Source organism: Nonomuraea sp. NPDC049269 (genome assembly GCF_043197155.1).
Classification (GTDB): Bacteria; Actinomycetota; Actinomycetes; order Streptosporangiales; family Streptosporangiaceae; genus Nonomuraea.
On sequence record NZ_JBICSO010000011.1, the window covers coordinates 280,028 to 335,233 of the forward strand.

Genomic DNA, 55,206 nt, shown 5'->3' on the forward strand with positions numbered 1-55,206 from the left:
TCCGTATCACCGAGGCGGTCTACCTGGTCGAGCGGATCGTCGACTGCCTGGCGTACGAGCTGGGGATGGACCCGATCGAGCTGCGGATGAAGAACTTCATCCAGCCCGACCAGTTCCCCTACACGACCAAGACCGGCTGGGTGTACGACTCGGGCGACTACGAGCCCACCATGCGCAAGGCGATGGAGATCGCCGGGTACGACGAGCTGCGCAAGGAGCAGATCGAGCGGCGGGCCCGCGGCGAGCTGATGGGCATCGGCGTCTCCTTCTTCACCGAGGCCGTCGGCGCGGGCCCGCGCAAGGACATGGACATCCTCGGCCTCGGCATGGCCGACGGCTGCGAGCTGCGCGTCCACCCGACGGGCAAGGCGGTCGTCCGGCTGTCGGTACAGAGCCAGGGACAGGGCCACGAGACCACGTTCGCGCAGATCGTGGCCGAGGAGATCGGCATCCCGCCCGCCGATATCGACGTGGTGCACGGCGACACGGACCAGACGCCGTTCGGCCTCGGCACCTACGGCAGCCGATCGACCCCGGTGTCCGGCGCCGCGGCGGCCCTGGTCGCCCGGAAGGTACGCGACAAGGCGCGCATCATCGCCTCCGGCATGCTGGAGGTGTCGGTCGCGGACCTCGACTGGGACAAGGGCGCCTTCCACGTCAAGGGCGACCCTGCCAAGTCCGTCACGATCCAGGACATCGCGCTCCGCGCGCACGGTGCCGGAGACCTGCCCGAAGGCATCGAGGGCGGCCTGGAGGCGCAGATCTGCTACAACCCCGAGAACCTCACCTACCCGCACGGCGCCTACATCTGCGTCGTCGACATCGACCCGGGCACCGCCCAGGTCAAGGTGCGGCGGTTCATCGCGGTGGACGACTGCGGCACCAGGATCAACCCGATGATCATCGAGGGCCAGGTCCACGGCGGCCTCACCGACGGGGTCGGCATGGCGCTGATGGAGATGATCGCGTTCGACGAGGACGGCAACTGCCTCGGCGGCTCGCTCATGGACTACCTCATCCCGACCTCGCTGGAGGTGCCCGACTGGGAGACGGGCTTCACGGTGACCCCCTCACCGCACCACCCGATCGGCGCCAAGGGCGTCGGCGAATCGGCCACCGTCGGCTCCCCGCCGGCGATCGTCAACGCGGTCGTCGACGCGCTCAAGCCGTACGGCATCCGCCACGCCGACATGCCGCTCACCCCCTCGCGGGTGTGGGACGCCATGCGCGGCGTGCCCACGCCGCCGATCTGACCTCGGAGCCGTACATGCCGCACACCAAACGCATGGAGGAACTGGTCGCCGGGCGCGTCCCGTTCGTCCACGCGGTCGTCGTCCGGGCGCAGCTGCCCACGGCGGTCAGTCCGGGCGACGACGCCATCATCCTGCCCGACGGGTCCATCGAGGGGTTCGTCGGCGGGCAGTGCGCCGAGAGCTCCGTGCGTACGGCGGCGCTCGGGGCGCTGTCGGACGGGCGGACGGTGCTGCTGCGGGTGCTGCCGGAGGGCGAGCAGGGCTTTCCCGACTCGCCCGGCGCGCAGGTCGTGGTGAACCCCTGCCTGTCCGGGGGCGCGCTGGAGATCTTCCTGCAGCCGCTGCTGCCGCCTCCGGTGCTCTGGGTGGTCGGCTCCTCGCCGATCGCCACGGCCCTCGCCACCCTGGCCGTGCCTTTGGAGTTCACGGTACGCATCGCGGCGCCCCCGCCTGGTGCGGCCGGTCCGCTCGGTCCAGCCGGTGCGACCGCGGCCGTCGTGTGCAGTCACGGGCGCGGCGAGCAGGAGGCGATCCGGGCTGCGCTGGACGCCGGTGTCGGCTATGTCGGACTGGTGGCCAGCCATCGGCGCGGGGCGGTGGTGCTGGCGGAGATGGAGCTGAGCGACGACGAGCGCCGCCGGGTCCACTCACCGGCCGGCCTCAGGATCGGCGCCCGTACGGCACCGGAGATCGCGCTGTCGATCCTCGCCGAGATCGTGGCCGCCATCCGCACCGGCGACCTGGCGGAGAATGTGGCCGCTGTCAGCACCGGAGACCTCGCCGAGACCGTGGCCCCGATCCGTACCCGTACCGGCGACCTCACGGAGTCCGAGCGTCCGCGTCCCGAGGTCGCGATCGATCCCGTGTGCGGGATGACCGTGACCGTGTCCGCCGAGACCCCGCACCTGGTTGCCGACGGCGAGGACGTGTGGTTCTGCGGCCCGGGATGCCGCGACCGCTTCGCCCGGGCGGGCGGGCGGTAGGGACGTGGCGGACAACGGCGCACCCCAGCCCGACCACACAGCACCTCCCGCGGCCCCCGCGCATGATGTGTCGTTCGCTTTCGCCGGTGCTGACGACATCCGCCGACGTCTCGACGAGCTCGACTATCTGGTGGACGACGGTACGGCGGCGGCGCTGTTCTTCGCCATCAGCCTCGGCCAGCCGCTGCTGCTGGAGGGCGAGCCCGGAGTCGGCAAGACCACGGCCGCCAAGGCCCTGGCCCGCGCCCTGGCCACCCCGCTGATCAGGCTCCAGTGCTATGAGGGCCTGACCGCCGGCGAAGCCCTCTACGAGTGGAACTACCAGCGCCAACTGCTGGCCATCCGCCTGGCCGAATCCCACCACGACAGGCTGAACGACGCCGACCTGTTCAGCGAGGCATTCCTCCAGGAGCGCCCGATCCTCCAGGCCATCAGGCACCGCGGGCCGCAGCCACCCGTACTCCTGATCGACGAGATCGACCGCGCGGACGACGAGTTCGAGGCGCTGCTGTTCGAGTTCCTCGGGGAGGCGGCGATCACCATCCCCGAGCTTGGCACCTTCACCGCCGAACGCCGCCCGGTCGTCATCCTGACCTCCAACCGCAGCCGCGACCTGCACGACGCGCTACGCAGGCGCTGCCTGTACCACTGGATCGACTTCCCCGCCCCGGAGCGGGTGGCGGAGATCCTCCGGCGTACGGTCCCCGCCGCGAACGAGGCACTGATCCGCTCCGCCACCGACTTCGTCGGCCAGGTACGCCGCATCGACCTAGACAAGGCGCCGGGCATGGCGGAGACGATCGACTGGGTCTCGGCGCTGTCCTCCCTGGGTGCGACGCAGCTGGTCAGAGCGGATGTCGTACGGACGCTGAGCACCATCGCGAAGACGGTGGACGACCGCGCCGCCATCACTGAGGCGCTCGACCGCCTGGACTGCGACCTGACCTCCAGGAGAGGCGTATGAAGATCGACAACGAGTTCACGGTCAGCGTCCCCATCGAACGGGCCTGGGAAGTGCTCACGGACCTGGAGGGCATCGCCCCGTGCATGCCGGGCGCCCGCCTCACAGGTGTGGAGGGCGACGTCTACTCGGGCAAGGTACGGGTGAAGGTGGGGCCGGTCGTCTCCGAGTACGCCGGAACGGTCAGGTTCCTGGAGAAGGACGACGCCGCCCACCGTGCCGTCATCGACGCCAAGGGCCGCGACTCGCGCGGCGCGGGCAACGCCTCAGCGGCCATCACCGCCCACCTGCGCGCCGACGGGCCGCGCACGGTCGTCTCGGTGGACACGGACCTGAAGATCTCCGGCAAGGTGGCGCAGCTCGGCAGCGGCATGATCAAGGAGGTCTCCAACAAGCTGCTGGGCCAGTTCGTGAACTGCCTCGAAGCCAAACTCACCGCCGAACCGGCCGCCCCGCCCCCAACCCAGCCCACCCCAGCAACCGCGCCTGACTCCACCCCAGCGCCCGACCTCACGCCCCCGCCTGACCCCGCACTCTCCGACCTCGCCTCCGACCACACCGCTGCCCCCGCCGCCTCCGCCCCCGACGCGGCGCCCGCGACCGCCTCTACACCCGCCCCTGGCCCGGGGCCCTCGACCGCATCCCGGCCAGCACCCGCCTCCGCTTCCGCGCCCGCCTCCGGGCCGGCGTCCGCCTTCGACGGCGCGCCTGCCTCTGATGCCGCGCCCACCCCTGAACCCGCGCCCGTACCTGACGTCACTCCCACTCCCACCCCCACCTCCGACTCCGCCTCCACCCTCACATCCGCGGCTGAGCCAGTCGTGCCGGACACAGAGGCAGAGCAAGGCGATCGAGCCGAAGCCGACGAGCGGCCGGTCGAGGAGGCGCCGGTTTCACGTGCCATCACGCCCGATGTCGAGCCGGCGCCGCTGGACATCCTGGGCGTCGCAGGTGGGGCCGTCTACAAGCGCCTGATACCCCTGGTTGTCGGGATCGTCGTGGTCATCGTGGCCGTGATCGTCATCTGGGCCGTTGTCTCGTAGCGGGCCCGAGTCACCCGCCACGACGGCCACTTTGCTGGCAGGCGTCGACCGGGCAGCGTTTGCCGCGGCGCTGGCCGTACGGCTGAGGCGGCACGGTGTGCCCGTGGGTTTCACCGGCATCGAGGACTTCACCCGCGCCCTCACGATCGCGCCCCCAAGCTCGCTGCCAGACCTGTACTGGGCCGCGCGCATCAGCCTGGTGCGGCGGCAGTCGGAGATCGAGCCCTTCGACGAGGTGTTCGCGGCCGTGTTCCACGCCACGGGCCCCGCGTTCGACCCGCACGCCCGACGCCGCCCCCTCGGCCTGGCGAACGGCGCCGCCGACCAGGCGTTCGCACCCCTACCGACCGCTCCCCACGGCGGCGATGACCCGGGCGGACTGCCCTGGATGACGCTGCCGACGGTGGTGGCGACCGCGGAGGGTTCGGACGGCCCGGCGGTGCCGGAGCGCTTGCCGAGTGACGCCGAGGGGCTGGCCGACGTGCCGTTCGAGCAGCTCGGCGACCAGGAGTGCGAGTTGCTCGGCGCGTGGCTCGCGGCGACCGTGGCCGCCTGGCCGGTACGGCGCAGCCGAAGGCTGGCGGTGTCGTCGAGAGGGCGCGCGATCGCGGTACGTGCCACGCTGGCCCGTGCTCGCCGCACCGGCTGGGAAGCGCTCCGGCTGGCCAGGCAGCGGCCCGTCGACCGGCCCCGGCGGGTGATCATGCTCTGTGATGTCAGCCAGTCGATGCAGGCCCAGGCGTCGGCGTACCTCCAGCTGATGCGGGTGCTCGCGGTGGTGGCGGACGCGGAGGTGTTCGCGTTCGCGACGACGCTGACCCGGCTGACGCCGGTGCTCGCGCACCGCTCGGCGACCGCCGCGATCGAGCTGGCCTCTGAGCGGGTGAGCGACCGGTTCGGAGGTACGCGGATCGCGACCAACGTACGGGCACTGCTGGCCTCGCACCACGGCGCGAAGGTGCGGGGCGCCATCGTGCTCGTCGGCTCCGACGGCTGGGACGCCGACCCACCGGAGGAACTGGGCGCCGCGATGGCCCGGCTGCGCCGCCGAGCGCACCGAGTGATCTGGATGAACCCCCGAGCCGCCGCCCCCGGCTTCGAACCACGCGTGGCCGGGATGGCGGCCGCCCTCCCGTACTGCGACGTGCTGCTACCCGCCGACACCTTCGGCTCGCTCCGCACCGTACTCACGGAGCTCGCCCGCGCCTGAAGACGCCCCGTCCTGGGTGACTTCGGCTCGATCGGGCTGTGTCACGTCGCCGCAGGTTTCAGTGACGCGATGATCGAGTTCGCCAAGGGTTTCGCCACCTGGGATCTCGCCCCAGGCCACTACATCCTCCAGGCGGCCGGAGGGGTGGTCCTCGATCTCCAGGGCCGTCCCATTCCGCTGGACTACAGGTTCGGCACCATGGACGACATCCGGAAAGCCATGGACCACCGACGCAAGTTTGTCGCCGCCTCCAGTCTGCCCCTAGCCCGAGAGATTCTCTCCGCCATGACCCTCACCGGATGAGCATGCCGATGCGCCCCGCACCATGCTCGCGCGGAGTGGTGCGCGCACGTGCCTGAGTACCCTTCATCCGCCGCTGGCGGACCTGCGACCAGTTCGGTCACGGGCACGAGTCCCGAGCCCGCGGCGGGCTCTACCTGCTGTGGGTGGCTTCGAGGTCGGACTGGTGTGCGACGGCCCAGAGGCCCAAGGCGCGTACCGGCCCCAAGAAGGAGCGGCCCAGGTCGGTGAGCGCGTAGTCGACACGCGGCGGGACTCTCGGATGGACCGTGCGGCTGATCAGACCGTCCTCTTCGAGGGCGCGCAGCGTACGGGTGAGCATGCGGCGGCTGAGCCCCTCCACGGACCTGTCCAGCTCGTTGAAGCCGTGCGCGCCGCGCTCCAGGATCGACAGGATCACGACGCTCCACTTGTCACCCACCCGGCGCAGCACGCTGGTCGCGGGGCAGTTCTCGTGCTCAGCCACCGTGACGGGGACCGTGATGGTTGCAGGGGACATGAATGTGCCTTCTTTCGGACCTTTCGCCAGTTGGCCAAAGATCAGGGTACGCACATCGACCTCCAAGGGGGATTTATCGTGATCGTGGTCAGCGGAGCGTCCGGGCAGCTCGGACGCCTCACCGTCGGGCACCTGCTCCAGCGGGTGGACGCCGCCCGAGTCGTGGCGTTGTCCCGTACCCCTGATGCCGTCGCCGATCTCGGGGTGGCCACCCGGTACGCCGACTTCGACGATCCGGCCAGCCTGCCCGGTGCGCTGGAGGGCGCGGAGCGGCTGCTGATGATCAGCATGGGCTCGCTCACCGGGGCGCCTCGCGGGCACGTCAACGCCATCGAGGCGGCGGTCAAGGCGGGGGTAGGCCAGGTGATTTACACATCGTTCGCCAGGGCGGGCGAGCCGGGCCAGCCCCAGGCGCTCATCCAGAACCACGGGGAGACCGAGCGGCTGCTGGCCGAATCAGGGTTGACGTTCACGGCGCTGCGGTTCAACCAGTGGCCGGAGATGTGGAACCTCGTCGGCCTGCCCGCCATCGCCGTCGCCACCGGGGTGCTGCCCAGCAATTCGGGGGACGGCCGGGTGGGACACATCACCCGCGACGACAGCGCCGCCGTCGCCGCGGCCGTGCTGGCCGAGGGCGGCTGCGAGGGGCAACTCCTCGAGGTCACCGGCCCGGAGGCGGTCACGGACGCGGACGTGGCCGACGCGCTCGCCCAGGTCACCGGCCGCCCGGTCCGCTGCGAACAGGTCTCGGACACCGACCTGGCCGCGACGCTGTCCGGCCATGGGCTCCCCGAGATGTACGTTCAGGGATGGACGGGCCTGGGGACGTACAAGCGTGACGGCTGGTTCGACGTGACCACACACGCGGTCGAACACCTCACCGGCCGCAAGCCCACCCCGATCGCCGACTACTTCGCCGCCTCAGAGCGGACCGGGTAGTTCTGCGCGACCTGATCGCTGAGGTGCGCGTGGGCTGGCCTGTTCTCCGCCCCCTCAACAAATCCTCAACAAGTTCTCAACACCGCCCGGCGCACCATGCGGAGCGCCAGTTGGTCAACAGGACAAAGGGGGACCATGCGATTCGGGACCAAGGCGGTAGGAATGCTGGTTGCGACCGGCGCGATCATGGCAGCGACACTCGTGAACGGGCCGGCCGCGTCGGCCACCCCGTCTCCGTGCTACGCGTACGACGCCTCCATCTCCAATCTGGACGGCGGCTACGGCGTGATGAAGGGCTCCTACAACCTCAAGGAGGGGCCCTACGCGGACCGGTGCGGGAACGTGACCAGGCTCGGCAAGGGCCGGGTCATCTACTTTCACTGCTGGGTGCGGAACGGGCGCGGCAACCTCTGGGTCCATGGCCGAGTGAAGGGGACGGGGAAGTACGGGTGGATGTCGGTCGACAACTTCGGTTCCATCCGTCACTCGAACTACGAGACGTGCAGGCCGAACGCCGATCGCGATCACACATAGAAGAACCCCTCGTGAGAATCAAGAAGCAGGACCATCAGCTTCATCCTGGCGGCGAGTCTGCTCATCCCCGGACCAGGAATGCTTGGGCTCGCGGCAACACAACGGCGACCCTTCTCTCGCTGGTCTTGGCAGCAAGCCTCGTTGCCTGTTCCTCGGCCGGCGAAGAGCGCGGACCGGGCGAAGACGCCGGTCAGAGATCTTCGGAGACTGCCACCAGTGGAGACTTCACCCAGCAGAACATGATCATTACGGCTGTCTGCTCACCGGGGAACGGCAGCGGCGGAGTCATCAGCGTCGATGGCTGGAACCCGCAAAGCTGGAAGCACCTGGCGCATGCGGAGTTCCAGCTGCCGGATACGGCGATTGTCGAGTCCGACAGGGCCACGCCGAACACCGCCGTGAGGCAACTGTGCGAGCCGGATGAGCTGCCGGCTGATGCCGGGGATGTGACCGCCATCCGATCGCTCTTCGACCAGGACTTCACGAAGATGGCCGTGGTCACCGAGGACCCGCAGACCGAGGCGGCTCATGTGGGGTACGTCGACCGTGCGGGCAAGTTCACCGATCTGACCGGGAACGAGGGCTTCGGCAACACTCCGCACGAGCACAACGCGGCCTTCTCACGGGACGGGAGCGCGGTCTGGTTCACATACGAGGCGTCCGACAGCGGGTATTACTCAACCAAGAACCGCATCGCGAGCCGAGCGCTTGCTGGGGACCACAAGGTGGTCGACCAGTTGGAGATCGGGATCGTCGGCGAAACCAACCTCATCATGGTGGGGAGAACGCCGAGCAGGGCGGTACTGGCCAGCAGCGCCTTCCTCTCGCCGGACGGCGAACGCCTCCTGGCGGAAGGTCGCGTTCTGGACGTCCCGGCGGAGGGCCAAGCGGTGGGCCCGGACCTCGTGGAAAAGGGCAGAGACATCTCTTGCGGCAGCGGCGGCTGGCTCGACAACGACACGGTGTTGTGTAGCACGGACGGCAGGTTCGCCGCGCTCGACATCGCCTCGGGGGCGAAGCCTGGGGCGCCCATAGTCCCCAGCAACGACTACAACAACCACGCCATGGTGATCTCCCCCGACGGTCAGAGATTCGCGTTTCTCTCCGAGAAGGGGGCCGCGAAAAATTACTACCTCTGCGACACCAAGCCGGGATCCACGCCCCAGAAGGTCGAGCGGACCGGGGAGTTCTCCACGCTCGGCGACACTGCCGCATTCATCGAGTGGCGCTGAAAGAGCGCGCCTCCGGCAGGGACTCCGGATCAAGGATGATCATCTGCCCGATCGTGAGCAGGAGCAGCCCGTGAGCGAACTATTTGCCGTCATCGCCACATGGTTCGACGGCCATTCGACCACGAGCATGGTTGTGTGGGGGTGGCCCTCGCCCGTGCCCGGCTCAGGCTGGCGCGGCCCGCCTCAACACGAATGTCCGGGACCATTTCATCGCCGCATGACCGCTGGTCAGGAGACACCGCCCTGCCCCACGTGCTGCGAACAAGTCCGGCAGAACTTCTGAGCGCGTACGCTCTCGGCGTACTTGGGCTCCACGCCGGTGTTCAGCATCCGGCAGATGTCCTTGACCTTCAGCCCATCCGGAGTTTCCCGAAATGGCACCGCCAATGGTTCCTCTCACCCCGACCGACCCGCGGCGTTTGGGTCGTTACTGGCTGGCCACCCGGCTGGGCGCGGGCGGCCAGGGCGTCGTCTACGAGGGCTACGGGGAGGCGGGAGAGCGGGTCGCGATCAAGGTCCCCAGGTACGACAGCGCCGAATCACGCGCCAGACTCGCGAAGGAGGCGGCAGCGGCCCAGCGGGTGGCCTCGTTCTGCACCGCCAAGGTGATCGAGGCACAGGTCGATTCGGCGCCTCTGTACATCGTCAGCGAGTTCGTGCCAGGGCCGAGCCTGAGGCGGGTGGTGGCGGAGTCGGGGTCGTACCAGAAGGACGCGCTGCGTCGGCTGGCGATCGGGGTGGCGACCGCGCTGACCGCCATCCACCAGGGCGGGATTGTGCATCGCGATCTCAAGCCGGACAACATCATCATGGGGCCGGACGGGCCGCGCGTGATCGATTTCGGGGTGGCCCGTGAGGTGGGGCCGACGACGAGCGGGCCGATCATGGGCACGCCCGGATACATGCCGCCGGAGGTGTTCTCGGGGCGGGGCGCGAGCGAGGCGGCCGACCTGTGGGCGTGGGCGATGGTGGTGCTGTTCGCGGCCCGGGGCAAGGACGTGATTGAGGCGGGGGATCCGGCCGCCGTCATCGGGCGGGTGATGGAGTTCGAGCCGGATGTGTGCGGCCTGCCTGAACCCCTGGATGCGTTCGTGGCCGCAGCGCTTGCCCGGGATCCCACGGAGCGGCCGGCCGCCGGGGAGCTGCTGCTGCGGCTGCTGGGCCATGGCGGCGAGGCGCCGCTCCGCCGCGGCGACGACCTGCTCGAACGCGGCCTTACGCAGGCGGGTGCCCTGACCGGACGGCCCGAGCCCGACCTGGGCGCGATCGCGGAAGAGCTCTACGGCGAGCTGACCGAGGCCGAGCGGGCGACCGTGCCCGAGGTGTTCCTGCGGATGACCGACGGCGACGAACTCCGGCCCGTCGGCAGGGACGAGCTGCCGGATTCGCAGGCCGTGGACGCGATGCTCACCCTGTTCGGCGCCGCGGGCCTGGTCACGCGGTCCGGTGCCACATACGAACTGGCCAAGCCCGGCCTCCTGCACGCCTGGCCCCGGCTGCGCGACTGGGTGGCGGGCAACCGCGAAGGGCTGCCCGTCCACCGGCGGCTCGCCGAGGCGGCCGCGCTGTGGAATGAGCACGGTAGAAGACCGGTCGACCTGCTGCACGGCTCGGCACTCGACCGGACGCTGCAGTGGGCCGCCACCGCGCACAAGGACCTCACGCTGGGACGGCGCGAACGCGAGTTCCTCGACGAGGCGGTGAGCCTGGCCCGTACGAGGGCGAGGAGACGCCGTCTGGTCGCGGCGACCCTGGCCGTACTGCTCGTGGTCGCGCTCGGCGGGCTCGGCACCGCGGAGTACCTGCGCAGGGAGTCGAGCCGCCAGCGCGACGACGCGCTGGCGCGGGAGCTCGCGCTGCGAGCCGCCGACCTGCGGCAGAGCGATCCTCAGGTCGCGAAGCTGCTGAGCGTGGCCGGCTGGCGGCTGAGCCCGGAGCTGCCCGAGACCCGCGGCGCGCTCTACGAATCGCTCTCTCAGACCACGACCTCCGTCTTCCTCGACCCCGACTACACGGCCGCGACCGTGCAGAACCTCAGTCAGGACGGCCGCGTGCTCGTGTCCGTGGACGGCGGGACAGCCAGGATCTGGGACGTCACCGGCCAGCGGCGGATCGGCGTGCTGTCCGGGGTGAGCGCGGAGGTGTCCCAAGCCGCGCTCGCCCCCGACGGGCACACCCTGGCCCTCCTCGACCACGAGGGGGTACGGCTGTGGGACACGCGCACCGGAAGACCGCTCGGCGCTCCCATCGCCCGTCAAGGCAGGCAATCGGGCGGCGGCACACTGAGCTTCGACAGCTCCGGGCGCCACCTCGCCATCCCCTGGGGAGCGAAAGCCCTGCCCGAATGGTGGGACGTCGCCAAGCGTAAGCAGCTCACCGCTCCCTCGGGAGCCGCGCTCAACGCGATCAGCCGGGACGGCCGCTTCGGTTACGTGGTGAAGGGCCATGACGCGGAGTTGTGGGACCTGCGCCGGAGCAAGATGACGCCGATCCCGCCCGAGCAGGACAAGGGCGTCATCAACCAGACCACCTTCAGCGACGACGGCAAGATGATGATGACCACGGAGCTTGTGAATTCGAAAGAGACGAGCAGGATCCGTCTGTTCGAGGTGCCGTCCGGTGAGGAGGTGATGGGCGAGGAGGGCGGGGCGGGCCCGGGGGGCGGAGTGGGCTCGGAGGCCGGTTTCGTCTTCGGCGACGCTTTCATCGCCCACTGGGGCGACCGGGAGCGGCTGACCTTGGAGCGGCGCTTCACCTATGACCCGGTGCACGGCCAGGCCATGTATGACACGGTGTACAGCCAGGCCATGCCCGCCTTCGTCGGCGGGCTCCGCTTCGACCTCGCCGGCCGGGCCGTCCGCTATCTGGACGAACATGGCGCCGTCCACACCGAGGACGTCTCGATGGTGTTCGACCCGCCGATCGGCGGCGGCAGCGAGAGCGGGAACGTACGGCTGGCCCCTTCCACGCGCGTGCTGGCCGCGATCTGGGAGGACCGGATAGAGGCCAGGGACACGGCGACGGGCCGCGCTTTGATGAAACTGATCAGCCGGTCGGGCGGTGGCGGCGCGACCGCCTTCAGTCCCGACGGCCGCCGGCTCGCCCTGGCCGCCGACGACACGGTCCGCATCGTGGATCTGACCGGGTACAAGGTGTCGGCCCGGCTCAAGCTGGGGGGCGGCGTCGAGCAGGGCGCCCAGGCGCTGGCGTTCAGTCCGGACGGACGCACGCTGGCCGTGTCGCGCTATGGGGAGCACGGTCGCGTCGAACTGTGGGACCTCGAACGCGGATCTCGACGAGCGGAGACCGGGACGGGCGCGAAGGACCTCGCCTTCCGCCCCGACGGACGGCTGCTCGTGACCGGAAACCCGCTCCAGCTCATCGATCCGGCGAAGGGCGCCACCCGGCCTCCCGAACAGGGCACCGGGCAGCTAGCCGGCGCCTTCGCCTTCAGCCCGGACGGCCGGCAGGTGGCCTTCTCCGGGCCCGGCAGGCTCACTCTGTGGGACGGCGACGTCAGGACCAGAATCGCCGAGTTCCCCGCGGTGCCGGGCAGCGAGGTCACCATGCTGGCCTGGTCGCCTGATGGGCGCACGATCGCGACGTACGAGAAGGGCTTGCGCGTACGTCTCTGGGACGTGCCGAGCCGGCGACCGCTGGGCCTCGTCTTCGACGGCAAGCAGGCGGCGGACGGCGCCGACGGCGGATGGGTGGCATTCTCTGCGGACGGCACGAAACTCCACACCGCCGCCCCCGACGGCACGATCCGTGTGTACGACGTGGACGAGCGGCACGTGGCCGCGACCCTGTGCGTGCGCGCCGGTCGTACGCTCACCGCCGGTGAATGGTCCCGCCACCTGCCTGACATCGAACCGTTCACGATGTGCCCCTAGCTAGTAGGGCCTCGAGGCATACCGGGGCAACCAGCCCAAAACTAGCCGAGAACCGTACCGAGACCGTCATCCCTGACGGTCAAGCGCAGCCCGCCGGGAGGCACGGTGAGGGCAATGGAGACGGTACGGGCCTGTGCCTGCCGTTCCACCTCCTGCGGAACGTCACGGATCGCGCCATGGACGATCTCGGTGATGAGGGCGGGAAGCGGCTGATTCGGCAGAGCCCATATCTCCACCGTGATCCCGGTCTGCAGCGACCATTCCGCCAGGTGATCCTCCAGAGCAGGTGCGGCCGTGCGACTGCCTGATTCAGAGCTATTGATCATCTGCTTCTTCCACCGCCCACGGTCGTTGCTCTTGTCGTGATCAACGCGTGTGTACGCGATTCGGCCTAGCGGACCATCTTGAGCCCGGTGTGCCAGACGTACCCGTGTCCCCCGCCGTTCAGGTTCCAGACTTCGGTCCACTTCCAGACGGGCTTGTTGTCCCAGCAGTAGCCGTGGAACTTGGTGCCCTTCTTGGCCACCCGGTAGCCGGAGCTGAGGCTCTTGCGCTTGTGCACCTTGACCGCCCACTTCGCCTGGACGACGCAGGGCCACAGAGCGGCCGAGGCCTGGTTGGCGCCTTCGGTGGCGCTGGCGGCGTGGGCTGAGGGGACCAGAACGCCGGAGGTGAGCGCGGCCGCCACAGCCAGTGTGGCGATCTTTCCTACGGATCTCATGTCCGGAAATGTAGGCCTACAGGTGTTGAGGATATGTTGAGAATCCGTCGAGCTTCCTAGACGGGCCGGGACAAGCCGTCACCTGAGACGCTCAGCTCCACAAAGTGATGTGGATGGACGGGCGGAAGCGGCCCACGTTCACGCCGGGGCCGCGCAGCATGGCCTGGGTGGCGCGAGGCGTGGTGACGAATCGGACCAGTTCGGCCGCCGCCGGTGCCACGCCGCCCTCGGCCAGTGTCATCGTGAACCAGCCGCCGTCGAACCGCAGTGACGGCCCGGCGACGCGGACCAGCCGGCCGTTGGCGAGGTCCTGCGCCACCGCGAACGAGATCGCCGGGGCCACGCCGGTGTTGCGTTGCGCCTGCTCCAGGGCCGCGGCGTGGCTCTGGTAGATCTGCTGGTGGTGTTCGGGCACGTTGAGCTTGCGCAGCATCGTCGGCACGGCGCCGAGGTCGGTCGCGGCCGAGGGGCCGAGCAGCCACACCTGGTCGCGCAGCTGGTGCGTGCCGACGTCGCGCCCGGCGAGCGGGTGCTCGGGCCCGCAGACGACGACGAGCTGGTAGTTCAGGAACGGTTTGCAGGACAGGGTGTCGTCCGCGCCGCCGCCCGGATGGGGGCCGATCGCCACGTCGACGGTCCGCGAGCGCAGCAGCGACCCGAACCGCCGCGGGTCGTGCACGCTCAGCTCCACGTCGAGGTCGGCGGCCCGCCCGGCGAACAGCCCGATCAGACCGGGCGCCGCGTACTCGGCGAACAGGCTCGACGCGGCGACGCGCAGCAGCCTGCGCCCGCGCCCGGCCTGGCCCACCTCGATGATCGTCCGCTCCTGCAGGCTGAGCAGCTCCGCCGCCCGGCTCGCCAGCCGTAACCCGCCGGGCGTGAACGCGAGCCCGGAAGCGGTCCTGGTGAACAGCCGGTCACCGAGCTCCTTACGCAGCTGACCGACGTGCAGGGAGACGGCCGCCTCCGACACATCGAGCTCCGCGGCCGCCTGCTTGACCGACCCGAGCCGCACCACGGCTGCGAACGCGCGAAGCTGCGTGGGCGTCATGGGCAAAAGCTACTGGCCAGGCTTCAAAGATCATAGAGCGCGAAAGCGGTCAGTCGCCGGTGACGCTGATCTGGGCGGTCCAGTCGGCGACGATCCGCGTTTTCTTCGCCGCTGAAGCAGGCACGACGGCCGCGAACCAGCTCGCCTGGACCAGGATGACCCGGTTGCGGAACTCCTTCTTGCCGCTCAGCGCGGCGGGTTCCGACCGGGTGAAGGAGAGGGTCGCGGCTTTGGGGCGGGCGGCGAAGGTCTGTTGCTCCCGTACGCCGTACCAGACGACGGCCCCTCCTCCGGAGGCGCGTAGCGCGTAGATCGACGGGACCACCTGGGTGCGGTCGCGTACGTCCCATTGGCCGCGCAGGAGGCGCAGGTCGGCGAGGCGGGCGGTGGCGGACTGGGTGGTGTAGCGGCCCGCGCCCAGGAGGCGGTTGGCCCGGGCGTCTTTGCCGTTGGTGGCCAGGGAGCGCGCGTGCGCGGCGGCCATCACGCGGGGGGCGACGGCGAGCTTCGTGGTGGCGTCGGCGGCGACCGCGGTCGCGCGGCCCTCGTCGTCGACGGCGATGGGCAGGGCTGCTGCCTGGAGCGGCGTGTTCGACCGGGCGACCAGGCGCCAGCCGGCGGAGGTCTCCTGGAGGATGAGCTGGGTGCGGTCGTCCTCGCCCTGCTCGGTGATCTCGGCCAGGAACCAGCGGGCTCCGGTGGGGTTCTTCGGGATGATGAAACGCGTGCTGGTGAGTTGGGGAAGGGCGCCGGGCCGGTCGCCGCGCAGCTTGGCGAGGCGGAGGTCGGCCCGGTCGAGCTCCAGCGCCAGGCCGGTGCTCGCCGCCTCCAGTCCGGCTCCGTCCTGCAGCCTGGCCTGTTGTACCTGCTCCCGGTAGCGGTCGAGGACGAGCGCGGCCTCGGGCTGTGTCAGTTCGCCCTGTGCCGGTGCGGCCGGTGAGGCGCTCGCCTGAGGTACGGAACCCACCGACCAGGCGCCGGCCTGGGGTGGTGTCCCGGAGGTGCTGCACGCGGCGACCATGGCCAAGGCCAGGCCACTCACGAACAGCTGGCGATTCACCGGCACGGATACCTCCGCGACATGCCCGTGGGAGCGTCCTGAGCTGTCTTGATGGTGTACGGCCCGCACTTGGTCCAGGTTCAATCAGCGGGTGCGGGGATGATCTCACACTCCGGCGGCGAACCGGTGCGCCGGGATGGTCGCGGGACGCTCGTCGTACGCGGGACGGGTCAGCATCGCCTGGGCGAGGTTGGCCTTGACGAGGGCGGCGCCGCGCACGACGGGCAGCAGGGTCAGCGCGAACAGGACGCCGAGCACGGTGTTGAAGACCACCAGGGTGGTGAGGTCGCTGCCGAGGCCGAGCAGACCCGGCAGGTCGCCCTGGTAGCCGGGGATGCGGGCGATGATCCAGCCGTAGAGCGGGAACGTCAGCCCGGCGATCGCCCCCGCCCACCAGACGACGGTGACGGCGAAGGTGGCGATGGCGATGGGGAAGGCGATGATGGCGTGCAGGATGTCCAGCGCCGCCTGTCCGCTGGTCAGCGGGTTCATGGTGCGGCGGAACCAGCCGGCGTCCGCCGGTGCCTGACGGTAGCGGGGGCGGGCGAGGCGGCGGCCGAGTACGTCGGGCAGCAGCACCCGCTCGACGTCGGCGAAGTTCCGTGCCATGGCGGCGGACGCGGCCAGGATGGGCAGGCCGACGAACGCGACGGCACTGCCTGCTCCGGCCGCCACGCCGGCCAGGACCAGGACGAAGGAGATCACGGCGGTGGGGAAGCCGAGCAGCACGTAGCGGGTGTCGGTGGCGATGCGGTGCCGGAGGGTCGTCATGCCGAGAACGTTACGAGCCGCGGCCTTCCAGATCGCTCCCGCTCACTGCCCTATCGGGGTAGTGCTGGCCCTACCACGCGCGTCGCGGCGATCACGTTACGGGACGCGTCCGACGCCGCCCAGGACGCCGCCCTTCTCCAGGCCGGGCGGGATGAACTGCTCGTCGTTGCGCCAGTCCTGCGCGGGCACGACGCCCGGTTCGAGGAGTTCGAGGCCGTCGAAGTAGCTGCGTACGGTGTCGCGGTCGCGCCAGATCATCGCGCCCGAGCTGGACTTCCGGTAGACATCCTGGGCCTCGGCGAGCCGTTCGGGGATGCCCTCGTTCTCCTCGATGTACCCGTGCGAGATGATCAGGTAGCTGCCCGGGACCAGCGGCTCGCGCAGGGTCCGGACGATGCGGGCCACTTCCTCGTCGTCGGCGAGGAAGTGGAACACCGCGACGACGAGGACGGCGACCGGCTGGCTGAAGTCGAGGTGCGCGGCGGCGGCCTCCAGGATGGCCTTCGGGTCGCGCGTGTCGCCGTCGAGGATCACCGTGTCGGGATTGTCGGCGAGCAGGGCGCGGGCGTGCACCAGGACGATCGGGTCGTTGTCGGTGTAGACGACCCTGGCGTCCGGGATGATGCGGTGCGCGACCTGGTGCACGTTGTTCTGGGTGGGCAGGCCGGTGCCGATGTCGAGGAACTGCCGTACGCCCGACTTGGCGACCTCCTCCACGGCGCGGATGAGGAACCCGCGGTTGGCCCGGGCGATCTCGCGGATGTCCGAGCCGGTCTCCAGACTGATCCGGACGATGTGCTCGGCCGCCTCGCGATCGGCGGAGAAGTTGTCCTTCCCACCCAGGAAGTAGTCGTACATCCGAGCGACGCTGGGGACGGTCGGGTCAACCTTCCCGGCGGGCTGCTCATCCTCGGGCACGCCTACCCCCTTCATCACGTATGCCCGCATCTTACGGTGAATAGGGATTTCTGTGGTGGTGTGTTAGTCCGGAGCCCAGTACTTCACGAGGAACCTCTCCAGCCGCTTCACCACCGGGGTCCAGGTGCGGGTCAAGGTGTAGCGGCTGACGCGGTGGCCCTTGTAGGTGAGCGTGTACTTGAGGAAGTCGGCTCCCTGCGGCTGGGCCTCGGAGTGGCCCAGGCGCAGCCGCTTCAGCTCGCCGTGCAGTTTGCGCTTCTCGGCGCTGGTGAGGCACTTGTCCACGGTCGGACCCGTACGACGGCTCAGCCGTACGCAGCCGTTGGTGTAGACGATCACCCGATTGTCGAAGCCCGCGAAGCCGCCCTGCTCGCGTAGCTCGACCAGCACCTTCTTGGCAGCGGGCGCGGCGGGCGCGGCCAGGGCGGCGGTGGGTGTCATGGTGGCGCTCAGGAGGGTGCTCACCATCAGGGCGAGCGCGATCCGCCAGATTCTCATACCTATAGGACGTCCGGGAGCACCGAAACGGCTCACCGTCGACGCCTCGGCGAGCTACGACCAGGACGTCACCGGGGCTGTCGCGGATCTCTGGGCGCCATGATCTACAGCAGGTGGCTGGTCAGCTCGTACAGGCGGCGCGCGTCACCCAGGTCCAGGGTCGGCAGGCCCGGATCGACGGGAGTGCGGCGGTCGTAGGCGAGGAGTCCCTGGCCGGACGGGTCGTCCATCAGCTCGATGATCGGTTGGATGCTCTTCCCGACCGGCTGGGCGAAGACCTTGGCCAGGGCCTTGACGATCGTCTTCGCGGGCTGCCTCAGCGAGCCGGTGCCGCTGTCGGTGAAGCCGGGGTGGTGCAGGACGTACCGCGTCCGGCCGCCCCGGTGCACGTCCGCGTAGGCGACGCCGAGCAGGTCGGTCGCGCGGCCGCCCTGCAGCATGGCCGTCATGCTGCCGAATTCCCGCTTCAGCGACAGGTCGTCCCAGTGGACCCGGCCCTTGGTCATCCCGACGCCGCAGATGTTCACGATGACCGGGTTGTCTCCCTTCTCCAGTAGTTCGGTCAGGCCGTGGCCGAGGAGGAAACGGCTGACATAGTACAGCGCGAACGTGCCCTCGAAGCCGTCGGGGGTCTCCACCCGCTGGGCGAAGTGCCGGAGGGCGGTGTTGACCAGACCGTCGAGCGAGTCGTGCGTCGCCTTGACCGCCTCGATCACGCGCCGGTTCTCGGCCACGGAGGTCAGATCCGCCTGGATGAACGCGGCCCGGTCCCGGGCGCCGAGCCGCCCGGCCTCGTCGAGGACCTGCCGCCCCCTCTCCGGATCGCTCCCCACGATCGTCACCTGGTCACCTTGCCCGAGGTAGTGCAGGGCCAGCCCCCGCCCCATCCCGGACGTGCCCCCTGCCACCACGAATTTCCTCATTTATCCTCCTTCAAGTCATCGAACGGTGACTTGCGTGGACAGTAACCGTGGGCTGCCTACAATGTCAACGGTCGATGACTCAGGAGGGCGGCGTGATCGAGGCGCGTAAGAGGGACCGGGAGGCCACCAGGGCGAAGCTGCTGGAGGTCGCCAGGCTGCGGTTCGCCCGCGAGGGGTACGACGGGACGAGCGTGCGCGACATAGCCCGCGACTCGGGCGTGGACCCCACGCTGATCTTCCGCTACTTCGGCTCCAAGAAGCGGCTCTTCGACGAGGCCACGGCCACCGGCGAGGTGCCCGCCGACCTGCTCGACGGGCCGCCGGAGGAGCTGGTCGCCCGGATGCTGCGCTCGGTCGTCTTCCAGGACTGGTCGCGGTACGGCGGCGAGCATCCCCTCGTCGCCATGCTGCGCTCGTCGGCGCACGAGGACACCCGGCAGCGCATCCGCGAGGAGGTGTGCGGCACCTACGTCCAGGCACTGGAGGAGCTGGTCGACGGGCCGGACAAGGAGCTGCGGGCAGAGCTGCTCAGCGCCTGGCTGGTCGGCATCGGCATCCTGCGCTCCGTCGTCGCCACCCCGGCCCTGGCCACGGCCACGTCCGATGACGTCGCCCCCTACCTGGCGGCCGTGGCCACCAGCCTGCTGGGCCGCCCGATGTCGGGAAGCTGAGAGATCGGCATGATAAGTGCGGCTTTTATGCCTGAATAAGGGCCATTCCGATACGATCAGCTACTTGTGGTGAGTGCTCAATTTGATCCGTGCGCCGTGCCCCTGGAGGATCGCTGATGGCGAAGGTCGACCTTCACCGCCAGGCGCTCGAAGACTGTCAGTCGTCGGCGAACCGGCTGTCCAAGGAGTTCGCCGACCTCGCGGGCCAGTATCCGGCCAAGACCGCCGACTCCAAGATCTTCGGTGACCTGACCGGCTCCGCCTCACTGGCCGCCGTCCTCGACAAGATCGAGAAGGGCGTTTCGGGCGAGCTCGGGCAGGCCCAGCACAAGCTCCAGGGTGTCGAGCGGGCTCTGGAGAAGGTGGTCGACAACGTCCGTGCGGCCAACAAGTCCTCGGGCGCGGATCAGGAGTGAGTGTGGAGCTCGGCGATCTGCCCGGCGGCGACGTGCTGGCGCGCATCCTGGAGCGGGTCAGCGGTGATCCCGGCACGGTCCGCGACGTCGCCAAGCGGTGGCGCGGCGCGGGCGGCAAGACCGGCGAGTACGTCGGCCGGCTCGGCATGTCCGTCAAGGGCGTCAACACGGCCTGGCAGGGTGATTCCGCTGACGCCTTCGACAAGTACATGAGCCGCTACTCCACGGCCGGCGGCGCGCTCTACGACGCCATGACCGACAGCGCGACGGTCCTCGACGACGTCGCCCAGGCGCTGGAGACGTCCGCCTCGAAGGTACGCGGGATCTGCGGTGACGTCCTCGACAAGGCCACCGCGTACAAGACCGCCCACCCCAAGGCCACGCAGGCGGAGTTCGACAAGGCGCTCTCGCCGCACGTCACCGACGCGGTCGAGGACGCGACGGTGCACCTCAACTCCGCCAACAAGGTCGTGAACCAGGCCGTGAAGACGATCGGCGGCCATTGGGACGACCGGGAGGCGACGTTCGCGGCCATCAAGGCGCCCGGCGACCAGACGTTCGTGCCCGGGCCGGGCCACACCGTCCACTGGGACCGGACACCGCTCCCGGACTGGCAGAAGACGTCGCTGGCGAGCGCGGACGGCAACGGCGCCGGCCCCGCCCCCGCGTCGAGCCCGGGTGGCGGGTCCCCGGCGACCGCGTCTTCCGGAGGCGGGGGTGGGGTCGCTCAGGCCGTGCCGTACGTGCCGGGCGGCGGTTCCGGGGCCGACATCGTCAACGCCGCGCGGCAGCACCTCGGCAAGCCGTACATCTGGGGCGCCAACGGCCCGAACGCCTTCGACTGCAGCGGGCTCGTCTACTACTCGCTGAACCAGGCGGGCATCAAGATCGGCGACACCACGGCGGCGGGCTACCAGGCGAGCGGGCAACCGATCTCAGGGCCGCCACAGCCTGGCGACCTCGTCTTCTTCGGCGCCCCGCCCGACCACATAGGGATTTACATAGGCGACGGCAAGATGATCCACGCGCCGCACCCGGGAGCGAACGTCAGGGTGGGAGAGGTGGCGGTCCAGCACGGCCCGATCACCTACCGGCGCATCTCCTGAACCACGCTTCTTTGGCCGTTCTTGGGCCATTTATGGCCTGACACACGCGAACCGGGGCCCGCACCTGCGGACCCCGGCTCGTCGTGATGATGCGTCGTGATCAGACCGGGACGATGTTCTCGGCCTGCGGGCCCTTCTGGCCCTGCGTGATGTCGAAGCTCACCTTCTGGCCTTCCTGCAGCTCGCGGAAGCCCTGGGTGGCGATGTTCGAGTAGTGGGCGAAGACGTCGGCGCCGCCGCCGTCCTGCTGGATGAAGCCGAAGCCCTTTTCCGAGTTGAACCACTTCACGGTGCCAGTCGCCATGTCGATCTCCCTTGATAGGCGCAGAGCTGGGACTCGCAGGTCACGAATCCCATGTCGCCGCAATGACCCATCCGGAAATGACCGGGTGAAAACAACACGCCTTTGGGGGGCAAACCCCGTCGGGCGCGCACAGAGTTCGTGGGTACCAAAACTGCAACAGCTGCCACGCTAGCACGTGGCCTCTCGTACTCCCTCATGAAAAATGGCAGATCTTGGGGGCCGCCTGGTGGAACGGAAAATCATCGGCGCTTCCCCTGGCCGGGCACCGGTTGCTCCGTCCCCGGCCGCCCGACCGCCGCCACCTCGGCGGAGAGCACGAGTAGTCCCGGCTTCGCCGCAGCGCGGGCTTATGTTAACCCGACATAGATAAATCAAAGCGGCATATCAGACGGCTCTAATGTTGCGTCGGCAGAGTTCAAGGCGTGCGGATGACCCATCGGGGCCGAATTCATCGGGGGTTCGGCCAGGTCATCCAGGATTGGACGTTGATCTCAGTGCGCTTCCTGAAGCCCCTCACCGTGACCGCCGCCGCCACCGCCCTCATCGCCCTGCCGTTCGCGGGCGGCGCCTTCGCCGACACCGCAAAGCCAGGCACCGCGAAGCCGCACCCCACCACGACGGTCACGCCGGGCCCGAAGACCACGCCGACCACCCTGCCGACCGCACCGGTGAAGACCGCCCGCCCCACCCCCACGGCTGACACCCTGTACGTGCAGGAGACCAAGCGGCGCGACCACACCTCCCTTGACGTGTCCGTCAACCCCAGCCGCGTCAAGCAGGGCGCCTCCTACGGGGTGACCATCGTCGTCAAGGGCGCGCCGGCGGGCGGCACGGCCACGATCACCAGCCCTGAGGGCAAGAGCTACCGCGTGTCGCTCGACCAGCGGAAGGTCACCAAGACCCTGACCGTGCCGGCCCACGCCAAGCCCGGCACCAAGACCGTGTCCGTCAAGGTCGGCAACCGGGTCGCCACCGCCACGTTCACTGTCGTGAGCGGCGGCGCCCACCGCGATGACCACCGCCACGAGGGCAAGTAGACCCTCGTCGCGGAATCAACCCGCGCCGCGGACCGGCCGTGTCCCCGTGGCCGGTCCCGCGTGGGCGCCGCGCCGCCGTACCAGAACAGCTGGTACGGCGGCGCGGCGCGGGATCATACGCCGAACGGCGGCGCGTACCTGATGGTGCCCGCCGGCAGCGGGCTCCCGTCCAGCGACATGGCCATCAGAGCCTCGTCCGGCACCTCGAAGGACACGCCGATGCCGTGCCCGGAGGCGATGGTGAATCCGAACCGCGGATAGTACTCGGGATGCCCGAGCACGACCACGGCGCTCTCGCCCCGCTCACGGGCCGCCTGAAGCGCGGCCCGGGTCACCGCCGCGCCCGCTCCCTGCCGCTGTACGGCCTGCGACACGGCCACCGGCCCGAGGGCCAGCGCGGACGCCTGCCCGATGTGGCAGCGGGTGAGCAGGGCATAGGCGACGATGTCGCCTTCGGGGGAGACCCCCACCCAGGACAGACCCGGAATCCAGGCCGGATCGCGGCGCAGCGCCTCGACGAGGTCGGCTTCCAGCGGGGTGGGGAAGGCCGACAGGTTCACCGCGCGGATGGCAGCGGCGTCTTCGGGCGTTTCCGCCCGCAGTGTGATGTTCAGCGGTGTGATGTTCAACGGAACCCTTCATCGGAAGAGAGGGCTCCCGCGGAGAACGGCCGAGCTCAGCGGCGTTGACCGGCTCCCGGGCAGCCCATAAGGACAGGGGAGGAGATGCCGCACACAGCGGCCACCCAACGGGCGGTCATACGCTCCTCGCTCCTTTCCCTACTCACCGGCGCCTCAGCCGTCGTTCAACCGACGTTGATCAATGTACCGCATACGCCGTCCGAACCATGCAGATGGTCAGGTTTCGTCGTCCTGCAAGGAGCGGTGCAGGCGGCCGCTGGCGGCGTTCATGTGGCCGCGCATGGCCGTGACGGCCGCGGACGGCGAGCGCTGTTCGATCGCGGCCAGCACCGCCGCGTGTTCGGCGATGGTGGTCTGGGTCTCTCCTGCCTCGTGGATCGCCCGGCGGATCCAGACCCGCAGGAGCGAGCGGATGCTGCCGAGAATGTCGTCGAGGACCGAGTTGCCTGCCGCGTGCGCCAGCGTGAGGTGGAAGGCGACGTCCGCTTCCACGAAGGCCGTGCTGTCCTTGGCGGCGCGCATGTCGGCCAGGTGCGCGCGCAGCTCCTCGACGGCCGCGGCGTCGGCGCGTTCGGCGGCCAGCTCGGCGATCACCACCTCGATGTGCTTGCGGGCCTCGATGAGGTCGAGCACCTGGGGCTGGCCCAGCATGAGACCCCACTCGATGGCGCTGGGCAGCAGGCTGGACGTGCTCTGCCTGAGGTAGGTCCCGTCTCCCTGGCGTACCTCGATGATGCCGAGCACGTCCAGGGCCTTCAACGCCTCCCTGACCGTGGAGCGTCCGACGCCGAGCGTTTCGGAGAGCTGGCGCTCGGACGGCAGCCGGGTGCCCGGCGCGAGGTGGCCCGAGAGCAGCTGCGAGAGCAGCTGCCTGGCGATGTCGACCACTGTGCTCTCGCGCTGGGGCGCGGCCAGGGAGATGGACGCCGTCTCCGCTCTCCCCGCGCGCCTGGGCTTGCCTTCGGACTCCGCCACGATCTTCCCTTCCCCATCAGCCCGAAGGCGTTGTCAGCCCTGAGGCGTCGTCGGCCGGCGGGGCTCATTGACCAGCAGCCCGAACGCATCCGCCACGTCCACCAGGGTTCGCACGTCGCCCACGTTCCCCGGCACGACGGCGTAGGAGAGCGTAGCCCCGCCGGATACGCCTATCTCCCAAACGGCCACGCCGGGCCGCAGCGGTCCCAGCACTCGCGCGTGGTCCGCCCCCAGCCCGTCGCGCGCGACCTGCGCCGAGGTGATGCCACCTTTGGCGATCACCGCGGTGAGGTGCGGACGGAGCGAGGTCACCGTAGCGCACAGAGCGGCCATGACCTTGGCGCCGTGCCCGAGCGTACTGTGCCGGGAGTGCCTGACCCGCTCGCTGGCGACGAGGGCGACACTCCGTTCGGCGAGATCGACGCGGGCGAGTCCGGCGACCCGGTGGCCCTCCGCCTCGGGCTCCGACAGGGCGGCCTGGGTGGACACCGTACGTACAGGAACGCGGAGTTCGGTGGCGAGCGCGGCGAGTTGCGCGCCGCTGGCCTCGGTGTGGGATCCGCAGACGACCAGCGTGCCGCCTGGACGGCGGCGCAGCGGCCGGTCGAGCAGGCCGTCGGCGAGGCGTCCCGCGCGCATGGCCGCGAGGGGCGCGGAGCAGCGCAGGACGACGGGAACGCCCGCGGATCGGGCGGCGTCGATCGAGGTGGAGATGGTCGCCAGGTCGGTGTCCGTCTCCACGTCGGGGACGACGACCGCGCCCGGTGCGGCCCGGCGCAGCACCAGGTCCAGGCCGCCGCACCGTACCGTCTCAAGAGGGACCGTCGTCGCCTCGCGCCCGCCGGCCTCCCTGACCCACTCCGCCATCGTCCTGGCCGAGTAACCGAAGACCGGATCGGTGGCGAACTCGGTGTCGGCGGCCACCATCCAGCGGCCGTCCACCATGACCCGGTGAACCCCGCCGAGCGTGGCCCGCCCGATGGCCGGATAGGCCGGGACGAACACCAGCACCCCGTCGGCCGCCCCCAGCGCGTCGGCCTCGGCGAACACGTGCCCGCGCAGGGTGGAGTCCCCGCGCAGCACGTACTCGGCGTCGTCGCCGCACCTGTCGTGGAGGCGGTGTACCAGGCTCACGGCCTGGCTCTCCTCCATGGCCCGGGTGTTGGTGAGGATGTAGCACGACTCGTCGGCGGGGAGTTCGGCTTCGAGGTCGAGCAGCACCGGGACGCCGGCCGCCGCCTGGGTGCCGGTCGGATCGTCGTCCAGGACGATGACCCGGCTCATCGGACCGGGTCCCGCTCTGTCAGTTCCACGCGGACGCCGTTCGGCTCCGCCAGCAGGAAGCAGGCTCGCCGGCCCCGGCCGCCCATGAAGATCGGGGCGCTCCGCTGCCCCGGCAGGGTCGCGAGCGTGGTCTCGATGTCGGGAACGCTGAAGCAGACGTGGTGCAGTCCCTCGCCGCGTTCCCGCAGGAAGCGGGCGACGGGCCCGTCCCTGAACGGCTGCACGAGCTGGAGCATGACGTTGCCCGCGTCGAGGTACGTGAGCCGGACCCCGGGATCGTCCGCCTGCTCGTCGCCGATCACCTTCATGCCCAGCCGTTCCACATAGAAGGGCAGGGCCTGGTCGGCGTCGTGGACGGCGATCCCGACGTGGTCGACGTGGTCGAAGTCAGCCAAGTTCCCTGACCTCGCGCAACCCGGTCCGCAGCGCCGCCTGGTAGATCCACAGGTCGCCGCCGTACGCGAGGATCCTGAACCCGCGGTCGACCAGCATGGCGGCCTCTTCCTTGCTCCCGGCCATGAACCCGGCGAACTTCCCGGCGGCCCGCGCCGCCTTGGCCACCCGGTCGAGCGCCCCCAGGTAGTCGGGATGGTCGAACTGTCCGGGAATGCCCATGCTGTTGGTCAGGTCGAAGTGGCCGACCCAGAGCACGTCCACGCCGTCCACCTCGGCGATCTCCGCCACCGACTCCAGGCCGGCGACGGTCTCGATCTGGGTGATCACCATGGTCCGGGCGTTCGTGTCGCGCATGTAGGCCACGTTGTCGGTGGCGGCGTAGTCGTCGTGCGCGACGCCGAAGGCCGCCCCGCGTACCCCGTCGGGCGGGTACTTCGCCCAGCGGACCACGTCCCGCGCCTGGTCGGCCGAGTCCACCATCGGGACCATGATCCCGCGCGCGCCGGCGTCCAGCGCGCGGGAGATCTGGGTGCGCTCGGCGGTGGGGACACGGATGTACGGCTCGACGCCGGTCGGCCGGGTGGTGGCCACGACCCGGCCGAGGGTCTCCCACCCCCAGCCGGTGTGCTCCGCGTCATAGATGACGAACTGCGCGCCCGCGCCCGCCACGAGCCGGCCGATGCCCGTGGTCGCGAACTCGAAGACGAAGGTGCCGAGGACGAGCTCTCCGCTGTGGAGTGCCTGCTTGATGGGACCGGTCAACGGAGGACCTTTCTGGAGAGACGGGGATGATCGAGTGCCGCCGGGTTGACCGGGTATGCCGGCGCGCGCCCGGCGGCGACGTCGAGCGCGGCCTGGATGGCACCGCGCCCATTGCCCAGCGCGAGCTGATCGGTCCAGGCGACGGCGTGCGGGCTGAGCAGCACGTTGTCCAGGGCCAGCAGCGGGTCGGCCGCGTCGGGCGGCTCGACCTCGAACACGTCCAGCGCCGCCCCCGCGATCCGCCCCTGGGTGAGCGCCTCGGTGAGCGCGGCCTGATCGACGATCGGGCCCCTGGCCACGTTCACCAGGTACGCGGTCGGCTTCATCCCGGCCAGCCGCCCGGCGTCGATGAGGTGGTGGGTCTCGGGGGTGAGCGCGCAGGTGATCACCACGAAGTCGGTCTCGGCGAGCAGCGTTTCGAGATCGACGAGCGTGACACCGGCCGCCGCCGCCCGCTCGGGATCGGCGTAGGGGTCGGCGGCGAGCTGCCGCATGCCCAGCGGAGCGCACAGCCGCGACAGCTCGCGGCCGATGTTGCCCCAGCCGACCAGGCCGACCGTCCTGCCGGTGACGCCGGTCCCCATGTAGTCCAGCTTGTCGTGCCACCGCCCCGCGCGTACCAGACGGTCCTTCTCGCCGAGCCGATGGGCGGCGGCGAGCAGCATCGTCAGCGCCGACACCGCCACCGGGCCGCGTACGCCGTCGGGCGTGATGGTGACCAGCACGCCGTGCCGGGTACACGCCTCGACGTCCACATTGTCGTAGCCGACACCGAACCGGGCCACCAGGACCAGCCGGTCGGCGCCCTTGAGCGTGTCGGCGGTGACTCTGGGGGTCAGGACGATCAGGGCGTCGTACCCGCGTACCGCGTCTGGCGGGATGTCGCCGTCCACGGCCTCGATGAAGTCCCATTCGACGCCGTCGGCTTCGTCGAGCGCGGACAGGCCGATGTCGCCCCAGCCGATCCGCCCGTCATCTGTCAGGAAGTCGCGGGTCAGGCCAATCCTGAAGGGCATCAGTTGGTTCCTCCTGGGGTTGTTGCTCGCGGTGAGAGTCCTGCGGGCGAGATGAGGATCGCGACGGACGGCGCGGTCAGGGCCGTCGTCTCGGTGCCGGGTGGGTGCTCTTGTACGACCGTGCCGCCCGCGGCGCCGTCGCCGGTGATCGTCGTGACGGTGTGGCCACGGGTGTCGATGCGGACGGGTCCGCCGCCATCCAGTGCCACCGCCAGGACGAGCTGTCGTCCGTCATGGTGTACGGCCAGGCCGACCAGCCCCGCCGGCAGCGCGGCGTCGACGAGCCGGCCCCCGGCGAAGGGGCGCAGTGCGGCGAGCACATGCCACAGGCCGGACGGCATGCCGGTTCGGTGGTTGCTCGCGGAGGTGCCGGCGGTCGCGGTGGTGTCGTGGCCGCTCGGTGATGTGCTGGTGGCCTCGCAGGCGTCGACGGAGATCGTGGTGGCTCCGGCGGTGGCGAGGGTGGCCAGGGCGGCGGCCGTCCACGCCGTACGGAAGATGGCGGACGGTGCGGGGTCGTGAGGGTCGCGAGGGGCGGCGAAGCCGAACACGGGGAGCAGGCCGATCGGGCCCACGTGCACGGGCAAGCCGTGTTCGGCGGCCTGCCGGACGAGCAGCGGGTGGACTGTCAGGGTCTCCCGCGCGCTCGCCTCGTCGTCGTGGTGGGTCTGGGCCGCGATGGGGAAGCAGACCAGGTCGAGCAGGTCGGACGGGAGGGACTCGGCCCGGTTCAGCTCGGCGAAGTGGGCTCGGCTGCCGCCGCCGATCCGGACCGGGGTCCCGTGGAAGGCTCGGCGGGCGGCTGCGGCGAGTTCGCGGGGCGTGCCGTGCCTACGGTCGAACAGCAGGAGCGTGCCGAGGGCCGGGAGATCACGCAGCGCGACCACCTGGGCGGGGGACGAGCAGACGGCGCTCAGCGTGAGTGTCGCCCCGGTTGCCTCGGCGGCGGCGGAGAACCGGTCGGCCACCTCGTGCCATCCGGGCTCGTCCAGGTCCACGGTCCCGTGCAGGAACGCGGCCCCGGTCGGCTCCCGCCCGTCCACCGGAGGCCGTCTCAGATACAGCCCGATCGGAGGGAGCGTGCCTTCGGGCGGCTGCTCCCGTTGGGAGCGCGGCTCGGCGAAGGGGAAGGCGCCTCCGGGAGGTGGTTGGGCGCCTTCGGGAGGTGGCTGTGGCGCTTGGAGTCGTGCCCGTGCCATCGCGCCATCGCGCCCCCGAACCAGGCGCGGCAGGGTGACCGTCAGGTGGAGGTGCTGGTGGACGCGGTCGCCGCGCCGTACCGCCACCGGTAGCCCCAGCCCGAGCGGCGTCCCATAGGTCTTGTACCCCGCGTCGCTCCAGTTCCGGTGATCCTCGGTCTCGAAGGTTTCGCCGGCCAGCTCGATCGTGACGAGCGCCGCGCCGTCCCGGTACCGCATCGTCCGGATGCCGGTGAAGACCTGGCGCGGACTGATCCGCTGTGGGAACTCCCCGGCGGCCAGGCCGTTGATCTCCACCGGGGTCCCCGCCAGGTGCGGGGGGTGGATGAGGCACAGGCCGATCCGGGCGCGCTCGAAGTCGCGCTCCGCCCTTCCGTCGAACATGAACGTGAGTGAGTCGCCCGCGACGGTCGCCGTGCCTCGCCAGCCGAAGTCCGAGCCGTGCCGGACCCAGAGCGAGGTGCCGCCCGCGCCGGAGTCGGCCCGCAGCAGCCGCCCCGGCACGGTCATCCACCGGCTGTCCCTGACCATCACGCCCACCCGGCGCAGCAGGTGCAGGCCGCCGAGCCGTACCCGGTCCAGCTGCGGACCGGCGAGATCGAACGAGACGGTCATCGCTCACCCTCCCGGGTCATCGCTCGCTCTTCCGAAGGGTGAGCAGGCTTTGGGCGGTGCGCGGGTAGGAAGGAACGGCGCTCAGTGCGGAGAGCTGGGCGGGTTCCAGCCGTAGGCCGGAGGCGGACACGCTGGTCGCGAGCTCGGCGGGGTCCTCCGGTCCGATGACCGCGCTGGCCACGGCGGGGCGGGACAGCAGCCAGGCCAGGGCCAGGTGGGCGGGCGGGTGACCCCATTCGGTGGCCAGCGCTTCCAACTGCCCGGCCGTGGCGAGGTGTTCGGGCGAGAAGCCGCCACCGCCCCAGCGCCGCTCCCCGCTGTATTCCCGGCCGCCGGTCCCGGCCAGCAGGCCGCCGTTCAGCGGGCTGAACGCGACCAGGGACAGCCCGAGGCGCAGGCAGGCGGGGACCAGCTCAGCCTCCGGCGTGCGGTCGAACAGGTTGTAGCGGACCTGGGCGCAGACCGGGCCGTGCAGGCCGCGGGCCGAGCAGATCCACAGGGCCTGGACGGTCTCCCACGCGGGATAGGTGGACAGCGCGGCATAACGCGCCTTGCCCTGCCTGACCAGGTCATCGAGCGTGGCGAGGGTCTGTTCGAGCGGAGTGTCGGGGTCGGGGTGATGGGCGTAGTAGAGGTCCACGTGGTCGGTGCGGAGTCGTCGCAGGCTCCGTTCGAGCTGCTGGATCAGGTGCCGTCGCGACAGGCCCCGGTCGTTGACGCCGGGCCCGACGCTCTCGCGGGCCTTGGTCGCCAGCACGACCTCGTCCCGCCGGCCGCCCAGCGCCCGGCCGAGTATCTCCTCGGCCGACTCGCGCTCGGTCCAGGGCGGCACGCCGGGCCGGTCGAACTGCGGGCGGTTGCCGTAGGCGTTGGCGGTGTCGAAGAAGTTGATCCCATGGTCCAGCGCGCCGCGCACGAGTCCGGCGGCGTCGGCGGCCCGAGGGGCCACCCCGAACGTCGCCGTCCCGAGGCAGAGCCGCGACACCCTGATGCCCGTCGGGCCGAGCAGCGCGTAGTCCATGACATGGGACGGTACGTCGCAAAAGCGGCATTGGTCAACCGGTTGACCAATCGCGCAACACCGATGTAACGTGCGCCACACCGGCCCTCTTAAAACGATTCAGATCGGCTGTGGGCCTGCGAAGGGAAGTGGTCAGGACCATGCCCAGCCTGTCTCCGTACGGCCTCACCTGCGAGTTCCTCGATCAGCCACTCGGTGTCGACGAGACCGCGCCCCGCCTGTCCTGGAAGCTCAGCTCCGACGAGCACGGCGACCGCCAGACCGCCTACCGGCTCATCGTGCGTGCCGGAGACCAGGTCGTGTGGGACACCGAAGGCTCCGCCGAGCTCCAGGTCGCCTACGGCGGAGCGCCTCTCCTGCCCTCCACCCGTTACGACTGGTCGGTGGAGGTACGGAACGCGTGGGGAGCCGCGGCCGGCCGTACGGACTCGTGGTTCGAGACGGGGCTCATGGGCGGCTGGAGCGCGGCCTGGATCGCCAGGGACGGCCGCGCACAGCCGGTCTTCGAGCCCCCGGTCGAGGACGACCGCTCGTTGAACGCCCGCAAGCTGACCTCGTGCGCCCACCTCCGCCGGGCCTTCGACCTCGTTGAACGCCCGGTGCGGGCGCGGTTACACGCCAGCGCCCGCGGCCTGCACCGGTTCTCGCTGAACGGCACGCGCGTCTCCGACGACGAGCTCGAACCGGGCTGGACCGACTACCGTCACCGGATCAGGTACCGGTCCTATGACGTCACCGCGCAGGTGCGGTCCGGCCCGAACGTCCTGGGAGCGCTGCTCGCCGACGGCTGGTGGAGCGGTTTCGTCGGCATGGACCCGCGCAAGGCAGGCAAGCTGTACGGCGACGCGCCCGCCCTCATCGCCCAGCTCGTGCTGGACTTCGCCGACGGCTCCCGGCAGGTGATCGCCACGGATGAGACCTGGCGCGAGTCGCCGGGACCGCTGCGCCACTCCGACCTGCTGATGGGCGAATACTACGACGCCCGCGAGCGGCTGGACGGCTGGAACGCTCCCGGCTACGACGACACTGCTTGGGCGCCCGTACAAGTCACCAGCGCGGACACTTCCGAGCTGGTCTGGTCACGCAGCACCCCCGTGCGGGTGGTCGAAGACCTCCCGACCGCGCACGTCCTGCGCGGACCCGGCGGCGAGACCATCGCCGACCTGGGCCAGAACATGGTCGGCCGGGTCCGGCTCACCGTCCACGGCGCCGAGCGCGGACGGCGGATCCAGCTCCGCCACGCCGAGATGCTGGAGGAGGACGGCGGCCTGCACCTGGCGAACCTGCGCCGCGCCGAGGCCACCGACGTCTATGTGTGCGGCGGCGACCCCGTCGAGGTGTACGAGCCCGCCTTCACCGTCCACGGCTTCCGCTATATCGAGATCACCGGGTTCGACGGGCGGATCGAGGTCACCGGGCGGGTGCTGCAGAGCGAGCTGCCGTGGACCGGCACGTTCGCCTGCGACGACCCGCTGGTCAACCGGCTGCACGAGAACATCCGCTGGGGCCAGCGCGGCAACTTCGTCTCGGTGCCCACCGACTGCCCCCAGCGTGACGAGCGGCTCGGCTGGCTGGCGGACGCGCAGGTCTTCCTCCCCACGGCGGCCCGCGGCGCCGACGTCTCCGCCTTCTTCGCCGACTGGATGGAGGACGTGCTGACCGGGCAGGACGCCGAGGGGTCCTTCCCGGACGTGGCGCCGAAGGTCTGCCTGACGGGGGACGGTGCGCCGGGCTGGGGAGACGCGGGGGTGATCGTCCCCTGGACGCTCCACCGCCTGTACGGGGACCGCCGCGTGCTGGAGCGCTGCCTGCCCGCGATGGCCGCCTGGGTGGACCACATCGAACGGCACAACCCTGACCTGATCTGGCGCCGCCGTACCGGACGGAACTACGGCGACTGGCTCCAGATCGGCGTGGACACCCCGCGCGACGTGCTGGCCACGGCCTACTTCGCGCAGTCGGCCACGCTCGTCGCCGAGGCGGCGCGGATCCTGGGCCGGCCCCATGAGCGGTACGAGAAGCTGGCCGCCGCGATCAGGAAGGCGTTCAACCAGGAGTTCGTCGCGCCGGACGGCCGCATCCACGGCGACACCCAGACCTGCTACCTGCTCGCCCTGGAATTCGACCTGGTGCCCGCCGAAGCGGCCGCCGATCACCTGGTGCGCGCCCTCGCCGAGCACGACGGCCATCTCACCACCGGCTTCCTCGGCGTCGCGCTGCTCTGCCCGGTGCTCACCAGGATCGGCCGCGCCGACCTGGCCTACGACCTTCTCCACCAGGAGACCTTTCCCAGCTGGCTGTTCTCCGTCAGGCACGGCGCCACGACCATCTGGGAACGATGGGACGGCTGGACCCCGGAACGGGGCTTCCAGGCGGCCACCATGAACTCCTTCAACCACTACAGCCTGGGCGCCATCGGGGAGTGGCTCTACGGAGGAGTGGCCGGGATCGGCCAGACGGCGGACTCATCCGGGTACGCCGGTCTGGTGATCCGCCCGCACCCAGGGGGCAGGCTCACCTGGGCCCGCGCCGTGCAGGAGACCGCTCGGGGGCGAGTCGAGTCCGCATGGTCGGTGACGGACGGCGTGCTCACGGTGGACGTGCTGATCCCCCCGGGGACGGACGCCACGCTGCACGTTCCCACCGGCGATCCCGAGGCGATCGAGTCAACCGCCCACGTCACCGTCCTCGAACGGCGTGACGGGACGGTCGTGTGCTCGGTGGCCTCCGGACACCACCGTTTCTCGGCCCCCTGGGCCGCACACGAGAGGACAACGCCTTGAACACCCCCACGCGCCGTGACTTCCTCCGCACCGGCGGCCTGGCCGCCGCGGCGGTGACGCTCAGCTCCTGCGGCTGGGGCCGGACGGACTCCGCACCGGCGAGCGGAGGTACGGCCGGCGCGAGCCTGAAGGTGTGGGACCAGTTCACCACCTCCCCGCAGAACGAGACCGTCAAGAAGGTCTACGACCTGTTCAAGGGCGCGACGATCACCCGTACCTCGCAGACCGGCGACCAGCTCACCACGGTCGGCAAGACCGCACTGGCCTCGGGCACCGGGCCCGACGTCATCTACTACCAGGTCGGCGCGGGCAACGCCGGGGTGCTGGCCAAAGCGGGACTGATCAAGCCGCTCGACGACGTCGCCGCCAAGTACGGCTGGCTGGACCGGCTGACACCGTTCGCGATCAGGGAGGCGTCGCTCGGCGGCAAGCTCTACGGCCTGCCCGACGAGTCGGAGAACACCGTGCTGTTCTACAACAAGACCCTCATCGACAAGGCGGGCCTGACCGTCCCCGAGACCTTCGAGGAGCTGCTGACCTTCGCCTCGGCCGCCGCCAAGAAGGGCTACACGCCCATCGCGTACGGCCAGTCGGACGTCTACCCGAGCTGGTGGGCCTTCTCGATGATGGCGAACAACCTCGCGGGCGCCCAGCCGATGGGCGAGCTGATCTTCGACAACAAGGGCACCTGGAACACCCCGCAGCTGGTGGAGGCGATCAAGCTCTTCTTCGTCGACCTGGTCAAGGCCGGCGGGTTCATCAAGGACCTCAACTCGCTCGGCGGCCCCGACGCCCAGTCGCTCTTCCTGGCCGGCAAGGCGCTGATGAACCTCAACGGCACCTGGGCGGTCGGCACGATCGAGAAGGAGATGCCGGGCCAGGAGATCGGCATCATGGCCATGCCCTCGGTCAACGGCGGCCCGCGCGTCTATCCCGGCGGCATCGGCTCGGCCTACTACATCTCGGCCAAGAGCAAGAACGCGGACGTGGCCGCCCAGTTCCTCGACTCGCTCTACCAGCCGGAGGCGGTCCGCCTCTGGGTCGAGGGCGCCAAGATCTTCCCGCCGGTGCCGTTCGACTCCGCGGGCTGGAACCTCAGCCCGCTGCAGAAGCTCGCCATGCAGGCGGCGCAGACCGGCGGCGGAGATGCCAAGACCAACATCGGGTACGCGGTCAACCACGGCCTGGCCTCGCCCGGCTTCCTCAACGCGATGACCAGCGGCTTCCAGGCCGTGGTCGCCGGGGACAAGACCCCGGCCAAGCAGGCGGAGGAGCTGCAGAAGGCGTGGGAGGCGGGAGTGACCTCATGACGCTCACCCTGCCGGACACCCGCCTGGTCAAGCGGGCCCATCCCACCGCCCGGCCGCAGGGCCGGACGCTCGGCTACCTCTTCCTGGTCCCGGCCGGGCTGCTGTACGCGGGCTTCATCCTGTGGCCGCTGGCCCAGTCGGTCTACCTGAGCCTCACCGACTGGGACGGCGCCAGCCCGGAGAAGCGGTTCGTCGGCCTGGCCAACTTCCAGCGGATGCTGGGAGACGGGCTGTTCTGGCGCGCGCTCGGGCACAACCTCGTCTGGGTCGTCGTGGGCACCGCGTTGACGATGGGCGTGGCGCTCCTGCTGGCCATGTTCGTGTGGAACAGGCCGCGCGGCTTCACGGCGCTGCGCACGATCTACTTCATGCCGCAGGTGCTGCCCGCGATCATCGTCGGCATCGTCTGGAGCTGGATCTACAACCCCGCTTTCGGCATCCTCAACCGGGCGCTGGAGGCGGTGGGGCTCGACTCGTGGACCAGGGGCTGGCTCGGCGACCCGACGTTCGCCCTGTACGCGGTGATGGCCGCCTCGGTCTGGGCCACCGTCGGGCTGGCATTCGTGATCTTCACTGCCGCGTTGCACAACGTGGACACCGACCTGCTCGACGCGGCCCGGATGGACGGCGCGAACGGCTGGCAGCGCTTCCGGCACGTGGTGATCCCGCAGTTGGCCAACGCGATCACGCTCGTCACCGTGCTGCTGCTCGTCCACGGTTTCCAGGCGTTCGACCACGTCTGGATCATGACCAAGGGCGGGCCGGACAACGCCACCCAGCTCATCGCCACCTACACCTACCAGAAGGCGTTCATGGAGAACGAGGTCGGCTACGGCTCCACCCTGTCGCTGGTGCTCACCGTGATCTCGCTGCTGGTGTCGATCGCGGTGGTCCGGGTCAGGGAGCGCGCATGACGATCACCGTGAAGACGGCTCGGTATCTGATCCTCCTGCTGTTCGCGCTGCTGTTCCTGATGCCGTTCCTGTGGATCTGGTTCTCGGCGCTGAAGAGCACGTCGGAGATCAACCAGGACCCGTTCGGCATCCCGTCCGCGTTGCACTGGGAGAATCTCGCCGAGGCGTGGACGACCGGCCGGTTCGGCTCCTACATCGGCAACTCGGTGCTGTACGCCGCTTTCGTGGTGCCGCTGGTGACGGCGTTCTCCTGCCTCGCGGGGTACGCCCTGGGCACGCGCAGGCTGCCCGGCGAGCGGCTCATCTTCGGCGCCTTCCTGCTCGGCATCATGATCCCGTTTCAGTCGATCATGATTCCGCAGTATTACCTGGTCAGGGACCTGGGCATCCTCGGGACGTACTGGGGGGTCATCGTGCCGAGCGTCGCGCTCGGCCTCGCCTTCGGGGTGTTCCTGATGCGCGCGTTCTTCCGCGGGCTGCCCGAGGAGATCTCGAACGCCGCCCGGATCGACGGTGCCACCGAGTGGCGGGTCTTCACCCGCATCATCCTGCCGCTGGCCAGGCCCGGCATCATCACGCTCGTCGTGCTGCAGTTCATGTTCACCTGGAACATGTTCCTGATCCCGCTGCTGTACGGCCAGGACGAGGGGCTGCGCCCGATCTCCACCGGGATCATGTTCTTCGTCGGCGAGTACAGCGTGGACCGGTCGATGATCGCGGCCGGGGTGACGCTGGCGAGCATCCCCATCATCGCCCTCTATCTCCTCCTCCAGCGGCACTTCATCCAGGGCATGACCGCCGGAGCGCTCAAGTGAAAGGTTCGGTTATGAGGTTGGCAGGCAGGAAAGCCGTCATCACCGGCGCGGGCGGCGCCATGGGCAAGGTGTTCGCCCAGGTGCTGGCCAGGGAGGGCTGCGACGTCGCCGGGCTGGACCTGGCGGCCGAGGGGCTGGAGCTGTTCGGCGCGGCCGTACGTGCGACCGGGCGCGAGGCGCTGGAGCTCAAGGCCGACATCACCGACCTCAACGCGACGCTGAGCGCGGTCGACGAGGTGACCCGGGCCTGGGGCGGGGTCGACATCCTGGTCAACAACGCGGGCGGCGGCATGGTGCGGCCGTTCCATGAGATGACCGCCGACGAGTGGCGGCGGATGGTCGACGTCAACCTGACCAGCGTCTTCAACGTGACCCGCGCGGTCGTGCCGTCGATGCTGGCGCGCGGCGGCGGGCGGATCGTGAACATCGCCTCCATCGCGGCCCTGCGCGGCGGGCGCCTGGTCCGGCACGCGAGCGGTTACGCCGCCGCCAAGGCGGGCGTGGTCGGCCTGACCAAGGCCCTGGCCATCGAGTACGCCACCGACGGCATCACGGTCAACTGCATCGCCCCCGGCGCCCAGCAGACGCCGGGCCGCGACCGGGACACCCCCGAGCAGCGGGAGGCCCTGCTGGGTCAGATCCCCACAAGGACGCTCGGCCGTCCGGAGGACCTGGCGGAGAGCATCGTGCACTTCTGCCTGCCGTCCGCCGCGTACCTGACCGGCGTCATCCTGCCCCAGGACGGAGGTCACGCGATCTGATGTCCATGGAACAGGGCAAGGCGAAGTACGACGAGGTGTACGGCGAAGGCGCCGCCGACCGGCTGCTGGACATGCTGTCCGGGCCCGGCGCCGACCTCGGGCGCTACGGCGTGGAGTTCAATTTCGGCGAGATCTATTCGCGCCCCGGCCTGGACCTGCGGCAGCGGCAGATCGCCTCGATCGCCTCGCTGGTCAACATCGGTGGCGTTGAACCTCAGCTCACCGGGCACATCAACGCGGGGCTCAACGTGGGCCTCACGCCCGGCGAGATCGTCGAAGTGATCATCCACTGCGTTCAGTACGCGGGGTTCCCAAGGGCGATCAACGCGATCAATGTGGCGAAGAAGGTCTTCGAACAGAGGGGTGTGGCGTGAGATGCCGACCGTCGTACTGATCGGGACGCTCGACACCAAGGGCGAGGAGTACGCCTGGCTGCGCAACCGGCTGGTGGAGCTGGGCAGCGACGTGCTCGTGGTCGACACGGGAGTGCGCGAGCCCGGCGTCAATCTGCTGCCCGACGTCTCCAACGAGCGGGTGGCCGACGCGGCCGGAGGTGACCTGCGGGCGCTCCAGGAGGGGGGCGACCGCGGGGCCGCCGTCACCGCGATGGGTGAGGGCGCGGCGGTGATCATGGCCGAGCTGCATGGGGCGGGCCGGGTCGACGCGGTGCTGGCCGTGGGCGGTAGCGGCGGGTCGTCGATCGCCGCGCGGGCGGTCCGTGACCTGCCCATCGGCCTGCCCAAGCTGATCGTGTCCACGATGGCCTCGGGTGATGTGTCGCCTTACGTCGGGGCCAGGGACGTCACGCTGATGTACAGCGTGGTCGACATCGCGGGCGTCAACCGGGTCTCGCGGGCGATTCTCGGCAACGCGGCGGCCGCCGCGTCGGGCATGGCCAAGGCGCACCAGCTGGCCAGGGCGGTGCGGACCGCGCAGAGCGAGGATCGGCCGCTGATCGGCGCGTCGATGTTCGGCGTGACCACGCTCGCCGTGGACGCGGCGCGCGAGCGGCTGGACGAGCTCGGCTACGAGGTGCTGGTCTTCCACGCGACCGGATCGGGCGGCCGGGCGCTGGAGGGGCTGGCGGCGAGCGGGCTGCTGGCCGGGGTGCTGGATCTGACCACCACCGAGCTGGCCGACGAGCTGGTCGGCGGGGTCCTGTCGGCGGGTCCCGAGCGGTTGACGGCGGCGGGCGCGCACGGCGTGCCGCAGGTGGTCGCCCCCGGCGCCCTGGACATGGTCAACTTCGGCCCGCGCGACACCGTGCCCACGCGGTTCGCGGACCGGCTGCTGTACGTGCACAACCCGACCGTCACGCTGATGCGCACCACGCCGGAGGAGATGGCCGAGCTGGGCGCTCGGGTGGCGGCCAAGCTCAGCGCGGCGACCGGCCCGACGGAGCTGTTCATCCCGCAGCGGGGCGTGTCCGCCCTGGACGCGCCGGGCATGGACTTCCACGACCCCAAGGCCGACGAGGCCTGCTTCGAGGCGCTGGCCATCTTCCCCGCGACCCAGCGGCTCGACCTGCACATCAACGATCCGGAGTTCGGCCGGGCGATGGCCGAGCGGCTGCATCGCCTCATATCGGAAGGGGATCCCTCGTGACCAGGCAGGAGGTGCTGGCCAGGCTCCGCCGTACCGTCGCGGAGGGGCGGCCGGTGATCGGCGCCGGCGCGGGCACGGGCCTGTCGGCCAAGTGCGCCGAGGCCGGCGGGGTCGATCTGATCATCATCTACAACTCCGGCCGTTACCGGATGGCCGGGCGCGGCTCGCTGGCCGGGCTGCTGCCCTACGGCGACGCGAACCAGATCGTCGTCGAGATGGCGTCCGAGGTGCTGCCCGTCGTCGCCGACACCCCGGTGCTCGCGGGCGTCTGCGGCACCGACCCGTTCCGGGTCATGCCGCGCTTCCTCGACCAGCTCGCCGCGATGGGCTTCGCGGGCGTGCAGAACTTCCCAACCGTCGGCCTGTACGACGGGGTCTTCCGGCAGAACCTGGAGGAGACCGGCATGGGTTACCGGCTGGAGGTGGAGATGGTCCGGCTGGCCCACGAGCGCGACCTGGTCACCGCCCCGTACGTCTTCGACGAGGACCAGGCCCGCGCCATGGCCGAGGCCGGCGCCGACGTCCTGGTGCCGCACGTCGGGCTGACCACCAAGGGCAGCATCGGCGCGGGCACCGCCCTGACCCTGGACGAGGCCGTGACCCGGGTGCAGGCCATGCGCGACGCCGCGGCGGCCGTCCGGCCCGACATCCTCGTGCTCTGCCACGGCGGCCCGATCGCCGAGCCCGACGACGCCGCCTATGTCCTGTCGCGCACCCAGGGCGTGGTGGGCTTCTTCGGCGCCTCGTCCGTCGAGCGGCTGCCGACGGAACGGGCCATCACCGAGCAGGTACGAGCCTTCAAAGCAGTCAACTTCTGAGGAGCCGCCATGCACGTCAGTCCGGACACCGTGCCCACGATGGCCTTCGACTGGGGGTCCATCAAGTGGTTCGTCACCCCGTCGGCCATCGAAGGGGCGAGCAGCACGCTGGGCGAGGTCATCATCAACCCCGGTCAAGGGCATGCCCGGCACAACCACCCGAACGCCGAGGAGATCATCTACGTCATCTCCGGGGAGGCGTCGCAGATGGTCGACGACGGTGAGCCGTTCCCGATCAAGGAGGGTGACACCGTGCACATCCCGGCGGGCGCCTACCACTCGACGTTCAACTCGACCTGGCGGCCGTTGCGCCTGATCGTCACGTACACGCCCGGCGGCGAGGAGAAGGCGCTGGAGGGCGCGCCCGACCTGCATCTGCACGAGCCCGGCAGCGTGGCGGAGTGGCGTCAGGCCTGAAGAGTCCCGGTTCGAGGTGATGCCCCGCGGCCGGGCGGCCGGCCGCGGGGCATCGTTCTTCTCGGGCGGCCGCTACTTGGCGGCGAAGTCCTGGGTCCAGTAGATCTGGCCCCGGGAGTTCTTGGCCGCGCCGACACCGATGAGGTTGTACTTGCAGTTCATGATGTTGGCCTTGTGGCCCGCGCTGTTCATCCAGCCGGTGACCACGGACGCCGGGGTCGGCTGGCCCATGGCGATGTTCTCGGCCCAGCCCGTTCCGCCGGTGAAGCCCGCCGCGCGGATGCGGTCCAGGAAGCTGCGGCCGTCCTGCGAGGTGTGGTCGAAGTAGTTCTTGGCCGCCATGTCGGAGGAGTGGCCGAAGGCGGCCGTGCGCAGCTGGGCGTCATGCTTGAGCGGCTTGCAGCCGCCCTTCGCCCGCTCCGCGTTGGTCAGCCGGACGACCTCGTTCTCGTCGGCCGTGCCGACCGTGTCCGTCGTCGGCGCGCTGGTGGTCGTGGGGGTGGCCGTCGGCGACGACGTGGGCGACCCTGTGGGCGACGGTGTGCCCGTCGGGGTGGGCGTAGGCGTGGTCGGCGTGCAGGACGGCAGCCGGACCGGCCGGGACTTGCCCGTGTTGCCCTGGTAGTCGGTGACCGACGCGTAGTAGACACCGGGGGTGCACGGCAGCGCGACGGTGACCCGCGGGCTGACGCCCCTGCCCGACGCGCTCTTGACGATCCGGTCGGGGCCGGGCACCGCGCGCTTGATGCGGACGCGGACCAGGGCGGTGCCTTCGCAACCGCGCCGGGTGGCGGAAACCTGGATCTTGCCGGCGGTGGTGACCTGCGGCTTGGCCACGGTCACGCGACATGCGGTTGGCGGCACCGTTGCGGCGTCGGCCGTGGCGATCGGCGCACCGAGGGCTGCCAGGCTCACGAGACCCGCGAGTACCCCAAGGGGTCTACGCATATGGGTGTCCTCCGTATGGAGTGGACGGTGGGTGGGCGTTCCGCATTCTGTCGGTGCCAGGTGCCCTCTGTCATGAAATTTCGGACATCAAGCTGTTACCTGGGTAAACCAGAGGGGATCCTGAGGCGTCGGGAACCCCTGCTGACATAGGCCTTTCCGACCGGAATCCAGGTCCGGGATTTTTTTCGGGGAGACAGCCGTTCGGTCACGCTCGGTAACCGATGGGATCTGCGCCGTGGCGTGCGTACCGGCTTGACACGGCGGGCCCCGGCCGCCGGAACAGATCGAACTTGGGGGAGATGGCGGCGGAGTTCTCAGCCGCTCCGCCCCTGTTCACGGGGCTGTCCGAGCGTGGGATGGCTATTTAGCGGCGCTTGACGTGGTAATCCGTATGGCTAACACTTGCTAGTGAAATAGGGGGCAGGTCACGTTCAGTGCGCCTCCTGTTTCTCCATGGGACGCCTTGCCGGACGGCTCCGCGCTCCTCGCATCCCCAAAGGAAGTCAGCATGGAGATCTGGATCAACCCCGACTGCTCCAAGTGCCACTCCGCGCTGCAACTCCTCGACACCGAGAACGCCGAATACACCATTCGCCGCTACCTCGATGACCCGCCCAACGAGCTCGAACTCCGCGAGGTGCTCACCCGGCTCCGCCTCGAGCCCTGGGACATCACCCGGTTCGGCGAGACCACCGCCGCCGACCTCGGCATCGCCGACTGGCCCCGCGACGCCGCGAACCGCAATCGCTGGATCAAGGCGCTGGCCAGCCACCCGATCCTCATCCAGCGCCCGATCATCACCGCCGGAGACGGCGCGGCCGTGGTCGGCCGTACGACGGAGGCCGTCCGCTCCGTGCTTTCCCGCTCCTCCTAGCGGCTCAGCCCGCACCCCAGATCCGCCGGTCAGGGTCCGGGGCGGGAAGTGCGGACAGCACGGTGGTCACGTTGTCCCAGTCGGCGACCTGGACCCGGTCGGCCATGAGCCGCAGGCGCTTGGGGATCTCGTGATGGGCGTCCTGCAGATGGTCGATGCCCTCGATGATCTGGCTCGTCACGGCCTCGTATCCCATGCCGCCGCCTTCACCTTTGAAGAACATCGTCCCTTCCTTGCCGCCGCCCCAGAAATTCCCGATGGCGTTCAGCTCCGCCGCCACCGCGTTGACGAATTCGCCGAGGTCGTGTTTCTCGGTGTCGAAACCCCCGGCGACGGACCTGAGATGGCCCGGATAGATCTCCATCGGGAGGCGCAGCCGTATTCCGGTGGGTAGCGCGCCGGGATCGTCGAGGACGTCGCGGTTCGCCTGATAAATGCTCTCCCAGAGGGCGCCGTTCTCGAAGAGCTGCTCGGCGATGTCCCAGAGCGATTCGTCAGGAGCGACGGTAACCGTTTCCGGCCGCTCCGGCGGCTTCGGGTCAGGGTCAGGAGCCATGCGTCACCCCGCGGGTTTGTGGGCCATCGTGAAATAGAGCAGCATTCTGCCGAGCGTCTGTTTCCAGGTGGGGATGAGGTCCGTGCCGCTCTCCCCATTCATGGCGTCATACGAGACGCCGTACACGGATCCGCCCGCCATGCGGCTGATGAAGTACTGGACGTCGGCGTTCTTGCTCGCCGCCCTGGCCACCGGCATGGCGGCGTCGAACGCGCCATAGAACGCGACCGAGCCGGCGAATTCCTTGAGCGCCTGCTTCGCATTGTCGCCCCACGACCCCGCGTCCTCACCGCGCGCCGCTTTCACCCCGGCCACCACGCTCACATCTCCGACCGCGAAGAAAGCGCTGCCGATGCTGTATTCGGTGAGCTTGCTGAGCAGAATCCGGGCGATGTTGTGCTCAAGCAGTTTCGACAGCAGTCTCGCCTTGGCCCGGTTCATGAGAATCTCGGTGATCTTGTAGGCGGCGCCGGCCTGCCAGGGAAAGGTGGTGATGAAGATGAAACTGGCGAAATTCGCGAGGGCGAGCGTCCAGTACGCGTGCTGCGCCGTTTCGATGATCTCCGCGTAATCCTCGCACGCCTTGGCATTCTCCCGGCAGCGGTGGGCGAGCTTGTCGGCGTAGCCCACTTGTGGCGGGTTCGGATAGAGCCCGGCGGTCACCGCCGTCTTGAACGCCTCGACGCCGGCGCCGCCGTTCCGTTTCCACACCGCTTCGGCGAACGGATAGGTCCGGTCCGGACTCTGCTCCATCCGGTCCGCGAGCCGTGTCCAGACGGCGGCGGCCTGGCGCGCCTTGGCCGGATCGCCGTCCGGGTAGGGGACGGCGAGCATCTTGAACACGAAGGCGGCGATGCCGACCGTGCCGAAGCCATAGATCGCCGCGCGGGTGGGATTGATGCCCACCGGAGGTCAGCGCTCGTTCCGGGGCCGGCGCCCCGGAGTCTGGCCCAGGTCCAGCATGGTGTCCGCGATGAAGGGGTCGACCAGGTCGGTCATCCCCTCCGCCGTGTTCCGCGCCGCCGCGCCGGCCGCCTCGAGGACCGCGGCGGCCAGCTCGTCGGAGCCGAGCCGCATGGCACGCGGATCGATCGTGAGGCCGACGAGCTCTCCGGTGGACGAGGTCTCGGCGACCACCCGCCCGTCCGCCGCCTCGCCCCGGCCGCGCACCTCGGTGATCTGGTCCCTGAGCCGCTCCACCTGCGCGACGTCGGCGTCGAACTGATCCAGCAGCCTCTCGATCTCCGGGTCGCCGCTTCCCCGGAGCGCGTCGGCGGGCGAGGTCATGCGGTCTCCTGGCCTGACATAGGTTCGTCCCTCCCCGTAGATCGTAAACCTATAGGCCATATTATCTATAGGAAATAGGGGATTCGTCCTGGCTGTCACCGGCAGAAGCCGAACACCTCCGTCGTCACCAGGGTGACGTTGGAGGTGATGCCCGGGCGCGCGCTCCCGTTGCGTACCGAGATGCCGGTCTGCTTCATCTGCGGGTTGAGGATGTTCTGCCGGTGGGAGGCGCTGCTCATCCACCAGCGCACCGCCGCCCGGGGCGTCGCGTACGTGGTGCCCCAGCCGGCGTAGACGTTCTCCAGCGCCTGCCACGTGCCCGAGGGGCAGTAGCCCGCCGCGCGTATCCTGCTGCCCACGGTGGACCCGGTGCTCGGGTTGACGTGCCAGTTGGCGCCGTCCACCCACCACTTCTGCTGGATGGCCGCCTTCACGTGCGCGTCGGCCGCGTTGAACAGCCGCAGGGTGTCCTCCACCGGGGCGAGCCCGGCCTTCGCCCGTTCGGCGTTCACCAGGCAGCGGATGCTGCCTGAGGCGAACCCCTCGTTGAGCGCGACCGCGGCCTTGATCCGGCTGTCGGTCCAGTCCGGATACTGCTGCCGGTACCACTGGGGCGTCCGGACGGTGTCGTCGGCGCCGCTGCACGCGGCCGCCGCCGATCTCGCCGCCGATCCCGCCGACGCCGCCGAGGCGGGTGCCGTGGCCGTGATCAGCAGGCCCAGCGACAGTAGTGACGCCGCGGCAAGCTTCTGCATGCCCATGGTCGTTTCTCTCCTCATGTCGGGATTTCTCGTCAGTCCCGACTGTGCGATCCGTGGGCGCGGACCGCATGAGTAGGCCGTACTCAGGGCAGCCAGCTCACCCGGCCGTGCAGGGCGGCATAGCCGGCGAAGGCGACGGCGTCGATGAGCGTGTGCGCGACGATGAGCGGCATGGCCCGGCCCCAGCGCTGGTACAGGCGGCCGAACACCAGCCCCATCACCACGTTGCCGACGAAGCCGCCGAACCCCTGGTAGAGGTGGTACGAGCCGCGCAACAGCGAGGCCGCCACAACGGACTTCCAGGGTGTCCAGCCCGCCTGTCCCAGCCGGTGCAGGAGCCACCCGCTGACGAGCACCTCTTCCAGCACGCCGTTCTGCGCGGCGGCCAGCAGCAGGACCGGGATCCGCCACCACACGTCGGGCAGCCCGCCGGCCACCACGTTGAGGTTGATCCCGGCGGCGTACACGGCCAGGTAGAAGGCCAGCCCCGTCCCGCCGATCGCGGCCGCGAGCAGGGCGCCGCGCACCAGGTCGCGCCGGGGCTCGCGGAGATCGACGCCGATGGTCCGCATCGACTCGCCGGAGCGGACCAGCAGGTAGGCGACGAGCCCGACCGGGGCCACGGAGATCGCGACGTCGACGAGCTGCAACGTCAGGTCCAGCCAGGGCCGTCCGGGAGCCAGTGATCCGACGAGTACGGCCTGCTGCCCCTTCAGCTCCCGGGGCGCCGTGAGCGCGCCGATCAGCCGGACGAGCGCCACGAGGGCGCTGGCCCCCAGCGAGACGGACAGCACCACGAAGATCTCGGCCCGGATCAGTCTCGGTCCGAGGGTCAGGGGCGGCACGGCGGGGGACTGCGTGGTCATGGCCGCAGAGTAGCCGGAAGCCGGTAAAAGGAGCCTCAGCGCGGGCGCCTTCCGGCTGACGCCCCGGCGGATGATCGCCAGGTGGGAGCTCACCGGATCGACCGGTCATCCGCGGAAGGTAGCCTCGCACCGCAGGCCCGGGGGCACTTGAACTGTGAAGCTTGTGTTACGTCTACGTTATCCCCTTCGCTTGACACCGGAAATGTTAGCGATAACACTCGCGGGATCGGCTGTCTCCCACGACGCGTGGGCAGCCCCCATTTCCGCAAGGAGCAATATGAGATTTCCACGATTCGCGGCCGTGGTCTCCGTCCTGGCGCTAGCCACGGTCGCGACCGCATGTGGCTCGGCTGAGAAGACGGTTGACCAGCAGGCGGCCGCCAGCGCCTCCGCAGGCACGGCGGGCGCGCTGGTGGGCGTCACCATGCCGACCAAGTCATCGGAGCGCTGGATCCACGACGGCGACAACGTCAAGGCCGGGCTGGAGAAGCTTGGTTACAAGGTGGACCTGCAGTACGCCGAGAACGACATCCCGACCCAGGTCAACCAGATCGAGAACCAGATCACCAAGGGCGCCAAGCTCCTGATCATCGCCTCGATCGACGGCACGGCCATCACCACGCAGCTCCAAGAGGCCGCTGACAAGAAGATCCCGGTCGTCGCCTACGACCGGCTGATCCGCAACAGCCCGAACGTCGACTACTACGCCACCTTCGACAACTTCAAGGTCGGCGTGCAGCAGGCCACGTCGCTGCTGGTCGGGCTGAAGCTGCTGAACGCCGATGGCTCCGCGGGCAGCGCCAAGGGCCCGTTCAACGTCGAGCTGTTCGCCGGTTCGCCCGACGACAACAACGCGACGTTCTTCTTCAACGGCGCCATGTCGGTGCTCAAGCCGTTCATCGACAAGGGCACGCTCGTCGTCAAGAGCGGCCAGACGGACTTCAAGACGGTCGCCATCCTGCGCTGGGACCCGGCCACCGCGCAGAAGCGCATGGAAGACCTGCTGACCAAGACCTACAGCGGCGGCACCAAGGTCGACGGCGTCCTGTCGCCCTACGACGGCCTGTCGATCGGCATCCTGTCGGCGCTCAAGAGCAACGGCTACGGGACCTCCGGCCAGCCATACCCGATCGTGACCGGCCAGGACGCCGAGCTGGCGTCGGTGAAGTCGATCATCGCGGGTGAGCAGTACTCCACCATCTACAAGGACACCCGGCAGCTCGCCGACGTGACGATCAAGATCGCCGACACCGTCCTCAAGGGTGGCAAGCCCGAGGTCAACAACACCAAGGACTACGACAACGGCAACAAGGTCGTGCCGTCCTACCTGCTCCAGCCGCTGATCGTCGACAAGACGAACTACGAGAAGGAACTCGTCGACACCGGCTACTACACCAAGTCCCAGCTGGGCTGACGACATGACTGATGACATCCTGCGGATGCGCGGGATCACCAAGACCTTCCCCGGAGTCAAGGCGCTGCAAGACGTCAACCTGTCCGTACGACAGGGCGAGATCCACGCGATCTGCGGCGAGAACGGTGCCGGCAAGTCCACCCTCATGAAGGTGCTGTCGGGCGTCTACCCGCACGGCTCCTACGAGGGCGAGATCTTGTTCGAGGGAGAGCCGTGCCGGTTCGCCGACATCCGTGACAGCGAGCACCGCGGGATCGTCATCATCCACCAGGAGCTGGCCCTGTGCCCGCAACTGTCGATCGCCGAGAACATCTTCCTCGGCAACGAGCAGGCCAGCCGTGGCCTGATCGACTGGAACCGGACCAACCACGAGGCGGCCGAGCTGCTGAACCGGGTCGGGCTGCGGGAGAACCCGGTGTCGCTCATCTCCGACATCGGGGTCGGCAAGCAGCAGCTCGTGGAGATCGCCAAGGCGCTGTCCAAGCGGGTGCGCCTGCTCATCCTCGACGAGCCGACGGCCGCGCTCAACGACGAGGACTCGGCGCACCTGCTCGACCTGCTGCGTGGCCTGCGTGACGAGGGCATCACCTGCGTGATCATCTCGCACAAGCTCAACGAGGTCATCGACATCGCCGACTCGATCACCATCCTGCGCGACGGCCGGACGATCGAGCGGCTCGACATGGTCACCGACCACGTCACGGAGGGTCGCATCATCTCCGGCATGGTCGGCCGTGACCTGGAGAACCGCTTCCCGCCGCACGAGTCGAACATCGGCGAGGAGGTGCTGCGCATCGAGGACTGGACGGTGCACAGCCCCGCCCATCGCGGCCGGGTCGTGGTCTCCAACGCCAGCCTCAACCTGCGCAAGGGTGAGATCGTCGGTCTGGCGGGGCTCATGGGCGCCGGCCGGACCGAGCTGGCCATGAGCGTCTTCGGCCGCGCCTACGGCACCGACATCTCCGGCCGCATCTACAAAGACGGCCGGCAGATCGAGATCCGCTCGGTGCAGGACGCGATCCGGCACGGCATCGCGTACGCCACCGAGGACCGCAAGAAGTACGGCCTCAACCTGATCGAGGACATCAAGCGGAACGTCTCCGCCGCCGCGCTGCCGAAGCTGGCCAGTCGCGGCTGGGTCAACGACAACGAGGAGTACCGGGTCGCCGACGAGTTCCGCGCGAGCATGAACATCAAGGCGCCCAGCGTGCTGAGCGTCACCGGCAAGCTCAGCGGCGGCAACCAGCAGAAGGTCGTCCTGTCGAAGTGGATCTTCACGGACCCCGACGTGCTCATCCTGGACGAGCCGACCCGGGGCATCGACGTCGGGGCCAAGTACGAGATCTACTCGATCATCAACCGGCTCGCCGACGAGGGTAAGGCCATCCTGGTCATCTCGTCGGAGCTGCCCGAACTCCTGGGGCTGTGCGACCGGATCTACGCGTTGTCGGCCGGCCGGATCACCGGCGAGGTCCCGCGCGAGGAGGCCACGCAGGAGGGCCTCATGCAGTACATGACGAAAGGACTGGACGAGATCCGATGAGCAGCACCTCATCCACTGATGCCGGGCTGGCGCCCGCGGGCCAGGAGCCGCCCCCACCGCGGGGACAGGAAAGGTCCTCGTGGCTGTCGTTCAACGTACGACAGAGCGGCATCTACGTCGCGTTCGCGCTGATCGTCGTGCTGTTCGCGTTCCTCACCAAGGGGGCGCTGCTCCAGCCGCAGAACATCTCCAACATCATCGTTCAGAACTCGTACGTCCTGATCCTGGCCATCGGGATGATCCTGATCATCATCGCCGGGCACATCGACCTGTCCGTGGGATCGGTCGTGGCCGTCACCGGGGCCATCGCCGCCGTGCTCATGGTGAACTACGGCGTGCCGTGGCCGCTGGCGCTGGTCATCACGCTGATCGCGGGCGCGCTCATCGGGGCGTGGCAGGGGTTCTGGATCGCCTACTACGGCATCCCGGCGTTCATCGTGACGCTGGCCGGCATGCTGCTGTTCCGCGCGCTCACGCTGACCGTGCTGGGCAACCAGGGCATCGGCCCGTTCCCTGACGCCGTCCGTACGCTGTCGAACGGCTTCACCGACGGCTATCTCGGCAACATCGGGCTCGGCCCGCTGGGCGGCGCCGACCTGTTCAGCCTGCTGCTCGGCCTGGTGGCGGTGGCCGGCATGGCCGCCAGCCAGTGGCGCAGCCGGATGGCGCGGCTGGGTTACCGGCAGAGCGTGGACCCGCTGCCGATCTTCCTGCTGCGCATCGCCGCGGCCGCCGCGGTCATCCTCGCGGTGGTGGTGCAACTGGCCAGATTCAAGAACCTGCCCTGGGTGCTGATCCTGCTCGCGCTGCTGGTGCTGGGCTACTCGCTGGTGACCAGCCGGGCCGTGTTCGGCCGGCGGATCTACGCCATCGGCGGAAACCTGCAGGCGGCGCTGCTGTCCGGCATCAAGGTCAAGTCCGTCGTTTTCTGGATCTTCGTGAACATGGGCGTCCTGTCCGCGCTCGCCGGGGTCATCTTCGCCGGACGGCTCAACCAGGCCGGGCCCACGGCGGGCAACTCCTTCGAGCTGGACGCGATCGCCGCGGCGTTCATCGGCGGTGCGGCCGTACAGGGCGGCGTCGGCAAGGTGGTCGGTGCGGTCACCGGCGGTCTGATCATGGGCGTCATCAACAACGGCATGTCGCTGATCGGTGCGCCGAGCGAGCGGGTCATGTTCGTCAAGGGCGCTGTCCTGCTCGCGGCCGTGGCCTTCGACGTGTGGACCAAGCGCCGCGCGGCGACCGGCAGCCGCTGATCGGCCCGCGGTGTAGGGGAGAGTGAGCTGGACGGTCAGCCGGTCGGTGAGGTGACCGCCAACTCGTCCAGGACGGTGTCGGCCAGCACTCTGGCGCTCGGCTCGTAGTCGCGGGCCAGGGTGCGGAACACCTGCTCGGCCCGGATCGCCGGCCAATCCTCGGGCAGGTGTTCGGCCGGCAGGTGCGGGTCCTGGCGGACCAGTTGCAGCCAGTCGGTGTGCAGGAAAAGCTGCCGGGCCAGGTCGTCGGCCGCCGAGGGGAGCGGGTCCGGTGTGTCCCAGCGGTCGAGGAACGCCCGGTAGCGCGCGGCGATCCGCTCAGCGCTGAACGCCTTCCGCACCAGGTCGGCCGACTCGGTCGGTTTGAACGCCCGGGCCGTCATCACGGTGATGTGATCGCCGAGTTCGAGCGGGGCGAGGATGCCCGCGACGTCCTTGACGCCCGGCGCGATCCACAGTCCGCTCTGCAGCAGGCCGAACCCGGCCCAGATGAGCTGCGAGCGGAGGTCGTGCCGGGTGCTGCGCAGGCTGTCGGGGATCGAGAAGCCCACCAGGGTCCAGGCGCCGTCCCAGGCGCGGTTGACCGCGCCGGTCTCCCAGACCCGGCGGCGCCCGTCGTCGAGCACCTCCACCGCGTGCTCGGTGAGCCCGAAGTACATCCGGCGGCCCTGACGGTGCCGGGCCAGCAGCCCCCGCTTGACCATGCGGGTGAGCGTCGAGCGCACCGCCTCCTCGGTGACGCCGAGCCGGGCGAAGACGTCGATGACGCTGCCCGAATAGACGGCGGTGCCGCGCCCCAGCACGTAGACGCCGAGAAAGCTGAACATCAGGGACTGCGGACGGGCCGTCAGAGCGTCTCCATCGCCGAGCATCACAGCACCGAGGGTAGACGGATCCGTCACGGTCGGCAAAACTCTGACTCAGGTTGAGAAACTGCCCCATGTGGATGGGGTAGGTATCGGATTGACCGATGCGAGAGGCCGTACGCCCATGGAGAACGCGGGAGTGGGAGGGTGGCCGGCTCGCCGGGCCCAGATGACGCCGGACCGTACGGCGTTCGTCTTCGAAGGCCGGGCGGTCACCTACGCCGAAGTGCACACGCGGACGACGAAGCTGGCCGCGCGCCTGCGTGAGGCCGGGGTGGGAGCCGGAGACCGGGTCGCCTACCTCGGCCCGAACCACCCCGCTCTCGCGGAGACCATGTTCGCCACCCACCTGCTCGGCGGGATCTTCGTGCCGCTGAACTTCCGGCTGACCGCGCCCGAGATCGGCTACATGCTGGACGACTGCGGCCCGGCCGTCCTGATCTACGCGCCCGAGTGCGCCGAGGTGGTCCGGGCGCTCTCCGGCACCAACGCCCTGCTCGTGCCGGACTTTGAGAGCTGGCTGGCCGAGGGTGATCCCGCGCCGATCGACGTACGCGTCGGGATGGACGACCTCGCGCTCATCCTCTACACCTCCGGCACCACCGGGCGGCCCAAAGGCGCTCTGCTCAGCCACGCCAACCTGGTGTGGAACACCTTCAACATGCTGATCGGCGTCGACGTGACAAGCGACGAGATGACGCTGATCAGCGCGCCGCTCTTCCACGTCGCGGCGCTGAACCAGACGCTGCTGCCGACGTTCGTCAAGGGCGGCTGCTCGGTGATCATGCCGTCCTGGGACGTGGACGCGTGCTACGACCTCATCGAGAAGCACCGCATCACGTGGATGTTCGGCGTCACCACGATGTTCGCCGCGTTCGCCCGGTCGCCGAGGTGGGCCACGGCCGACCTGTCGTCGCTGCGCAACCTGATGTCGGGCGGCGCGCCGATCCCGGCCGCGCTCATCCGTACCTACCAGGAGCGGGGCCTGGTGTTCTGCCAGGGCTACGGGCTCACCGAGACGGCGCCGGGCGCGACCTTCCTGGAGGCCGGGCAGAGCGTGCGCAAGGTGGGCTCGGCCGGGGTTCCGGTGTTCTTCACCAACGTACGCGTGGTCCGGCCCGACCTCACCGGCACGGCCATCGGCGAGCCGGGCGAGGTGCTGGTCCAGGGGCCGAACGTGACCCCCGGCTACTGGCAGAATCCCGAGGCGACCAAGGCGGCGTTCGTGGCGGGCGGCTGGCTCCGTACCGGCGACATCGGCGCGTTCGACGGCGAGGGGCACCTGTACCTCGTGGACCGGGTCAAGGACATGTACATCTCAGGCGGGGAGAACGTCTATCCGGCGGAGGTCGAAGGCGTGCTCTTCGAGCACCCGGCCGTGGCGGAGGCCGCCGTCGTGGGGGTGCCGGACGCCACGTGGGGCGAGGTCGGGCGGGCGTTCGTGGTCTGCCGGGCGGCCGTCACCGGCGAGGAGCTGCGGGAGTTCCTCGACGGGCGGCTGGCCAGGTACAAGATCCCGCGCTACTTCGACCTGGTGGACGACCTGCCCCGGACCGGCTCGGGGAAGCTCCAGAAGGCCGAGCTTCGAGGCCGCCCGCTCAACCGGCCTGGCTGAGACGCGGATCACATATCCCGGACGGATGTCACACCCGGCAGGCCCACCCGACTCTATGGAGGTGATCGCACATAGATAGGTCCCAGTGAAAGGCCGTGCAATGTTCCTCGTAACCGGAGCCACGGGCATCGTCGGACGCCCTCTCGTCGAGCTGCTCGTCAGCCAGGGCGCCAAAGTCCGTGCGGTCACCCGTGACCCGCGGGCGTCCGGTCTGCCCGACGGGGTCGAAGTCGTGGCGGCCGACCCTGCCCGGCCCAGCACGCTGGCCTCCTGCCTGGAAGGCGTCACCGGTCTGTTTCTCAACCCGCGCGCCGTGGGACTCGCCGCCCCCGAACTGCTGGCACTCGCCAAGGAACGCGGGGTGAACCGGGTGGCCGTGCTGTCCGCGGTCAATGTCGACGACGACCTCGATCACCAGCCGTCCCGGTTCAACGGGGACAGGAACAAGGAGGTCGAGGCCGCCGCCGTCGCCAGTGGCCTGGAATGGGTGAGCCTGCGGGCCAGCTCCTTCGCGGTCAACACGCTCGTGGCGTGGGGCGGTCAGATCCGCGCCGGTGACGTCGTCCGGGGGCCGTACGCGAACTTCTCCGAAGCGCCTGTCGACGAGCGGGATCTGGCCGAGGTCGGCGTCCGCGCGCTGCTGTCCGACGACCTGGTGGGCAGGAAGCTTCAGCTGACGGGACCGCAGTCCCTGACCCACGAGGAACTGGTCGCCACCATCGGTGAGGTGCTCGGCAGGCCGCTGCGGTTCCAGGAGGTGCCGCCGGAGGCCGTCAGGCAGGGCATGGTCGGGATGGGCATGAACGAGGCGTTCGTGGTGGCCCTGCTCGGCAGGTACGCCCGCGGCGCCGGCCAACCGGCGCCCGTCACCGACGAGGTGGACAAGGCCCTCGGCCGCCCCGCGCGCACCTGGGCGGAATGGGTCACCGACCACGCCGCCGCCTTCCGCGGCTGACCTACGACAACCCAGAACTCGAAGGAGTACGTCATGGCAGGTGAACACGTGCTCGACGCGGTCGGGCCGAACACGACGCCGCGCTTCTTCCCCACCATGCGGATAACCGTGACCTTGCAGGCGGCCGCCATGTTGACGCAGGCCATAACGGCCGGCCTGCTGATGTCCTCGCCCGATGGCCGGGCGCTGCACGGCACAACAGCGGTGGTGGCCGTGGCCGCGGGCGCGATCCAGTTCCTCGTCGCGATCCTGGTGTGGCGTCCGGGCGGCGGCTCGCCGCGATACATCGTCAACAGTACGTTCTTGCTGGTTCTGACATTGGCGGAGGCGGCACTCGGTGACACGCATGTCCCGGTGGTCCATGTGCCTCTCGGCGTGCTGCTGTTCGGCGGGAGCGTCGTCCTGCTCTCGCAGGTCTGGTCACGCTCGACAGGTAGTTAGCTAATTGCCATAATGCCTCCGTGGTGGATGTGGACCTGGTCAAAGCGCTGGCCAACGACAAACGGCTGCTGATCCTCGAATGGCTGCGGGAGCCCCAGCGGCACTTTCCGCCGCAGCGTGACGGTGACCTGGTCGATGACGGGGTCTGCTCGCTGTTCATCGCGGAGAAGCTCGGGGTGAGCCAGCCGACCTGCGGCGGGCATCTGAAGGTGCTCAGCGCGGCGGGGCTGGTGCGCGGCAAGAAGATCAAACAGTGGGTGTTCTACCAGCGGGACGAGGGGCGTATCGCGGCGGCCAAGGAGTCGCTGGGCGGCGACTGGTGATCCATGGACGCGGGCCGGGGAGACCGTCAGCGGTCGCCCCGGCCCGAGCCTGCGCGGCACACCGTTACGGGCAGGGGACGATCTGGTCGGCCGGCCCGCCGACCCGGGTCCAGTTGGTGCCGCCGATGTACTTGTAGACGCCGCTGCGGTCAGGGGACAGGCCGAAGATGCTGCTGTCGGTGACCGCCCAGCTCCAACCGGGGCCGCCTATGTGCTGCCAGTGGCCGGGGGCGTCGAGGTAGCGCCAGATGGCGTTGCGGTCCGGCGATGTGGCGAAAAGCCCGAAATTTCCGCCGTACAGCCAGCTGGCCGGCCCGCCGACGTTGGTCCAGTCGGTGCCGGTGCCGTTCCACTTGTAGACGCCGCTGCGGTCAGGGGACAGGCCGAAGAGGGCGACGTTGGTGACCGCCCACGTAGCGCCGGGGCCGCCCACGCGATGCCAGTTGTTCGGCGAGTTGAGGTAGCGCCAGATGCCGGCACCGTCGGGTGACGTGGCGAACAAGCCGAAACCTCCGCCGTACAGATAGCTGGCCGGGCCGCCGACGTGGGTCCAGTCGGTACCGGAGCCGTTCCACCTGTAGACGCCGCTGCGGTCAGGGGACAGGCCGTACAGGGAGTTGTCGGTGACCGCCCACATGAAGCCGGGGCCGCCGACGCGTTGCCAGTTGTTCGGCGTGTTGAGGTAGCGCCAGATGCCGCTGCCGTCGGGTGACGTGGCGAACAAGCCGTAGCGCCCGCCGTAGAGCGCCCTGGCCGGGCCGCCGACCTGGGTCCAGTCGGTGCCGGAGCCGTTGTAGCGCCACACGCCCGAGCCTCCTGGAGAAAGCCCGCAGATGGTGTGGGCGGGGGCGGCGGAGGCCGGTGTCGCCACCAGTCCCACCATGGTCATGACCGAGGCGAAGAGCGCGGCGATCGTCCTGACAGTGCGTGTCCTCATGCTGATCCTTCCTGGGGGAAACTCAGTAAGGGTTCCATCACAGGCTGTAACCGAGCTCCAACCAGGCTGGAACGGGGTATCACACGACGGGAGAAGGGGGATCGGGATGCTGGTGAGGCTGCTGGGACCGGTTGACGTCCTGGTCGATGACATCCCTCGACCGGTGCGGGGGCTCCGCCGCACGGCTGTGCTCGCCGCGCTGGCGCTGCGGCCGGGCGCCGTGGTCGGTGTCGATCAGCTGGTCGAGGCGGTCTGGGGTACGGCGGCACCGGCCTCGGCCGCCACCACGGTGCAGTCCCATGTCTCCTACCTGCGCGGCGTGCTGAACCGCCGGGAGGCGATCACGGCCCGCAGGCCCGGCTATCTGCTGGACCTCGACGATTCGGAGGCCACCGACGTCCAGACCGCTGAGCGCCTCATCCGGCAGGGAATGGAGTCCGCGGCCCCGGCCGCGCGGGCCGCCCGGCTGGCGGCCGCGGTGGCGTTGTGGCGGGGTTCTCCGCTGACCGAACTGGCCGGGCTGGCCTGGTTCGACGCACAGGCCGAGCGGCTGGACCAGCTGCTGCTGGAGGCGCGGCACGCCCTCATCGACGCCCGGCTGGCCCTCGGGCAGGATCTCCAGCTCGTCCCCGAGCTGACAGCACTGAGCAGGCAGCATCCGCTGCACGAACAGGTCCACGCGCAGCTGGTGCTCGCGCTGTACCGGGCCGGTCGGCAGAGTGAGGCGCTGGCCGTTTACCAGCGGCTGCGGCGCACCCTGGCCGACGAGCTGGGCATCCACCCCAGCCAGCAGTTGCGGGAGCTGGAGATCGCGGTGCTGAGACAGGATCCGGCCCTGGACCTGTCTGCATCGCCCGCGTACCTGACGCGGAGCCCCGCCGGCCACTCCGGTAGCCCCGGTGATCTCGA

At 69.7% G+C, this 55,206-nt stretch carries 59 protein-coding genes (2 of these 59 only partly in view); 32 read left to right on the forward strand and 27 right to left on the reverse strand.

Features of this window, described 5'->3' with window-relative positions:
- The 6 genes in view from ACGFNP_RS50670 to ACGFNP_RS50695 are tightly spaced (at most 36 nt apart) and all read left to right on the forward strand, a layout consistent with a single transcriptional unit that may run on beyond the window.
- On the forward strand, positions 1–1,253 hold the 3' portion of the coding sequence (locus tag ACGFNP_RS50670) for an aerobic carbon-monoxide dehydrogenase large subunit (RefSeq protein WP_358320116.1). The gene continues 1,138 nt to the left of window position 1, outside the view; the window shows 1,253 of its 2,391 coding nt (coding positions 1,139–2,391); its start codon lies beyond the left edge, outside the window; its stop codon occupies positions 1,251–1,253.
- Positions 1,254–1,267: 14 nt separating this feature from the next.
- On the forward strand, positions 1,268–2,236 hold the full coding sequence (locus ACGFNP_RS50675) for an XdhC family protein (protein WP_393330545.1): 969 nt from the start codon (positions 1,268–1,270) through the stop codon (positions 2,234–2,236).
- A gap of 4 nt (positions 2,237–2,240) precedes the next feature.
- Positions 2,241–3,200: an AAA family ATPase gene (locus tag ACGFNP_RS50680; protein WP_393330547.1), complete on the forward strand. Its 960-nt coding sequence runs from the start codon at positions 2,241–2,243 to the stop codon at positions 3,198–3,200.
- Positions 3,197–4,240: an SRPBCC family protein gene (locus ACGFNP_RS50685; protein WP_393330550.1), complete on the forward strand. Its 1,044-nt coding sequence runs from the start codon at positions 3,197–3,199 to the stop codon at positions 4,238–4,240. Before ACGFNP_RS50680 ends, ACGFNP_RS50685 begins: the two co-directional genes overlap by 4 nt.
- Positions 4,230–5,450, forward strand: a complete 1,221-nt coding sequence (locus ACGFNP_RS50690; RefSeq protein ID WP_393330553.1) for a VWA domain-containing protein — start codon at positions 4,230–4,232, stop codon at positions 5,448–5,450. Before ACGFNP_RS50685 ends, ACGFNP_RS50690 begins: the two co-directional genes overlap by 11 nt.
- A gap of 36 nt (positions 5,451–5,486) precedes the next feature.
- Positions 5,487–5,753, forward strand: a complete 267-nt coding sequence (locus ACGFNP_RS50695; protein WP_393331175.1) for an inositol monophosphatase family protein — start codon at positions 5,487–5,489, stop codon at positions 5,751–5,753.
- Positions 5,754–5,883: 130 nt separating this feature from the next.
- On the opposite strand, the gene ACGFNP_RS50700 is transcribed toward ACGFNP_RS50695, so the two are convergent.
- Positions 5,884–6,249, reverse strand: a complete 366-nt coding sequence (locus ACGFNP_RS50700; RefSeq protein WP_393330555.1) for a winged helix-turn-helix transcriptional regulator — start codon at positions 6,247–6,249, stop codon at positions 5,884–5,886.
- Between the two features lie 78 nt (positions 6,250–6,327).
- Between ACGFNP_RS50700 and ACGFNP_RS50705 the strand changes: the two genes are divergently transcribed.
- The 3 genes from ACGFNP_RS50705 to ACGFNP_RS50715 all read left to right on the forward strand — a co-directional run bounded on the left by ACGFNP_RS50705 (position 6,328) and on the right by ACGFNP_RS50715 (position 8,954).
- Positions 6,328–7,188, forward strand: coding sequence for an NAD(P)H-binding protein (locus tag ACGFNP_RS50705; RefSeq protein WP_358320091.1), 861 nt, complete (start codon positions 6,328–6,330; stop codon positions 7,186–7,188).
- A gap of 162 nt (positions 7,189–7,350) precedes the next feature.
- A complete protein-coding gene (locus tag ACGFNP_RS50710) occupies positions 7,351–7,722 on the forward strand; it encodes a hypothetical protein (RefSeq protein WP_393330558.1) in 372 nt (123 codons plus the stop codon).
- Positions 7,723–7,733: 11 nt separating this feature from the next.
- On the forward strand, positions 7,734–8,954 hold the full coding sequence (locus ACGFNP_RS50715) for a hypothetical protein (protein ID WP_393330560.1): 1,221 nt from the start codon (positions 7,734–7,736) through the stop codon (positions 8,952–8,954).
- Positions 8,955–9,182: 228 nt separating this feature from the next.
- Here the strand turns inward: ACGFNP_RS50715 and ACGFNP_RS50720 are convergent, their stop codons facing one another.
- Positions 9,183–9,335, reverse strand: a complete 153-nt coding sequence (locus ACGFNP_RS50720; protein WP_393330562.1) for a hypothetical protein — start codon at positions 9,333–9,335, stop codon at positions 9,183–9,185.
- A 5-nt stretch (positions 9,336–9,340) separates the two neighbouring features.
- Between ACGFNP_RS50720 and ACGFNP_RS50725 the strand changes: the two genes are divergently transcribed.
- Positions 9,341–12,847: a protein kinase gene (locus ACGFNP_RS50725; protein ID WP_393330565.1), complete on the forward strand. Its 3,507-nt coding sequence runs from the start codon at positions 9,341–9,343 to the stop codon at positions 12,845–12,847.
- 41 nt (positions 12,848–12,888) lie between these two features.
- On the opposite strand, the gene ACGFNP_RS50730 is transcribed toward ACGFNP_RS50725, so the two are convergent.
- The 8 genes from ACGFNP_RS50730 to ACGFNP_RS50765 all read right to left on the reverse strand — a co-directional run bounded on the left by ACGFNP_RS50730 (position 12,889) and on the right by ACGFNP_RS50765 (position 18,789).
- Positions 12,889–13,173 (reverse strand): hypothetical protein, encoded by a 285-nt coding sequence (locus ACGFNP_RS50730; RefSeq protein ID WP_358320078.1) that lies wholly within the window; start codon positions 13,171–13,173, stop codon positions 12,889–12,891.
- Between the two features lie 65 nt (positions 13,174–13,238).
- The gene (locus ACGFNP_RS50735; protein ID WP_393330568.1) at positions 13,239–13,568 is read right to left on the reverse strand and encodes a hypothetical protein; all 330 of its coding nucleotides are present in this window, start codon (positions 13,566–13,568) and stop codon (positions 13,239–13,241) included.
- Positions 13,569–13,659: 91 nt separating this feature from the next.
- Entirely contained in the window at positions 13,660–14,619 is a 960-nt protein-coding gene (locus tag ACGFNP_RS50740; RefSeq protein ID WP_393330571.1) for a LysR family transcriptional regulator, read from the reverse strand.
- 49 nt (positions 14,620–14,668) lie between these two features.
- Positions 14,669–15,685, reverse strand: coding sequence for a hypothetical protein (locus ACGFNP_RS50745; RefSeq protein WP_393330573.1), 1,017 nt, complete (start codon positions 15,683–15,685; stop codon positions 14,669–14,671).
- 99 nt (positions 15,686–15,784) lie between these two features.
- Positions 15,785–16,450 (reverse strand): sensor domain-containing protein, encoded by a 666-nt coding sequence (locus ACGFNP_RS50750; protein ID WP_358320067.1) that lies wholly within the window; start codon positions 16,448–16,450, stop codon positions 15,785–15,787.
- Positions 16,451–16,546: 96 nt separating this feature from the next.
- Positions 16,547–17,368, reverse strand: a complete 822-nt coding sequence (locus ACGFNP_RS50755) for an SAM-dependent methyltransferase (RefSeq protein WP_393330575.1) — start codon at positions 17,366–17,368, stop codon at positions 16,547–16,549.
- Positions 17,369–17,431: 63 nt separating this feature from the next.
- Positions 17,432–17,866 (reverse strand): hypothetical protein, encoded by a 435-nt coding sequence (locus ACGFNP_RS50760; RefSeq protein WP_393330577.1) that lies wholly within the window; start codon positions 17,864–17,866, stop codon positions 17,432–17,434.
- Between the two features lie 104 nt (positions 17,867–17,970).
- Positions 17,971–18,789 carry an SDR family NAD(P)-dependent oxidoreductase gene (locus ACGFNP_RS50765; protein WP_393330580.1) on the reverse strand — a complete coding sequence of 273 codons (819 nt, stop codon included), beginning with the start codon at positions 18,787–18,789 and terminating at the stop codon, positions 17,971–17,973.
- Between the two features lie 92 nt (positions 18,790–18,881).
- On the opposite strand from ACGFNP_RS50765, the gene ACGFNP_RS50770 reads away from it, so the two are divergent.
- From ACGFNP_RS50770 to ACGFNP_RS50780, 3 genes are all read left to right on the forward strand, one after another.
- A complete protein-coding gene (locus ACGFNP_RS50770) occupies positions 18,882–19,460 on the forward strand; it encodes a TetR family transcriptional regulator (RefSeq protein ID WP_393330582.1) in 579 nt (192 codons plus the stop codon).
- A gap of 116 nt (positions 19,461–19,576) precedes the next feature.
- Positions 19,577–19,876: a hypothetical protein gene (locus ACGFNP_RS50775; RefSeq protein WP_358320054.1), complete on the forward strand. Its 300-nt coding sequence runs from the start codon at positions 19,577–19,579 to the stop codon at positions 19,874–19,876.
- Between the two features lie 2 nt (positions 19,877–19,878).
- Positions 19,879–20,982 (forward strand): NlpC/P60 family protein, encoded by a 1,104-nt coding sequence (locus ACGFNP_RS50780; RefSeq protein WP_393330586.1) that lies wholly within the window; start codon positions 19,879–19,881, stop codon positions 20,980–20,982.
- A gap of 100 nt (positions 20,983–21,082) precedes the next feature.
- Here the strand turns inward: ACGFNP_RS50780 and ACGFNP_RS50785 are convergent, their stop codons facing one another.
- Positions 21,083–21,286 (reverse strand): cold-shock protein, encoded by a 204-nt coding sequence (locus ACGFNP_RS50785; protein ID WP_219533118.1) that lies wholly within the window; start codon positions 21,284–21,286, stop codon positions 21,083–21,085.
- 485 nt (positions 21,287–21,771) lie between these two features.
- Here ACGFNP_RS50785 and ACGFNP_RS50790 point away from each other — a divergent pair, with 485 nt between their 5' ends.
- Complete coding sequence (locus tag ACGFNP_RS50790; RefSeq protein ID WP_393330589.1) at positions 21,772–22,323, forward strand: hypothetical protein; 552 nt, start codon at positions 21,772–21,774, stop codon at positions 22,321–22,323.
- Positions 22,324–22,436: 113 nt separating this feature from the next.
- Here the strand turns inward: ACGFNP_RS50790 and ACGFNP_RS50795 are convergent, their stop codons facing one another.
- The 8 genes from ACGFNP_RS50795 to ACGFNP_RS50830 all read right to left on the reverse strand — a co-directional run bounded on the left by ACGFNP_RS50795 (position 22,437) and on the right by ACGFNP_RS50830 (position 30,232).
- Positions 22,437–22,952, reverse strand: a complete 516-nt coding sequence (locus ACGFNP_RS50795) for a GNAT family N-acetyltransferase (RefSeq protein ID WP_393330592.1) — start codon at positions 22,950–22,952, stop codon at positions 22,437–22,439.
- A 228-nt stretch (positions 22,953–23,180) separates the two neighbouring features.
- Positions 23,181–23,939, reverse strand: a complete 759-nt coding sequence (locus ACGFNP_RS50800; protein ID WP_393330594.1) for a FadR/GntR family transcriptional regulator — start codon at positions 23,937–23,939, stop codon at positions 23,181–23,183.
- Positions 23,940–23,972: 33 nt separating this feature from the next.
- Complete coding sequence (locus ACGFNP_RS50805) at positions 23,973–25,223, reverse strand: four-carbon acid sugar kinase family protein (RefSeq protein ID WP_393330598.1); 1,251 nt, start codon at positions 25,221–25,223, stop codon at positions 23,973–23,975.
- A complete protein-coding gene (locus ACGFNP_RS50810; protein ID WP_393330601.1) occupies positions 25,220–25,618 on the reverse strand; it encodes a VOC family protein in 399 nt (132 codons plus the stop codon). Before ACGFNP_RS50810 ends, ACGFNP_RS50805 begins: the two co-directional genes overlap by 4 nt.
- A complete protein-coding gene (locus ACGFNP_RS50815; RefSeq protein WP_393330604.1) occupies positions 25,611–26,381 on the reverse strand; it encodes an HpcH/HpaI aldolase/citrate lyase family protein in 771 nt (256 codons plus the stop codon). The genes ACGFNP_RS50810 and ACGFNP_RS50815 overlap by 8 nt, the downstream gene beginning before the upstream one ends.
- On the reverse strand, positions 26,378–27,397 hold the full coding sequence (locus ACGFNP_RS50820) for a hydroxyacid dehydrogenase (RefSeq protein WP_393330607.1): 1,020 nt from the start codon (positions 27,395–27,397) through the stop codon (positions 26,378–26,380). Before ACGFNP_RS50820 ends, ACGFNP_RS50815 begins: the two co-directional genes overlap by 4 nt.
- Positions 27,397–29,211: a hypothetical protein gene (locus ACGFNP_RS50825; RefSeq protein ID WP_393330610.1), complete on the reverse strand. Its 1,815-nt coding sequence runs from the start codon at positions 29,209–29,211 to the stop codon at positions 27,397–27,399. The genes ACGFNP_RS50820 and ACGFNP_RS50825 overlap by 1 nt, the downstream gene beginning before the upstream one ends.
- Before the next feature lie 16 nt (positions 29,212–29,227).
- Entirely contained in the window at positions 29,228–30,232 is a 1,005-nt protein-coding gene (locus ACGFNP_RS50830) for an aldo/keto reductase (RefSeq protein ID WP_393330613.1), read from the reverse strand.
- A 140-nt stretch (positions 30,233–30,372) separates the two neighbouring features.
- Here ACGFNP_RS50830 and ACGFNP_RS50835 point away from each other — a divergent pair, with 140 nt between their 5' ends.
- Genes ACGFNP_RS50835 through ACGFNP_RS50875 form a run of 9 tightly spaced genes read left to right on the forward strand, consistent with a single transcriptional unit; the run spans position 30,373 to position 39,655 of the window.
- On the forward strand, positions 30,373–33,015 hold the full coding sequence (locus tag ACGFNP_RS50835) for a family 78 glycoside hydrolase catalytic domain (protein ID WP_393330615.1): 2,643 nt from the start codon (positions 30,373–30,375) through the stop codon (positions 33,013–33,015).
- Complete coding sequence (locus tag ACGFNP_RS50840) at positions 33,012–34,325, forward strand: ABC transporter substrate-binding protein (protein WP_393330617.1); 1,314 nt, start codon at positions 33,012–33,014, stop codon at positions 34,323–34,325. The genes ACGFNP_RS50835 and ACGFNP_RS50840 overlap by 4 nt, the downstream gene beginning before the upstream one ends.
- Positions 34,322–35,239 carry a carbohydrate ABC transporter permease gene (locus ACGFNP_RS50845; RefSeq protein WP_393330618.1) on the forward strand — a complete coding sequence of 306 codons (918 nt, stop codon included), beginning with the start codon at positions 34,322–34,324 and terminating at the stop codon, positions 35,237–35,239. The genes ACGFNP_RS50840 and ACGFNP_RS50845 overlap by 4 nt, the downstream gene beginning before the upstream one ends.
- Positions 35,236–36,054: a carbohydrate ABC transporter permease gene (locus ACGFNP_RS50850; RefSeq protein WP_393330620.1), complete on the forward strand. Its 819-nt coding sequence runs from the start codon at positions 35,236–35,238 to the stop codon at positions 36,052–36,054. Before ACGFNP_RS50845 ends, ACGFNP_RS50850 begins: the two co-directional genes overlap by 4 nt.
- 11 nt (positions 36,055–36,065) lie before the next feature.
- Positions 36,066–36,815 carry an SDR family NAD(P)-dependent oxidoreductase gene (locus tag ACGFNP_RS50855; RefSeq protein WP_393330623.1) on the forward strand — a complete coding sequence of 250 codons (750 nt, stop codon included), beginning with the start codon at positions 36,066–36,068 and terminating at the stop codon, positions 36,813–36,815.
- The gene (locus ACGFNP_RS50860; protein WP_358320037.1) at positions 36,815–37,189 is read left to right on the forward strand and encodes a carboxymuconolactone decarboxylase family protein; all 375 of its coding nucleotides are present in this window, start codon (positions 36,815–36,817) and stop codon (positions 37,187–37,189) included. Before ACGFNP_RS50855 ends, ACGFNP_RS50860 begins: the two co-directional genes overlap by 1 nt.
- A 1-nt stretch (position 37,190) precedes the next feature.
- Positions 37,191–38,420, forward strand: a complete 1,230-nt coding sequence (locus tag ACGFNP_RS50865) for a Tm-1-like ATP-binding domain-containing protein (RefSeq protein ID WP_393330626.1) — start codon at positions 37,191–37,193, stop codon at positions 38,418–38,420.
- On the forward strand, positions 38,417–39,238 hold the full coding sequence (locus tag ACGFNP_RS50870) for a phosphoenolpyruvate hydrolase family protein (protein WP_358320031.1): 822 nt from the start codon (positions 38,417–38,419) through the stop codon (positions 39,236–39,238). Before ACGFNP_RS50865 ends, ACGFNP_RS50870 begins: the two co-directional genes overlap by 4 nt.
- A 9-nt stretch (positions 39,239–39,247) precedes the next feature.
- Positions 39,248–39,655 carry a cupin domain-containing protein gene (locus ACGFNP_RS50875; protein ID WP_214640920.1) on the forward strand — a complete coding sequence of 136 codons (408 nt, stop codon included), beginning with the start codon at positions 39,248–39,250 and terminating at the stop codon, positions 39,653–39,655.
- Between the two features lie 72 nt (positions 39,656–39,727).
- On the opposite strand, the gene ACGFNP_RS50880 is transcribed toward ACGFNP_RS50875, so the two are convergent.
- Positions 39,728–40,603, reverse strand: coding sequence for a CAP domain-containing protein (locus tag ACGFNP_RS50880; protein ID WP_358320028.1), 876 nt, complete (start codon positions 40,601–40,603; stop codon positions 39,728–39,730).
- Positions 40,604–41,111: 508 nt separating this feature from the next.
- On the opposite strand from ACGFNP_RS50880, the gene ACGFNP_RS50885 reads away from it, so the two are divergent.
- A complete protein-coding gene (locus ACGFNP_RS50885; RefSeq protein ID WP_214640918.1) occupies positions 41,112–41,477 on the forward strand; it encodes an ArsC/Spx/MgsR family protein in 366 nt (121 codons plus the stop codon).
- 4 nt (positions 41,478–41,481) lie between these two features.
- On the opposite strand, the gene ACGFNP_RS50890 is transcribed toward ACGFNP_RS50885, so the two are convergent.
- The 5 genes from ACGFNP_RS50890 to ACGFNP_RS50910 form a co-directional block, all read right to left on the reverse strand.
- Complete coding sequence (locus ACGFNP_RS50890; RefSeq protein WP_358320025.1) at positions 41,482–42,033, reverse strand: hypothetical protein; 552 nt, start codon at positions 42,031–42,033, stop codon at positions 41,482–41,484.
- Positions 42,034–42,036: 3 nt separating this feature from the next.
- Positions 42,037–42,939: a hypothetical protein gene (locus ACGFNP_RS50895; RefSeq protein WP_393330632.1), complete on the reverse strand. Its 903-nt coding sequence runs from the start codon at positions 42,937–42,939 to the stop codon at positions 42,037–42,039.
- A gap of 6 nt (positions 42,940–42,945) precedes the next feature.
- Positions 42,946–43,320, reverse strand: a complete 375-nt coding sequence (locus ACGFNP_RS50900; RefSeq protein ID WP_358320020.1) for a YbaB/EbfC family nucleoid-associated protein — start codon at positions 43,318–43,320, stop codon at positions 42,946–42,948.
- A gap of 95 nt (positions 43,321–43,415) precedes the next feature.
- Complete coding sequence (locus tag ACGFNP_RS50905) at positions 43,416–44,099, reverse strand: CAP domain-containing protein (protein WP_393330635.1); 684 nt, start codon at positions 44,097–44,099, stop codon at positions 43,416–43,418.
- 65 nt (positions 44,100–44,164) lie between these two features.
- Positions 44,165–44,947, reverse strand: a complete 783-nt coding sequence (locus ACGFNP_RS50910) for a CPBP family intramembrane glutamic endopeptidase (protein WP_358320016.1) — start codon at positions 44,945–44,947, stop codon at positions 44,165–44,167.
- Positions 44,948–45,224: 277 nt separating this feature from the next.
- Between ACGFNP_RS50910 and chvE the strand changes: the two genes are divergently transcribed.
- Genes chvE through mmsB form a run of 3 tightly spaced genes read left to right on the forward strand, consistent with a single transcriptional unit; the run spans position 45,225 to position 49,160 of the window.
- A complete protein-coding gene (chvE, locus tag ACGFNP_RS50915; RefSeq protein ID WP_358320013.1) occupies positions 45,225–46,361 on the forward strand; it encodes a multiple monosaccharide ABC transporter substrate-binding protein in 1,137 nt (378 codons plus the stop codon).
- 4 nt (positions 46,362–46,365) lie between these two features.
- Complete coding sequence (gene mmsA / locus ACGFNP_RS50920) at positions 46,366–47,904, forward strand: multiple monosaccharide ABC transporter ATP-binding protein (protein ID WP_393330639.1); 1,539 nt, start codon at positions 46,366–46,368, stop codon at positions 47,902–47,904.
- Positions 47,901–49,160 (forward strand): multiple monosaccharide ABC transporter permease, encoded by a 1,260-nt coding sequence (gene mmsB, locus ACGFNP_RS50925; RefSeq protein ID WP_393330642.1) that lies wholly within the window; start codon positions 47,901–47,903, stop codon positions 49,158–49,160. The genes mmsA and mmsB overlap by 4 nt, the downstream gene beginning before the upstream one ends.
- A 35-nt stretch (positions 49,161–49,195) precedes the next feature.
- Here mmsB and ACGFNP_RS50930 read toward each other — a convergent pair whose 3' ends face one another.
- Entirely contained in the window at positions 49,196–50,032 is an 837-nt protein-coding gene (locus tag ACGFNP_RS50930; RefSeq protein WP_393331178.1) for a PaaX family transcriptional regulator C-terminal domain-containing protein, read from the reverse strand.
- Between the two features lie 91 nt (positions 50,033–50,123).
- Here ACGFNP_RS50930 and ACGFNP_RS50935 point away from each other — a divergent pair, with 91 nt between their 5' ends.
- From ACGFNP_RS50935 to ACGFNP_RS50950, 4 genes are all read left to right on the forward strand, one after another.
- Complete coding sequence (locus ACGFNP_RS50935) at positions 50,124–51,641, forward strand: long-chain fatty acid--CoA ligase (protein ID WP_393330644.1); 1,518 nt, start codon at positions 50,124–50,126, stop codon at positions 51,639–51,641.
- A 100-nt stretch (positions 51,642–51,741) separates the two neighbouring features.
- Positions 51,742–52,596, forward strand: coding sequence for an NAD(P)H-binding protein (locus tag ACGFNP_RS50940; protein WP_393330648.1), 855 nt, complete (start codon positions 51,742–51,744; stop codon positions 52,594–52,596).
- Between the two features lie 33 nt (positions 52,597–52,629).
- The gene (locus ACGFNP_RS50945) at positions 52,630–53,037 is read left to right on the forward strand and encodes a hypothetical protein (RefSeq protein ID WP_393330651.1); all 408 of its coding nucleotides are present in this window, start codon (positions 52,630–52,632) and stop codon (positions 53,035–53,037) included.
- Positions 53,038–53,057: 20 nt separating this feature from the next.
- Positions 53,058–53,360 (forward strand): ArsR/SmtB family transcription factor, encoded by a 303-nt coding sequence (locus ACGFNP_RS50950; protein WP_393330653.1) that lies wholly within the window; start codon positions 53,058–53,060, stop codon positions 53,358–53,360.
- 64 nt (positions 53,361–53,424) lie between these two features.
- On the opposite strand, the gene ACGFNP_RS50955 is transcribed toward ACGFNP_RS50950, so the two are convergent.
- Complete coding sequence (locus tag ACGFNP_RS50955; protein WP_393330656.1) at positions 53,425–54,297, reverse strand: hypothetical protein; 873 nt, start codon at positions 54,295–54,297, stop codon at positions 53,425–53,427.
- A 106-nt stretch (positions 54,298–54,403) separates the two neighbouring features.
- On the opposite strand from ACGFNP_RS50955, the gene ACGFNP_RS50960 reads away from it, so the two are divergent.
- On the forward strand, positions 54,404–55,206 hold the 5' portion of the coding sequence (locus ACGFNP_RS50960; protein ID WP_393330658.1) for a BTAD domain-containing putative transcriptional regulator. The gene runs 70 nt beyond the window's last position; 803 of the gene's 873 nt are visible here — the first part of the coding sequence; it begins with the start codon at positions 54,404–54,406; its stop codon lies off the right edge, out of view.

Coding starts and splice junctions, on each gene's coding strand:
- ACGFNP_RS50675 (WP_393330545.1), top strand. CDS start 1,268: ATGCCGCACACCAAACGCATGGAGGAACTGGTCGCCGGGCGCGTCCCG.
- ACGFNP_RS50685 (WP_393330550.1), top strand. CDS start 3,197: ATGAAGATCGACAACGAGTTCACGGTCAGCGTCCCCATCGAACGGGCC.
- ACGFNP_RS50700 (WP_393330555.1), bottom strand. CDS start 6,249: ATGTCCCCTGCAACCATCACGGTCCCCGTCACGGTGGCTGAGCACGAG.
- ACGFNP_RS50710 (WP_393330558.1), top strand. CDS start 7,351: ATGCTGGTTGCGACCGGCGCGATCATGGCAGCGACACTCGTGAACGGG.
- ACGFNP_RS50725 (WP_393330565.1), top strand. CDS start 9,341: ATGGTTCCTCTCACCCCGACCGACCCGCGGCGTTTGGGTCGTTACTGG.
- ACGFNP_RS50730 (WP_358320078.1), bottom strand. CDS start 13,173: ATGATCAATAGCTCTGAATCAGGCAGTCGCACGGCCGCACCTGCTCTG.
- ACGFNP_RS50735 (WP_393330568.1), bottom strand. CDS start 13,568: ATGAGATCCGTAGGAAAGATCGCCACACTGGCTGTGGCGGCCGCGCTC.
- ACGFNP_RS50740 (WP_393330571.1), bottom strand. CDS start 14,619: ATGACGCCCACGCAGCTTCGCGCGTTCGCAGCCGTGGTGCGGCTCGGG.
- ACGFNP_RS50750 (WP_358320067.1), bottom strand. CDS start 16,450: ATGACGACCCTCCGGCACCGCATCGCCACCGACACCCGCTACGTGCTG.
- ACGFNP_RS50760 (WP_393330577.1), bottom strand. CDS start 17,866: ATGAGAATCTGGCGGATCGCGCTCGCCCTGATGGTGAGCACCCTCCTG.
- ACGFNP_RS50765 (WP_393330580.1), bottom strand. CDS start 18,789: ATGAGGAAATTCGTGGTGGCAGGGGGCACGTCCGGGATGGGGCGGGGG.
- ACGFNP_RS50775 (WP_358320054.1), top strand. CDS start 19,577: ATGGCGAAGGTCGACCTTCACCGCCAGGCGCTCGAAGACTGTCAGTCG.
- ACGFNP_RS50785 (WP_219533118.1), bottom strand. CDS start 21,286: ATGGCGACTGGCACCGTGAAGTGGTTCAACTCGGAAAAGGGCTTCGGC.
- ACGFNP_RS50805 (WP_393330598.1), bottom strand. CDS start 25,223: ATGAGCCGGGTCATCGTCCTGGACGACGATCCGACCGGCACCCAGGCG.
- ACGFNP_RS50820 (WP_393330607.1), bottom strand. CDS start 27,397: ATGCCCTTCAGGATTGGCCTGACCCGCGACTTCCTGACAGATGACGGG.
- ACGFNP_RS50825 (WP_393330610.1), bottom strand. CDS start 29,211: ATGACCGTCTCGTTCGATCTCGCCGGTCCGCAGCTGGACCGGGTACGG.
- ACGFNP_RS50830 (WP_393330613.1), bottom strand. CDS start 30,232: ATGGACTACGCGCTGCTCGGCCCGACGGGCATCAGGGTGTCGCGGCTC.
- ACGFNP_RS50835 (WP_393330615.1), top strand. CDS start 30,373: ATGCCCAGCCTGTCTCCGTACGGCCTCACCTGCGAGTTCCTCGATCAG.
- ACGFNP_RS50845 (WP_393330618.1), top strand. CDS start 34,322: ATGACGCTCACCCTGCCGGACACCCGCCTGGTCAAGCGGGCCCATCCC.
- ACGFNP_RS50850 (WP_393330620.1), top strand. CDS start 35,236: ATGACGATCACCGTGAAGACGGCTCGGTATCTGATCCTCCTGCTGTTC.
- ACGFNP_RS50855 (WP_393330623.1), top strand. CDS start 36,066: ATGAGGTTGGCAGGCAGGAAAGCCGTCATCACCGGCGCGGGCGGCGCC.
- ACGFNP_RS50860 (WP_358320037.1), top strand. CDS start 36,815: ATGTCCATGGAACAGGGCAAGGCGAAGTACGACGAGGTGTACGGCGAA.
- ACGFNP_RS50865 (WP_393330626.1), top strand. CDS start 37,191: ATGCCGACCGTCGTACTGATCGGGACGCTCGACACCAAGGGCGAGGAG.
- ACGFNP_RS50875 (WP_214640920.1), top strand. CDS start 39,248: ATGCACGTCAGTCCGGACACCGTGCCCACGATGGCCTTCGACTGGGGG.
- ACGFNP_RS50880 (WP_358320028.1), bottom strand. CDS start 40,603: ATGCGTAGACCCCTTGGGGTACTCGCGGGTCTCGTGAGCCTGGCAGCC.
- ACGFNP_RS50885 (WP_214640918.1), top strand. CDS start 41,112: ATGGAGATCTGGATCAACCCCGACTGCTCCAAGTGCCACTCCGCGCTG.
- ACGFNP_RS50890 (WP_358320025.1), bottom strand. CDS start 42,033: ATGGCTCCTGACCCTGACCCGAAGCCGCCGGAGCGGCCGGAAACGGTT.
- ACGFNP_RS50900 (WP_358320020.1), bottom strand. CDS start 43,320: ATGACCTCGCCCGCCGACGCGCTCCGGGGAAGCGGCGACCCGGAGATC.
- ACGFNP_RS50905 (WP_393330635.1), bottom strand. CDS start 44,099: ATGAGGAGAGAAACGACCATGGGCATGCAGAAGCTTGCCGCGGCGTCA.
- ACGFNP_RS50910 (WP_358320016.1), bottom strand. CDS start 44,947: ATGACCACGCAGTCCCCCGCCGTGCCGCCCCTGACCCTCGGACCGAGA.
- chvE (WP_358320013.1), top strand. CDS start 45,225: ATGAGATTTCCACGATTCGCGGCCGTGGTCTCCGTCCTGGCGCTAGCC.
- mmsA (WP_393330639.1), top strand. CDS start 46,366: ATGACTGATGACATCCTGCGGATGCGCGGGATCACCAAGACCTTCCCC.
- mmsB (WP_393330642.1), top strand. CDS start 47,901: ATGAGCAGCACCTCATCCACTGATGCCGGGCTGGCGCCCGCGGGCCAG.
- ACGFNP_RS50930 (WP_393331178.1), bottom strand. CDS start 50,032: ATGCTCGGCGATGGAGACGCTCTGACGGCCCGTCCGCAGTCCCTGATG.
- ACGFNP_RS50940 (WP_393330648.1), top strand. CDS start 51,742: ATGTTCCTCGTAACCGGAGCCACGGGCATCGTCGGACGCCCTCTCGTC.
- ACGFNP_RS50945 (WP_393330651.1), top strand. CDS start 52,630: ATGGCAGGTGAACACGTGCTCGACGCGGTCGGGCCGAACACGACGCCG.
- ACGFNP_RS50955 (WP_393330656.1), bottom strand. CDS start 54,297: ATGAGGACACGCACTGTCAGGACGATCGCCGCGCTCTTCGCCTCGGTC.